The following is a 57,671-nucleotide window of genomic DNA, read 5'->3' as shown; positions in this document are numbered from 1 at the left end:
GCCCCCCTTCGGTGCCAAACGCGACGGTGCCGAATTCCCGCGAGCCGCTGAACGCTGCAATCAACTCAGCCGCCTGGCTGCGCTCATCAGTCACCAGGCCCGGGTACGCGGACAACTCGGTAAAGCGGATCGCACTCTGCGCGCTGACGGCCTGCATGCGTGGTAACACCTGTTGCTCGGCGTACGCCCTCAACTGCGACGCCACCTCACTCGGGTCCTGGGACGGCAATGCGCGAATCTCGAAATCAAACCGGCAATCGGCAGGCACGATGTTCAGCGCTTTGCCCCCGGTAATCACCCCGGTTTGCACGGTGCTGAACGGCGGATCAAAACGGGGGTCCTGTGTCTCCTGTAATTGGTGTCCTATACGCCCCAACTCGCCAATCAACGCGGCGGCATGCTCGATGGCATTCACGCCATAGGGCGCATAGGCCGAATGACACGCCTCGCCCTGCACATTACAGCGCATGGCGAGCTTGCCTTTATGGCCGAGTACCGGCTTGAGCTGCGTCGGTTCGCCGATAATGCACAGCATCGGCTTCACAGGCCGCTGCTCCAGTACCTTGAGCAACGAGCGCACGCCCAGGCAGCCGACTTCTTCGTCGTAAGACAGGGCGATATGCACCGGCATGCGCAACGGCGCCTGAATCAGCGCCGGGACCAACGCCAGCACGCATGCGATGTAACCCTTCATATCCGCCGTGCCCCGGCCAAACAGCTTGCCGTCGCGCTCAGTCAGCTCAAACGGTGGCACCGTCCATGGCTGGCCATCCACCGGCACCACGTCGGTGTGTCCCGACAGCACAATACCCGCCAGTCCTTGCGGGCCAATACTGGCGAACAGGTTGGCCTTGCTGCGTTCATCGTTGTAGACCAACTCACTGGCCACACCGAACCCGGCCAGGTAATCGCGCACAAAGTCGATCAGTTGCAAGTTGGACTCGCGGCTGGTGGTGTCAAACCCCACCAGCTTGTGCAGCAGATCGCGGCTGCTACTCATCGATCATCTCCGGCCACGCCGTAGCCGGGGGAACGGTCGGGAGCGATGGCGCGGTCGATGTAGTCCTGCACTTGCGGGCGATAAGCGTCCCAGAGTTTCTGCAGTTCAGTGATCGGGCGCTCATCGGCCCAGTCCACCCGCAGGTTGATGATCGGCCAGGTCAGTTCGCCCACCACCACCAGCGCGGCGGAATGCACCGGGCCGGCCTCGCCGCCAGCGTCGATGGCGGCATGCATGGCAGCCAGCAGCCGGTCCGCCAGTTGGCCTTCTCCTTGCTCGAACGCCAGGACCATGGCCTCGATCACTGCGCGGTCGGCCAGCATGTTGCCCGCCGCCACGCATTGTTCGCCCGCGACCCCATTGTGGGTACCCAGGGTCTCGCTGCCGCTGAAATGCACGGTGCGGCCCAGGTGATCAATCGCCGTCAGTTGCCGGTACTGGCTGTAGCCATTGCTCGTAAGCGCCTTGTCCAGCGCTGCGGCCGGGGCGAGGCCCCGTTCCAGCAAGTCCAGCACGTCCGGGCCCAGGGCCGGCAGGGTGATGTTCTGGGTTGAAACCGCGCCAACACCGGGGCGCAACCAGGGGCAGCGGGCACCCACGGCAATACTCGATGAGCTGATGGCGATGCCCAACTGGCCGGTGTCCGCGCAACGGCCAACGATTGAAAACGTCATGGGTAGCCTCCTTACTCCGGGATAACCGCGATCACATCGATTTCCATCAGCCACTGGGGCTGCCCGAGAGCCGACACCACCAGTCCGGTGGAGATCGGAAACACCCCCTTGAGCCATTTGCCGACTTCCTGGTAAACCGGCTCGCGGTAGCGCGGGTCGATCAGGTAGGTGGTGGTCTTGACGATATGGCTCAGGTCGCTGCCCGCTTCTTCGAGCAGTTGCTTGACGTTGCGCATGGCTTGCTCGGTCTGGGCCCTTGGGTCTCCCAGGCCAACGAGCCTGCCTTCGAAATCGGTGCCCACCTGACCGCGCACATACACGGTGTTGCCGGCGCGCACAGCCTGGCACAGGTCGTTGTCCAGGGTTTGGTTAGGGTAGGTTTCCTTGGTGTTGAACATGCGGATGCGAGTGTGAGTAGGCATCAAATAAACTCCGAAAAAAGTGATCAGGCGCTGACAGTCGGTTGGCGAGCCACGGCAGGGGCTTGGCGGTAGTCGAGGTATTTGCGCTGGGTGGCGATGTGGTCGGCCACGTGCTTGGCGTCGTGCCAGACGCCCCAGATAAACGATGAACCTCGACGCGACTGCCACGGCAAGCCAAGGAAGTAGATCCCGGACTCGCTCGATACGCCGCGCTGGTGCTGGGGCTTGCCGGTGGCGTCGAACGCATCGACCTTCAACCAGCTGTAGTCCACGGCAAACCCGGTGGCCCAGATGATCGACGTGATACCCGCCGTGGCCAGGTCCAGTTCCAGGATCGGGTTCTTGATGCACGGCGCATCAGCAAACACGCGACGGGCTTGCGGTTCCGCAGGCAAGTCCAGGCCGTTGCGCTCTACATAGGCATCGGCCGCATCCAGCAGGGCCAGGTAGTTCTCATCACCGCGGGCCAGGTTTTCCAGCAGGTTGGGCTGGAAACGGGCGACGCTGCCATTGAACGATTGGGTCAGGCCAACCAGCGTCATGCCTTGCTGGGCCAACTCGCGAAAATCAATGGTTTTGCCACCCTGGGCGCCGCTTACCGCAATGGTCACGTGCTCGCGGCCAGGCTTCATCGCCGCCTGATCCCACTCGCCCAGCACACCCAGCCACCAGCAGAAATCGCGGTTGCGATAGGCGCGGGGCGGGCGGTCGTGGGCACCGACGGACAGGTACACCTGGCGACCGGAGCGTTGCAATTCATCGGCGATCTGCACGCCGGAAGAACCCGCGCCCACCACCAGAACGGCCCCAGCCGGCAGCTGCGAAGGGTTGCGATAGTCGGCGGAGTGAATCTGATGCAACGCGGTGTCTTGAGGTGCAATCGCCGGAATCACCGGTTTCTGGAATGGCCCGGTCGCCGCCACCACGCGGTTGGCTTCGATCACGCCTTCGCTGGTGTGCACGGTAAAGCCCGGGCGTCCGATATTGCGGGTTACAGACAGTACGTCCACGCCGGTACGGATCGGCGCATTGAACTTGCGTGCATAGGCTTCAAAGTAATCCGCCACCCGCTCTTTTGGCGCAAAGCCATCGTCGGCGACGTCATCGAATGCCATGCCCGGAAACCGGTCATGCCAGGCAGGTCCGTTGGCCACCAGCGAATCCCAGCGCCCGGTGCGCCAGCGTTCGGCAATACGACTGCGCTCCAGTACCAGGTGCGGCACGCCTTGCTTGCTCAGGTGCTCACTCATGGCCACGCCAGCCTGACCGGCTCCCACCACCAGGGTGTCTATTTTTGTTATCGCTACCGTCATGTCTCTGTCCTTGCGTAATGCAGTTGGATTCAGTTCGTGCATGACTTCAAGGCTAGGGGGAGGGCAGTTTTAAATAAAATATTATTAAGCTGGGAAGTGAGCATAAAAATTGAATGCAGAAGTTCTCGCCCTGATTACTCAATATTACCCCTGTATCAACGCGAAAAAGGGTATGTACACGGTGCTCAGGACCCTTGTGCCAGACGGGCTGACGCCTTGGAAGTGGCCATGCCGGGGTGGCCAGGCTCCTCACCCTAACGGGTGATTTCGATGATTTTCAGGGTGTGGGAGTATCACTCCAATCCTTGGCGCCAGTGACGTGGTGTCGTACTCAACCGTACTTTCGGCGAGTCTTTGAAGTGGAAAACGACCGGCTTTCATCTGCGCAATGGTTCGAACAGATGGCCAGAGTGACCGAGAGCATCGGGCAGTCGGGCTTCACCGCTACGTTGTTCGAAGCCCTGGGATGTATCTGGCCCATTCAGGCGACAACGTTGTACCTGTACCCCCACGGGGGCATGCCCAGTGCGTTGTTCGAACTGGAAGGCCCCTGGTTGCCACAAGGCAATGTACGCCAGTACCTCTCCGGGTTCTATTTGCTGGACCCGTTCTACGGGGCCTGCATCGAAGGCGTCAGTTCAGGGTGTTACAACCTTGATGATGTTGCCCCCGATCACTTCGAACTCGGCGAATACTTCCAGTCGTTTTACCGTCACTCCCATCTGGAAGATGAGTTGAACTACATCCTGCAGTCCAGTGCCGGGCTGAGTCTGTCGGTGTCACTGGCGTTTACGCAAAAACTGGACGCAACCACCACTCAGCAGTTCAAGCGGATAGCGCCCTGGGTACTGGCGGTGCTGGGCAAGCATTTCGTCGGTCTGGATGCCCGGGGATCGCGCTTCGAAAACCTGCTGGAACAGCGAATCCATTCGGCCCTGAACAACTTCGGTTCGTCGCTGCTGACCGAGCGCGAATGCCGGATTGCCCAGCTGATCTTGCGCGGCCACTCCACACGTTCTCTGGCCGAGCGCCTTGGGGTCACGGAAGACACCATCAAGTCCCACCGCAAGAACATCTACAGCAAGCTGGATATCGGTACGCAATCGGAACTGTTTTCCCTGTTTATCGATTCCCTGGCAGAAGCCCAGGGGGTGCTCAGCAAAGACCCCCTTGAAAGCTACATGAGCAAGAACCGCTGAGCGGTGCGCTTGCCCTTGTGTGACTCCCAACAAAAAGAGAAAACCATGAATTTACCATTCGAGTTGAAGCGCCAGACTGAGGATTACCAGCAGGCTGACGCGGCCCACCACATCCACGCCTTTGTGGATCAAAAAGCCCTGAATGCCGAAGGCCCGCGAGTGATGGTGCGGGGCAAGGGCCTGTATCTATGGGACAGCGAAGGCAAGCGCTACCTGGACGGCATGTCGGGGCTGTGGTGCACCCAGCTCGGCTATGGTCGCAAGGACTTGACCGCCGCTGCCGCCGCGCAGATGGACCAGTTGTCGTACTACAACATGTTCTTTCACACCACCCATCCGGCGGTGATCGAACTGTCCGAGTTGCTGTTCAGCCTGCTGCCGGGTCACTACAGTCACGTGATCTACACCAACTCCGGCTCCGAAGCCAACGAGGTATTGATCCGTACCGTGCGCCGCTACTGGCAAGTGGTCGGCAAGCCGCAGAAAAAAATCATGATCGGCCGCTGGAATGGCTACCACGGTTCCACCCTCGCGGCTTCTGCGCTGGGCGGCATGAAGTTCATGCACGAAATGGGGGGCATGATTCCCGACGTCGCCCATATCGATGAGCCGTATTGGTACGCCCAGGGCGGCGAGTTGACGCCGGCTGAGTTCGGTCGTCGCTGTGCCCTGCAACTGGAAGAAAAGATCCTCGAACTGGGCGCCGAAAACGTAGCGGGCTTTATCGCGGAACCGTTCCAGGGCGCGGGCGGGATGATTTTCCCTCCAGAAAGCTACTGGCCCGAGATTCAACGCATCTGTCGCCAGTACGATGTACTGCTCTGCGCCGATGAGGTGATTGGTGGCTTTGGTCGCACCGGCGAGTGGTTCGCTCACGAGTACTTCGGTTTTGAGCCAGACACCCTGTCGATCGCCAAGGGCCTGACCTCCGGTTACATACCGATGGGCGGCCTGGTGCTGAGCAAGCGCATTGCCGATGCGCTGGTGGAGCAGGGCGGGGTCTTCGCCCACGGCCTGACCTACTCCGGGCACCCGGTCGCGGCAGCGGTGGCGCTGGCCAACCTCAAGGCGCTGCGTGATGAAGGCATCGTACGCACGGTGAAGGACGACACCGGGCCATACCTGCAACAGATCCTGCGCGAAGTGTTCGCCCATCACCCGATGATCGGCGAGATCCAGGGCACGGGCTTGCTCGCGGCCTTGCAGTTCGCCGAGGACAAGAGCACGCGCAAACGCTTCGACAATGAAAACGACCTGGCCTGGCAGTGCCGCACCTTTGGTTTTGAAGAGGGCGTCATCATTCGCTCGACATTGGGCCGCATGATCATGGCACCCGCCCTGGTAGCAACCCGAGGCGAGCTGGACGAGCTGGTCGAGAAGACCCGCATTGCAGTAGACCGCACCGCACGGATCGCGGGAAAACTGTGAAGTGATCGGCCCACCACCCCGCATCCGGGGTGGTGGGCGACATCGTTACATCGCCCTGCGTGCACATCACCACTTTCAACGAATGATTCACTAACGGTATCGATTTCATCGAATGCCGCGGCGCCCTGCATTCCAATTTCCAGGAGTCAGCAATGAATACAATAACAAACGTGGCCGATACTCCCTCCCATCATTCCCCCTCCAGCGCAACGTCGGCCCGCAGGTTTCGACAACCGCTGGGCCTTGTCGGACTGGTTCTTTTCGGCCTGGCCTACATGGTCCCGCTGGCGGTGTTTACCACCTACGGCCTGGTCACTCAGATGACCAAGGGGCACCTGCCTACCGCCTACCTGTTGACGCTCGCGGCCATGCTGCTGACCGCCTACAGCTATGGACGCATGGTTCAGGCGCACCCCTATTCAGGATCGGTCTACACCTATACGCGCAAGGCATTTGGTGCCTATTTCGGCTTTCTTGCCGGCTGGACGTTATTGCTGGACTACATCTTCCTGCCGTTGCTCAGCTATTTGCTGATCGGCATCTACATGTCCGAGTACTTTCCCGCAGTTCCGACCGCGGTGTGGGTGCTCGGCTCCATTGCCCTGGTGACGGTACTCAACCTGGTGGGTATCGAGTCCATCACTCGGGTCAACTGGATACTGATCGTTGCCCAACTGGTCTTCATCGTGGTGTTCGTGGCGTTGTCAGTGAACACCCTGAGCGGGCGTTCCGAACCGCTTTCGCTGCTCGAACCCTTCCACCATGAAGGCTTCAGCGTGCCGTTGATCATGACGGGGGCAGCCGTGCTGTGCCTGTCATTTCTGGGTTTCGATGCGGTGTCGACCATGGCCGAAGAAACCCCTGACCCCAAGCGTACGATCCCGCTCGCCATCATGGTGGTGTCGTTGGTCGGAGGGCTGCTGTTTCTGGTGGTTTCGTATTGTGCCCAAATGGTTTTTCCGGAATGGAACAGCTTCGCCGACCCGGATTCGGCGTCGGTGGACGTCATGCGTCGCGTCGGTGGCGAACTGCTGGTGACTGCGTTTACCGCGACCTATGTGGCGGGTTGTTTCGCCTCGGCAATGGTGTCCCAGGCCAGTGTCTCCCGCGTGCTGTTTGCAATGGGACGGGACGGAGCATTGCCCCGCGTACTCGGCAGGCTGGTCTCGAAAAAACGGGTGCCTGCCAACGCGATCATCCTGGTCAGTCTGTTCTCGCTGATTGCCCTGTTCATCACCCTGGATACCGTCGCCAACATGATCAGCTTTGGCGCGCTGTTCGCGTTCTCGGCGGTGAATCTGGCAGTGATCAAGCATTACCTGATTGATCAGAAGCTGCGCGGACGCCGCAACTACCTGATGTACGCCGTGCTGCCGGGGCTGGGGTTCCTCAGCACCCTCTGGTTGTGGACGAGCCTTTCGAGCATGTCGTTCCTCATTGGTCTGTGCTGGATGGGCCTGGGGCTCCTGTGTCTGCTGGGCGTCACCCGGGGGTTCCGGGTGGGCATGCCGGATTTGAAAATCGCGGAATAAATACAAAAACATCCACTTGGGAGTACTGACATGTTCAACCTTGACTACTGGCAGCAGCGTGTTGCCCGCCAAACCTTCATTGACACCGCCCTGATCGACGGCCAGCCAGTGAGCTCGATGTCCGGGGCGACCTTCGACGCCATCAACCCGGCGACCAATCAATTGCTGGCCCGTGTCGCCGCGTGCGGTGAACAAGAGGTCAACCTGGCAGTGCGCTCAGCACGGCGCGCCTTCAACACAGGCCCTTGGCGGCGCATGGCCCCGGGGGAGCGCAAGAAAATCCTGATCAGGTTGTCCGGGCTGCTGATGGACCATCGCGAAGAGCTGGCGCTGCTGGATTCGCTGAACATGGGCAAGCCGGTGATGGATGCCTACAACGTGGATGTACCCGGCGCCGCACACGTTTTTGCCTGGTACGGCGAAGCCCTCGACAAGGTCTATGATCAGGTCGCACCTACGGCTCACAACGCACTGGCCACCATCACCCGGGAAGCGCTGGGGGTTGTTGCCGCGGTGGTGCCGTGGAACTTTCCGCTGGACATGGCCGCCTGGAAACTGGCCCCCGCGTTGGCTGCCGGCAACAGCGTGGTGCTGAAACCGGCGGAGCAATCACCATTTTCTGCGTTGCGCCTGGCCCAGCTCGCCTTGGAGGCCGGTATCCCGGAAGGTGTGCTGAACGTGGTGCCCGGCCTGGGCGAGAGCGCCGGCAAGGCCCTCGGCTTGCATCCCGACGTTGATTGCCTGGTGTTCACCGGTTCCACCCAGGTCGGCAAGTACTTCATGCAGTACGCCGCGCAGTCCAACCTCAAGCAGGTCTGGCTGGAGTGCGGTGGCAAGAGCCCGAACCTGGTGTTCGAAGACTGCCAGGATCTGGACCTGGCTGCGGAAAAAGCCGCCTTCGGCATTTTCTTCAATCAGGGTGAAGTGTGCTCGGCCAACTCCCGGCTCTACGTGCAGCGCTCCATCCACGACGAATTCGTCGAGCGCCTGATCAGCAAGTCCCGCGCCTGGTTGCCCGGAGATCCCCTGAACCCTGGAAGCGCTGCGGGCGCCATCGTCGACAGCGAGCAAACAGCCCGCATCATGAAAGCCATCGGTCAGGCCACTGCGAGTGGTGCCACGCTGTTGAGCGGTGGTGAACAACTGACCATCAATGGCTCTTCAAACTTTATCCAGCCGACGATATTTGCCAACGTGAACAGCGCCATGAGCATTTCCCGTGAAGAGGTGTTTGGTCCCGTCCTGGCCGTCAGCGCCTTTGATACTGAAGAGGAGGCCGTGGCGCAAGCCAACGACAGCATTTACGGCCTGGCGGCGTCGGTGTGGAGCGATGACCTGAATCGTGCCCACCGTGTGGCCCGTGCCCTGAATGCCGGTACGGTGTCGGTCAATACCGTCGACGCTCTGGATGTGGCGATTCCCTTTGGCGGAGGCAAGCAGTCCGGTTTCGGGCGCGATCTGTCGCTGCACTCGTTTGACAAGTACACGCAGCTGAAAACCACCTGGTTTCAGTTGCGTTAAGCCGGGGTGGGAGCGGGGTGATCGGACGGATTCAGAGGCTGGGCAGAACCCTCGTTTTGCGCCAGCAACCTATCTATCAAGCTGCGGATGACCTTTGGCAGAGCCTCAAGATCACGGACCAGAATGCTTCGCTCCCGCACGCGCCAGGGCTCGTCGAGCTCGATGACTGACAGGCCCATGGTCTGTTGATGTCGACGGGCCGAAGACTCCGGCAGGATGGCCAGGCCCACGCCCGCTTCGACCATCCGGCACATCGCTTCAAAGCTGTAGACCTTGATCCGCATGTTCAGCGTATTGCCGTGCAGGGCCACCTGTTCGCTCAAAAAACGCAGCAGGGTGGTGCCTTCGTGCAAACCGATGTGCGCATAGGCCAGGGTCTCCGCCAGCTTGATGGTTGTGCGCCCGGCCAGGGGATGGTCGAGGGGCGTGACCAGTACCAGCTGGTCAGTACTGAAGTGTATGACCTGCAAACTGTCGGCCTCGACCGGGCCGGCAATGATGCCCATGTCCGTCGAGCCCTCCAGCACGCCCCGAACAATGTCGCGGCTCAACCGCTCCTGCAGGTCAACCGTCACCCCCGGACGTTCGGCGAGAAAGCCTGCAAGGATCTCGGGCAAGAACTCCGTGGCCGCCGTGGTGTTGGCAAAGATCCTGATATGCCCCGAGGACTCAGTGCCGTACTCGGTGAACTCGCTTTTCAGGTAGTCCACCTGCCGCATGATCACGCGGGCATGGTGCAGGAACAGTTCCCCTGCAGGTGTGAGTTCAACGCCCCGACTGTCACGGTAGAGCAGGCGGCTGGCGAGGTTTTCTTCCAGGCTTTTGATCCGGGCGCTGGCGGCTGCCGGGGAGATGAATGCCTTGCGCGCACCCTGGGTCATGCTGGGGGATTCGGCGATATGGATAAACAGGCGCAGGTCGACGAGATCAAAGTGCATGGCAGATTTTCCCAGGGCATGAATGCTGCTGTGTGGCTGCGGCGTTAAGCAAAACCGAACGCCCCCTTACCGAAACGCAGATTCACAGATCGCTGTGCTTTTGGCAATCATGGTCAAAATAACAAGCCACGGGGCAATCACCGATGAGCGATAACGCACTGTCTGCCTGGATCGGTCGCGCTGAAGAGTGCCATGACTGTCTGAGCCTTAACCTGGTTACCCGAATCGCCGCGACCTTCGGCGAGCAGGCGCCACTGGCCGGTGAGCCGCTGCCGCCATTGTGGCAGTGGTGTTTTTTCCAGAGCGCAGTGGCGCCGGGGGAGCTGGGTGGCGATGGCCATCCGGCACGCGGGGGCTTCCTGCCACCCGCCGATAACCGCAACCGCATGTGGGCGGGCGGGCGCATCGAGTTCCACATCCCGCTGAAGGTGGGCGCTCAGGCGACGCGCCTCTCCACCATCACCGATGTCCAGGAAAAACACGGCAAGACCGGCGCTCTGCTGTTTGTCACGGTGCAGCATGACTACCTTCAAGACGGCCAGCTGGCGATCCGTGAAGAACAGGACATCGTCTACCGCGAGCCGACGCCTCCCAAGCTGGCGAGCGGCGACCCGATGCCCGAAGGCGCCTGGCAGGAGTCCGTCACGCCTACCCCCACCTTGTTGTTCCGTTATTCGACCGTGACCTTCAATGGGCACCGCATCCACTACGACTGGCCCTATGCGACCGAGGTCGAGGGCTACCCGGGGCTGGTGGTTCACGGCCCGCTGATGGCCACGCTCAGTGTGCGCGCGTTCTGCCGGGCCAATCCCGATGCACGGCTGCGCCGCTTCGCTTATCGCGGCCTGCGCCCATTGATTGCGCCTCATCCCTTTGACGTGAGCGGTCGCATTGCCGCGGCGGGCAGGGCTGAGTTGTGGGTGGGCAATGCTGAAGGTATTGCCCAAAAGAGCGAAGTGACCTTCGACTGAATAATGACAATAAGGATCTGCAATGAATCCGTATCTGAACGAAGACTACAACGCTATTCGCGAGGGTGTGCGCGCCCTGTGTGCCGACTTTGCGGCGCAGTACTGGCGCAGGATTGACGAAGAAAAAGGCTTTCCTGAAGCGTTTGTGGCCGCCATGACCGAGGCCGGCTGGCTGTCGGCGATGATCCCTGAACAGTACGGCGGCTCGGGCCTGGGGCTGGCCGAAGCGTCGATCATTCTGGAAGAAGTGAACCACTGCGGCGGTAACTCCGGCACCGTGCATGGCCAGATGTACAACATGTTCACTTTGCTGCGCCACGGCAGTGAAGCGCAAAAAAGCTATTACCTGCCCAAGCTGGCCAGCGGTGAGCTGCGCCTGCAATCCATGGCCGTGACCGAGCCCACCACCGGCACCGACACCACCAAGATCAAGACCACGGCCGTGCGCCAGGGCGACTCCTACGTGATCAACGGCCAGAAGGTCTGGATTTCGCGGGTACAGCATTCCGACCTGATGATCCTGCTGGCCCGCACCACGCCGCTGGCCGACGTGCAGAAAAAAGTCGACGGCATGTCGATCTTCCTGGTGGATTTGCGCGAAGCCATCGGCAACGGCCTGACCGTGCAGCCGATTGCCAACATGGTCAATCACGAAACCAACGAGCTGTTCTTCGACAACCTGCACATCCCCGCCAGCAGCCTGATCGGCGAAGAGGGCAAGGGCTTTCGCTACATTCTCGACGGACTCAATGCCGAACGCACCCTGATCGCTGCCGAGTGCATTGGCGATGGCCGCTGGTTCAATGAAAAGTCTGCGCAGTACGCCCGCGAGCGGGAGGTGTTCGGCCGTCCGATCGGGCAGAACCAGGGCGTGCAGTTCCCGATTGCCGAGGCCTACATCGAGCTTGAGGCCGCGGACCTGATGCGCTGGCGTGCGTGCGAGGAGTACGACAGCGGGCGCAGTGCCGGGGCTGCGGCCAACATGGCCAAGTACCTCGCGGCCAAGGCCAGCTGGGAAGCAGCCAACACCTGCCTGCAGACCCACGGCGGTTTCGGTTTTGCCAATGAATACGACGTCGAGCGCAAGTTTCGCGAGACCCGTCTGTATCAGGTGGCGCCCATCTCCACCAACCTGATCCTGTCCTATGTGGCCGAGCACCTGCTTGAGTTGCCGCGTTCTTTCTAAGCATTGACCCGAATTTACATCTGGAGCCTTAACGGAGATTAAGCATGCAGATCAGCCATCTCGACCATCTGGTACTGACGGTACGTGATATTCCCAGGAGTCTGGATTTCTACAGCCGTGTGCTGGGTATGCAGCCGGTAGTGTTTGGCCAGGGGCGCCATGCCCTGTCGTTTGGTCAGCAGAAAATCAACCTGCACCAGGCCGGTGCCGAGTTCGAACCCAAGGCTACGCATCCACTGCCGGGGTCGGCCGACGTGTGCTTCATCGTCAATGACCGACTGGACATCGTCATCGAGCAGTTGCACGCCCAGGGCGTGAAGATTTTGGAAGGCCCGGTCATGCGTACAGGTGCGCGGGGACCGATCCGCTCGATTTACCTGCTTGATCCGGACCTCAACCTGATCGAACTTTCGAATGCCATGGAGAACGCTGAATGAGTCAGCACACACAAGCGCTCACCGGGTTTTTGGCCAGCCTGCACTACGAGCAGTTGTCCGAAGCCGTGATCAGCCGTACCGAAGACCTGTTTCTCGACTGGCTGGGCTCGGCCCTGGCCAGCCAGGGCTCGCACCCCATCCCGTTGTTCGAGCGCTATGGCGCAATGATGGGCCCGGCCAGCGGACCGGCCACAATCCTGGTCAGCGGCAAGACCAGCTCCGCGTATTTCGCCGCGCTGATCAATGGCGCCAGCTCACACCTGGTGGAGCAGGACGACCTGCACAACAGCTCCGTGCTGCACCCGGCGACGGTGGTATTTGCGGCGGTGCTGGCCGCTGCCCAGGATCTGGGTAAAACGGGCCGCGACCTGATCGTGGCCGCCGTGGCCGGTTATGAAGCCGGCATTCGTATTGGTGAATTCCTCGGTCGTTCGCACTACCGCATCTTCCACACCACGGCCACGGTCGGCACCCTGGCGGCGGCAGTGGGGGTGGGCAAGTTGATGGACTTCAATCAGGAGCAGTTCACCCACCTGCTCGGCACTGCGGGCACCCAGGCGGCGGGTCTGTGGGAGTTTCTGCGCGATGCGGCAGACTCCAAACAGCTGCATACCGCCAAGGCAGCGGCTGACGGCCTGTTGGCGGCCTACCTCACCGCCGAGGGCCTGAGTGGTGCTAAAAATATTCTCGAAGGCGAGCAGGGCATGGCCGCAGGAATGTCCAGCGACGCCAATCCGGCATGCCTTTCCGACAGCCTGGGCAGCCGTTGGGCCCTGATTGAAACCTCGTTCAAGTTTCACGCCTCGTGCCGCCACACGCACCCGGCGGCGGATGCCCTGCTGGAGGTGATGCAGCGCGAGAATCTGCGGGCTGAAGACATTGCCAGCGTGATCACCCGAGTCCATCAGGGCGCCATCGACGTGTTGGGGCGCGTGGAGGTGCCACAGACCGTTCACCAGGCCAAATTCTCAATGGGCACGGTGCTGGGCCTGATCGCCGTTTACGGCAAGGCCGGATTGCCCGAGTTTCATCAACATGCACTGACCGATCCACGCATCGGGGCATTTCGCGACAAGGTAAGCATGGTGCTGGACGAGCACGTCGACGGCGCCTACCCGCAGCGCTGGCTGGGGCGTGTGGAGGTGACGACAGTGCAGGGCCGGACTGTGTCCGGCAGCATCGATGAGCCCAAGGGCGATCCGGGCAACACCCTGAGCCGCGCCGAGCTGGAGGACAAGTTTCGCCGCCTGCTGGCCTTCTCGGGAGCGTGCAGTGACGAGCAGGCGACGGGGCTTGTGGAGCTGGTGTGGCACCTGCGCCATCTGGACAATCTGGACGTGCTGACCCGCACTGCCGCACCTGCGGGGACTGCATCATGAACGACACGGCATTCAAACCCCGCCCGCTGGACGGCATCACTGTTGTCAGTCTGGAACACGCCATCGCGGCGCCGTTTTGCACCCGTCAGCTGGCTGACCTGGGCGCGCGGGTGATCAAGATCGAACGCCCCGGCTCCGGTGACTTTGCCCGTGACTATGACGAGCGGGTCAATGGCCTGGCCTCGCATTTCGTGTGGACCAACCGCTCCAAGGAAAGCCTGACCCTGAACGTCAAGCAGCCGGACGCGGGAGAGGTTCTCGACAAGCTGCTGGCCACGGCCGATGTGCTGGTGCAGAACCTGGCGCCGGGTGCCGCGCAGCGTATGGGGTTGTCGTTCGAAGCCCTGCATGAGCGTTTTCCCAGGTTGATCGTCTGCGATATCTCCGGCTACGGCGAGGGCGGGCCCTACGAGCAGAAAAAGGCTTACGACTTGCTGATCCAGAGCGAAGGCGGCTTTTTGTCCGTCACCGGCGGGCCGGGGGAAAACGACATGGCCAAAGCCGGTTGCTCCATTGCCGATATCGCGGCGGGCATGTACGCCTACACCGGCGTGCTTTCGGCCCTGCTGTTGCGGGACAAGACCGGGGAGGGCAGCCGCATCGATGTATCGATGCTGGAAAGCCTGGTGGAGTGGATGAATTACCCGATGTATTACGCCTACGACGGCGCGGCACCGCCTCCGCGGGCCGGGGCCGCCCACGCCACAATCTACCCCTACGGACCGTTCCCTGCGGGGGACGGCGGTACGGTGATGCTCGGCCTGCAGAACGAGCGTGAATGGCAACAGTTCTGCGACAAGGTGTTGCTGCAGCCGGGGTTGGCGGACGACGTACGCTTTAATGCCAACGCGCGGCGCTCGGACAATCGTGCCGAGTTGCGGGCCATCATCGTTGACGAATTTGCCCGCCTGAGCGCCGATGAAGTCATCGCACGGCTCGACGGGGCGTCGATTGCCAATGCCCATGTCAACGACATGGCCGGGGTGTGGGCCCATCCGCAACTTCAGGCCCGTGACCGCTGGCGCGAGGTGGACAGTCCGGTCGGCAAGTTGCCCGCACTGCTGCCACCGGGACGCAACGTCGCTTTTGAACCGCGAATGGATGCTGTGCCGCGCCTGGGCGAGCACACCGACAGCCTGCTTGACGAACTGGGCTATGGCGCCACGGACATCCAGCGACTCCACCAACAAGGAGCGGTGTGAGGCCCTCGCCTCACACTGCGGTACGGAGCATTGCCATGAATAAAACAGTCATTCGATCAGCGCTGTTTGTACCCGCCACTCGCCCCGAGCGTATTGCCAAGGCGCTGGCAAGCGGCGCCGATGCGGTCATCGTCGACCTTGAGGACGCCGTGGCGGAACACCTGAAGGTGCAGGCGCGGGCCAATCTGGAGGCGTTTCTGGAGGCCAATCCCGACGCTCGGGTACTGGTTCGCATCAATGCGCCGCAGCATGAACAACAGGCAGCTGATCTGGACCTGTGCCGTCGCCAGCCCGGTGTGGTGGCGGTATTGCTGCCCAAGGCAGAGAGCGCCGTGCAGGTCGAATTGGCGGCGGCTTGCGCCAAGCCCGTCTGGCCGATCATCGAAAGCGCCAGGGGCTTGCTTGAAATAAAAGCCATCGCCCGGGCAGCGGGGGTTGAACGACTGACGTTCGGTGCCCTGGACCTTGGCCTGGACTTGGGCTTGAGCAGCACGAGCGCCGCAGCGCAGCGCATGCTCGACCATGCCCGCTATGCCATTTTGCTGCACAGCCGACTGGTGCAACTGGCGCCGCCGCTGGACAGCGTTTTTCCGGATATCAAAAACATCGAGGGCATGGCCCGAATGGCTGCCGATGCCCGGGACATGGGATTTGGCGGCCTGCTGTGCATCCATCCCAGTCAGGTTGCACTGATTCACGACACCTACATGCCGGGGGCTGAAGAGCTGGACCGGGCCCGGCGGATTCTGGCTGCGGTTGAGTCCGCAGGCGGGGTGTTCGTGGTTGACGGGCAGATGGTCGATGCGCCGGTGATCGAGCATTCACGGCGAATCGTGCGGCGGGCAGGGGCTGCGCCTGTCTGACTCAAACCGCACGAAGGCAACACCAGGCACTACCAAACTTATAACAACAAGAGGTATGTACCCATGTTCAAGCACACCCTTATGGCTTTGGCCTGCGCACTTCCACTCTTGACCGGTCATGCGGGCGCGGCCGATCCCATCAGTATCAAGTTCGCCCACGTCGTCGCCGAACACACCCCCAAGGGGCAGGGCGCGCTGCTGTTCAAGAAGCTGGCCGAGGAGCGCCTGCCAGGGCAGGTCAAGGTCGAGGTCTACCCGAACTCCTCGCTGTTCGGTGACGGCAAGGAAATGGAAGCGCTGTTGCTGGGGGACGTGCAACTGCTGGCGCCGTCGCTGGCCAAGTTCGAGCACTACTCCAAACCGATCCAGATCTTCGACCTGCCATTTCTCTTCGATGATATCCATGCGGTTGACCGCTTCCAGCAAAGCCCGCAAGGCCAGGCCCTGCTCACATCCATGGAAGGCAAGGGCATTACCGGCCTGGGTTATTGGCACAACGGCATGAAGCAGTTGTCCGCCAACAAGGCCCTGCAGGAACCCAAGGATGCCCGGGGTTTGAAGTTCCGCGTACAGGCTTCCGCCGTGCTCGATGAGCAGTTCAAGGCCCTGCGCGCCGCGCCGCGCAAGATGAGCTTTGCCGAGGTCTACCAGGGCTTGCAGACCGGGGTGGTCAATGGCACCGAGAATACCTGGTCGAACTACGAGAGCCAGAAAGTGTATGAAGTGCAGAAGTTCTTCACCGAGTCCAATCATGGCGCGATCGACTACATGGTGATCACCAACACCAAGTTCTGGAACAGCCTGCCACCGGATGTGCGCAGCACCCTGGATGAGGTCATGGCCGAGGTCACGGTGGAGGTGAACAAGCAGGCAGAGGTGCTGAACCAGGCCTCACGGCAGAAGATCGTCGATTTTGGCAACAGCGAAATCATCAGCCTGACCCCGCAACAACGGGAGCAGTGGCGTGAAGCCATGCGCCCGGTGTGGAAGAAGTTCGAAAGCGCCATCGGCCCGGATGTGATCGAAGCCGCCGAAAAAGCCAACCAAAGCAGCTAAGGCCTTGTATGTCGTTGGCGACCCCGGGTGGGGTCGCCCGCGTTTGCATCGGTTCCATGTGTCGCTTTGCGACCGCTTTTTCAAGGGAGATAACCCATGCACGCAGTTGTTCGTGTCTGGAACCACGCGGAAGAAATGCTGGTGGCGTTCCTGCTTGCAGGAATGACCCTGGTCACATTTTCCTATGTGGTGTTCAACAACCTCTACGGCATTTTCTACTCGCTGGGAGATTCACTTCCGTTTGGCAACGAAGCCTTGCTCAGCATCGGCGACGGTATTTTGTACATCGCCCAGGAGATGACCTGGAGCGTGGCGCTGACCAAGGCGATGTTCGGCTGGCTGATTTTTGTCGGCCTGGCCTGGGGCGTGCGGATTGGCGCGCACATCGGTGTCGACTTGCTGGTGCGCCAGTTCAATCCTGCCAACCAGCGCCGCGTGGCCTTGCTCGCCGTGGCCATCTGCCTGGGTTATTGCGCCTTGATGGCCTACTCCAGCGAGCAGTGGGTTGCCACCTTGTATCAAGTGGGGACCAGTGCCGAAGACCTGGACCGATTCGGCATTGCCTAATGGCAAATCGTAATGATCGTACCCATCGGTTTTGCCCTGATGTTCGTTCGTTTTCTACAGATTTTCATTCGTATCGCCCAAGGCAAGCAGCAGGGACTGGGCTTGCACAGTGAGCTGGATGACGCCGTCAAGCTGGCGGAAAACGACAAGCAGGGGACCGACCAATGACCATTACCTTCCTTTTTGTCGCCCTGTTCGTGCTGATGTTCATTGGCATTCCGGTGGCGATTTCCTTGGGTTTGTCCGGGGCCATGACCATCCTGTTCTTCAGCAACGACTCGGTGCGTTCCCTGGCGATCAAACTGTTTGAAACCAGCGAGCACTACACACTGCTGGCCATTCCGTTCTTTCTGCTGTCTGGCGCATTCATGACCAGCGGTGGCGTAGCCCGTCGCCTGATCGACTTCGCCAACGCTTGCGTCGGTCACATCAAGGGTGGCCTGGCCATCGCAGCGATCCTTGCCTGCATGCTGTTTGCCGCACTGAGCGGTTCGTCGCCGGCCACGGTGGCTGCGGTGGGTTCGATCGTCATCGCGGGTATGGTGCGTTCCGGCTACAAGCAAGACTTTGCCGCCGGTATTGTGTGCAACGCGGGCACCCTTGGCATTCTGATTCCACCGTCGATTGTCATGGTGGTGTACGCCACCGCGACCGAGACATCGGTGGGCAAGCTGTTCATGGCAGGCGTTGTGCCGGGGCTGTTGCTGGGCCTTGTATTGATGATCACCATCTACATCATGGCCCGCGTGAAAGACATGCCATCGCTGCCACGCGCCTCGTTCAAGGAAATCATGGTCGCGGGCCGAAGGGCCGGTTGGGGCCTGATGCTGATCGTGATCATTCTGGGCGGTATCTACTCGGGCATGTTCACACCGACCGAAGCGGCTGCCGTGGCCGCCGTCTATGCCGCGTTCGTGGCCATCTTCATCTACAAGGACATGACCGTACGCCAATGCCCGAAAGTAATTATCGAAGCGGGCAAGCTGAGTGTGGTGCTGATGTTCATCATTGCCAACGCCATGCTGTTCGCCCACGTACTGACTACCGAGCAGATCCCGCAGTCGATCACGGCCTGGGTGGTGGAGCAGGGTTTTACGCCGATTGAGTTCCTGCTGGTGGTCAACGTCGTGCTGCTGGTTGCGGGCACCTTTATGGAACCGTCCGCGATCATCCTGATCCTTGCGCCGATTCTGTTTCCGATTGCGATGCAACTGGGCATCGACCCGATCCACCTGGGCATCATCATGGTGGTGAACATGGAAATCGGGCTGATCACACCGCCGACCGGGCTTAACCTGTTTGTCACCTCGGCGGTGACGGGCATGCCGCTGACCCGCGTGGTGCGAGCGGTATCGCCGTGGCTGCTGGTGATGCTGGCGTTCCTGGTGCTGGTGACGTATGTGCCGTTTGTTTCCCTGGCGTTGCCGAACTGGTTGGGGATGTAGTTGTAGCCGCTTCGCGCTCGATCGACACGCGGGATGGGTGACGAATCTGTAGTCGCTGACGAGCCGTGCGAGGCTGCGATCGGCTGCGCAGCAGTCGTAAAGTCAGCTTCCACGGTTAATCAGGGATACCGCGCGTGCCGGTTTTGCGACCGCTTCGCGCTCGATCGCAGCCTTCGTTCCTCGTCAGCGACTACACGCGGGATGGGTGACGAACTCTGTAGCCGCTGACGAGCCGTGCGAGGCTGCGATCGGCTGCGCAGCAGTCGTATCAGGGATACCGCGTGTGCCGGTTTTTCGGCCGCTTCGTCGCAGTGGCGCACCATCTCGATCGCAGCCTCGTTCTACTCGTCAGCGACTACACGCGGCTGCACAGCAATTGACCGCCGCGCAGGTTTATACTCGGCACCTTCGCAATTCATCACTTCCCTGGGTATCGAGATTTCTCATGAGCCGTTCTCTTTCCATGTCTCCTGCGCGCAAGCCGGTCGCGCCACTGGTGGCTTTTGTCCTTTTGTTGTTTGGCGCAGCGTTCCTGCAAAACAGTGTCGGCTCGCGCCAGGTTCTGTTGCTGGTCGTCGGGGCCGCTCTGGGTTTGACGCTCTATCACGCGGCCTTCGGATTTACTTCGGCATGGCGGGTGTTTATCAATGATCGACGCGGCGCAGGTTTGCGTGCGCAAATGGTGATGCTCGCTGTGGCGGTGGTGCTGTTTTTCCCCGCGCTGGGAGCTGGCACTTTGTTTGGCCAGCCGGTGGTCGGTCTGGTGGCGCCTGTCGGGATTTCGGTGGTGTTCGGCGCATTCATTTTCGGGATCGGCATGCAACTGGGCGGCGGGTGTGCGTCCGGGACCCTGTTCACCGTCGGTGGCGGCAATGCACGAATGCTGGTCACGCTGTTGTTCTTTATCTGCGGCTCCCTGATTGCCACTCACCATGTCGACTGGTGGTTTGCGCTGCCCTCGTTTGCACCCGTTTCCATCGTCAAGAGCTTTGGCGTGGTTCCGGCTTTGCTCTTGAGTCTGGCTGTGTTCGCAGTCATTGCTGCGGTGACGGTGCGCCTGGAAAAGGGCCGTCATGGCACGCTGGAAGCGGGCGTTAGCAGCGAACATCAGGGGCTGCGCCGCTTCTTGCGGGGGCCGTGGCCGTTGGTATGGGGGGCGATCGGCCTGGCGTTGCTCAATTACGCCACGCTGGCCCTGGCCGGGCGGCCCTGGGGCATTACGTCGGCCTTTGCACTGTGGGGCGCCAAGGCCGTGAGCGGGTTGGGCGTCGATGTCGGCAGCTGGGCGTTCTGGCAGATGCCGGGCAATGCCAAAGCCCTGGCCGCGCCTGTCTGGGAAGACGTCACCAGCGTCATGAACATGGGCATTGTCCTGGGTGCGCTCTTGGCGGCAGGTCTGGCCGGGCGTTTCGCACCCAGCCTGAAAATCCCGGCCCGCTCGCTGGTGGCGGCGGTGATCGGCGGCTTGTTGCTCGGTTATGGTTCGCGTCTGGCCTACGGCTGCAACATCGGTGCGTATTTCAGTGGCATCGCGTCGGGCAGCCTGCATGGCTGGGTGTGGCTCGTGGCTGCGTTTATCGGCAATAGCGTGGGCGTGCGCCTGCGGCCATTGTTCTTTGAAGGCGAGCGTCGGCAGGTGGCGCTGAGCGGCTGCTGAGAAGGCGGGCGGTACGGGCGTGCTGATCCCTTCTCAGCAACGCCCGTACTGACGCGACAGGAAATCTTTACGCCGATTTCCTGGGTTCAAGGTTGATCAGTGTTCTTGCTCGAAGTGCTTTTTACGGGGTGACGAGGCGTGCTCATGGTGCTCGTCGGTCTCCACAATCGGCACTTCCTTGCCGTTGCAGTCGAACAGCTTGCCATCGCGGAACACGTCACCGTCGTTGAGCCGGCTGATATCCCGTGAGTGCAGGATGCGATCGCTGGCGGCGACGAATACCGACTGTTGGTCGGAGTTACCGGCCCGCAGGTGGTTGAACAGCAGGTTGAGCAGGATGGCCATGATCGCTGCCGAGCTGATGCCGGAGTGGAATATGGTCTCGAACCAGGTCGGGAAGTGGTGATAGAAGTTGGGCGCCGCAATCGGGATCATGCCGAAGCCGATCGATGTCGCCACGATGATCAGGTTCATGTTGTTGCGGTAATCCACCTGGGCCAGGGTGCGGATGCCGCTGGCCGCGACGGTGCCGAACAGTACCAGGCCAGCACCACCGAGGACGGCGGTGGGTACGGCCGCCACCAGTCTGCCCATGACCGGCAGCAGGCCCAGCGTCACCAGGATCAACCCCGCCGTCGCCACTACGTAGCGGCTTTTCACGCCGGTGACGGCTACCAGGCCAACGTTTTGCGCAAAGGCACTCTGGGTGAAGGAGCCAAACAGTGGCGCCAGTGCGCTGGAGATCATGTCCGCCCGCAGGCCGTTGCCGAGGCGTTTCGAGTCGACTTTGGTTTCGATGATCGCTCCGACGGCGAGAATGTCCGCGGAGGTTTCGACCATGGTCACGATGATCACGATCAGCATCGACAGGATGGCGGCAAGCCTGAACTCAGGCATGCCGTAGTGCAGGACTTCGGGCAGTGCGACCAGCGAGCCTTCCAGCACATTGGAGAAGTCGGTCATGCCAAAGGCCCATGCGACCAGGGTGCCGATGACGATCGCCAGCAGAATCGACAGGCGAGAAATACTGGCGCTCCCCAGCTTGCTCAGCAGCAGTACGGTCACCAGCGTGAATGCCGCCAGGCCGATGTTGGCCGTGCTGCCAAAGTCTGCGGCCTGACTGTTGCCACCCATGGCCCAGCGGGCCGTGACAGGCATCAGGGTCAGGCCGATGGTGACGATGACGATACCCGTCACCAGCGGCGGAAAGTACTTGATGATGCTCGAAAACAACGGCGTGATCAGCAAGCCCACCAACGACGCCACAATCACCGCGCCGAACACCACAGGCAGCCCGCCAGCGCCGTTGCTGCCGATAATGGCGACCATGGTGGCGACACCGGCGAAGGACACCCCCTGAACCAGCGGCAGGCGACAGCCGAAGAAGGGAATGCCAAGGGTTTGCAGCAATGTGGCCAGGCCTCCTGCGAACAGGGATGCCGCGATCAGCAGGCCAACATCGGCTGAAGAAAGGCCGGCAGCCTGACCGATGATCAGGGGGACAGCGATGATGCCTCCGTACATGGTCAGCACATGCTGAAGTCCGTAGGCCAGGTTGGCGCCAATACCGAGGTTTTCGTCCTCTGGACGAGATGAAGCGGAAGAAGTCATGGTGAGTAGCTCGCTTTTGTTATTTTAGATGCGTCTAACAGCACGTTCTCAGTCGCATTCGACGAGTTTTGGGCTCAGTAGCGGCCCGTCGTTGCCCTCAGTGCAGAGCGCAACGGTTTGAGCGGATCATTCGCCGCTGACCAACTGACGGGCCAACTGGTTGTGGCGCTCCAGCACCCGGGGCAGGTCGACGGTGGTGAGGTGGCCGTCCTTTACCACCACACGACCATTGATCACGCTGGTGTCGACGTGGGTCGGGGTGCAGAACACCAGGGCAGCCAGTGGATCGTGAAGGGCGCCGGCATAGGCCAGGTGGCCAAGGTCGAAGGCCACGAAGTCCGCCACCATGCCGGGGGCCAGGGCACCAATGTCATTGCGGTTGAGTACTTTGGCGCCGCCCAGTGTTGCGATCTCCAGTGCTTCGCGGGCGGACATCGCGTCGGGGCCAAAACCGACACGCTGCAACAGCAGCGCCTGGCGTACTTCGCCGATCATGCTGGCGCCATCGTTGGAGGCCGAACCGTCGACACCCAGGCCCACCGATACGCCGTGGTCGCGCATCGTGCGGATCGGCGCGATCCCCGAACCCAGTCGCATGTTCGAGCACGGGCAGTGGGCGACCCCGGTACCGGTGCGGGCGAACAGTTCGATGCCGTGCTGGTCCAGTTGCACACAGTGGGCGTGCCACACGTCGGGGCCGACCCAGCCCAGGTCTTCGACGTATTGGGCGGGGGTCATGCCGAACTTCTCGCGGCTGTAGGCGATGTCGTTGATGTTCTCCGCAAGGTGCGTGTGCAGCGACACACCGTACTGGCGCGCAAGAACGGCTGATTCGCGCATCAGGTCGCGGCTCACTGAAAAAGGTGAGCAGGGCGCCACGACCATGCGCAGCATCGAGCCATGACGGGCGTCGTGGTAGTCCTCGATCAGGCGCTGGGAGTCCTTGAGGATGTCGCTTTCTTTTTCCACCACCGAGTCGGGCGGCAGACCGCCCAGGCTTTGGCCCACACTCATGCTGCCGCGGGCAGCGTGAAAGCGCATGCCAATCTCTGCCGCTGCATGGATGCTGTCGTCGAGCTTGCAGCCGTTGGGGTAGATGTAGAGATGGTCACTGGATGTGGTGCAGCCGGACAAAATCAGTTCGGCCATCGCGGTTTGGGTCGAAACGGCGATCATTTCAGGCGTCAGTCGCGCCCAGATTGGATACAAGTTTGTCAGCCAGTTGAACAATTCGCCGTCCTGCGCCGCCGGTACTACACGGGTCAGGCTCTGGTACATATGGTGGTGGGTATTGACCAGCCCCGGGATCACCACTTTGCCGGCCATGTCCAGAATCACGTCGGCGTGTTGGGGCAGGGTGTCGGTCGGACCGACCTGCCTGATCAGGTTGTCTTCGATGAACAGGCCACCGCGCCTGATCTCCCGACGTTCACCATCCATTGTCACCAAAAGTTCTGCGTTTTTGACCAGTAAAGTTTTGGGCATGGTTTTTCCTCTTCCGTGATGGCTCAAGCAAGCATCGGTGTGCGTGTTGAATGACATGTCTGGATGACGCTCGATGGGTTCGAGCCGCTGTGGAGGTTGCATGGTTATTAACCGTCGCAGTACGCACCGGCGACTGCCGGGGTCGTAGGCGCGAATTTATGTAAACAGAATTCAAATAGATTGTATACAAGTAAAGTGGGTGCGCTGATTTACCCGGTAACAGCGGGCGCCCGTTCCACCCGTCCAGTTCTTGGGTCGGAAAAAGGGAATGTTTTGCCATTACATTGCCATCACTCTATGATCAAAATGCGCTATTTACCGGACGCACAACCCTATGCCCGTTGACCTGGACGCTCTCTACCCCAAGCTGATTCATTTGATGCTGGACACGGTTTTTGTGGTCGACAGGGACAACCGGATTGCATTTGTCAGTAATGCCTGCGAGGCGCTGCTCGGCTACTTTGCCGAGGAACTGACCGGAACCGTTATTACGGACTACATGCATCCTGAGGATCTGGCGACCACGCGGGCCTCCATTGCCCGGGTCATGAACGGCCAGGCTCACGTTGATTTTCGCAACCGCTACATCCGCAAGGATGGAAGCATCGTGCATATCCTCTGGGCTGCCTTTTGGTCCGAGGATGTGGGCGCGCGGATCGGCGTTGCGCGGGACGTGACGGCCCTCAGGGATGCCGAAGATGAATTACGCTTCCTTGCCCATCATGATCCGCTGACAAAGTTGACCAACCGCTCGCTGTTCAATGATCGGCTGGACCTGGCCCTGCGGGCGGCGAACCGGCGCAAAAGCACTCTGGCCCTGCTGTTCGTGGACATGAATGACTTCAAGGGCATCAATGACATTTACGGGCATGCCATGGGCGATCGTGTGTTGTGCATGGCGGCTCGACGGCTGGAGAGCTGCGTGCGCGAGACGGACACCGTGGCACGGATGGGCGGCGATGAGTTCACGGTCCTGTTGACGGATATTGGCTCGCAGGACGTCGTGCTCGATAAAGTCACACAGATCAACGCGGTCATGGCTCAGCCGCTGGGCGCCGAGTTTGGCGGGATGTACATGCCGTCCTGCAGTATCGGCGTGGCCTTTTATCCGGCAGACGGGGTGGATGCCGATACGCTGCTCAGCCATGCCGATGGCGAGATGTACCGGGTCAAGCGAAGCCGTTCTCTGGCCGGTTGAAGGCCCGTGCGGTGGCTTCGCCTGCGCCTTTTCGTGGCCGGATACAGTGTCGTTGGCGTTTTGCTCTCCGGGGAGGGCGTTTTTTGGCGCTATGGGTTGAAAAATCAGATCGCCGTCTCTTCAACTTGCACGTCTCAGCGGCTACCATGCGCGCCCTGGTTTTGCATGCCCGGTCAGTGCCAAGGTTTGCGCCCAGCCTGCCTTGAACCTTTCCTGTAACTCGCCAGCCACGGCTGTGGCGTCGAACGAAGCTCAATCACACATACCTGTTTTCTTATCCCGCCCCGGTCTTTGCCCGTGCCGGGCTGCACCTGCCTGTCGCGGGTTTTTCCATTGATCAATGAGGTCGTGAGTTAATTATGTCTGTGCAACTGCTGGCGATGGCGCTGGCACCTTTACTTGGGCTGTTTATCATCAGCATCGGCAACGGCATGCTTGCGTCACTGACGACATTGCGACTCGATACCCTCGGCGAGTCAGCCACCATGGTCGGCATCGTCTCTTCGGCTTATTTCATCGGCCTGACTCTGGGCTCGATTTTCAATGACCGGTTGATCGTGCGGATCGGCCATATCCGCGCCTACAGCTGCTTCGCTGCCCTGATTGCCACCATGATTCTGTTCCAGGGGATGAGCTCTGATCCCTGGACCTGGTTCGTGTTGCGGCTGATCACAGGCTGGGCCAGTGTCGGCGTGTTTCTTGTGGTGGAAAGCTGGTTGCTGATGGCGGCCGACCCCAAGATCCGCGGGCGCCTGCTGGCGCTGTACATGATTGCCCTCTACGGCGCAGGCCTGCTGGGGCAAGTCAACCTGGGTGCCATCGCGCAAACCGGTGACACCATTCCCTTCATGATTGCGGCCATCCTGGCCTCGCTGTCCCTGTTGCCCATTGTCATGATTCCCCGTGCAACGCCCATCGTGGAACGCGCCGAACCGCTGATGCCGCTGCAGTTACTGCGCACAACGCCGACCGGGGTCATCGGCTGCTTTGGTTCGGGCATTGCCATTGCGGCGGTGTATGCACTGCTGCCGCTGTACCTGCAACGCATCGGCATGGACGTGACTGAAGTCGGACACATGATGGCCAGTGTCATCCTCGGCGCCATGCTGTTGCAGTACCCGGTCGGGCGCTGGTCGGATCATCAGGACAGGCATCTGGTGCTGATCGTGCTGGGGGCTGCCTGCGCGGTGTTGTCGCTGATCATCCTGTTCCTGCCGCCTGGGTCGCCCTTGCTGGTTGTGGCGTTTTTCCTGCTGGGGGGCGGCATTTTCGCGATTTACCCGGTGGCAGTCAGTCACGCGGCGGATCGGGCATCGTCGGGGGCGATCGTGCGCATGATCCAGGGTTTGTTGTTGATCAACTCCCTGGGTTCTGCCGTCAGCCCGCTGGTGATTTCACCGTTGATGACCAAAGTGGGCGAAGGCGGGCTGTTCTGGGCGCTGGCTGCGCTCAATGTGTGCCTGGTGCTGTTGTTTGTGTGGCGGCGCGGCAAGCGTTCTGAGCCTGTCACGGCCGCACCGTTTACTGCAGCGGCACAGATGTCGGCGGTGGGCGTGGAGATGCGCGTCACTGAAGACCTGGCCCAGGCCGTGCTCGATCACGAGCGCGATGCCGACGGTGATGACGAGCACAGGGCGCAGCGTCAGGCCTAGGGGGCGCGCACGATGGTTGAAAGGAATGCGCCCCGGCAGGGGCGCATTGATCAGCTCACCGGCATTTGCGGGCGGCGTTTGACGCGGCGTTTTACAAACACGGCAATAAACAGCACCGCCAGTGCCATTACGCTGAAGAACACCGTGTTGAACCAGGGGAAGGGTTCATCGCGGGTCTTGGTGGCTTCGATCGCGGTAATGTTCGGGAACACCGAGAAGATCTTGATGCGCCATCCGTAATATCGAATCAGTGCCAGCTGCTCGGCATCGCGGGAGTATCCTTGGGCCTTGGCCTGGATGTCAGCGGAGTCGAACTTGAAATACCAGGGGAAGGACCAGCCGGTATCTTCGTTGCGATAAACCATGACTTCCTTGGTCACCGGGTCTTCGGTGTTGATGAAGTACACATCGCGGGTCGGGCCGTCAGCCGGATTTTCAGCGTTGATGACGCCATTGTGATCGACCCGTTTGACTTCAACCCCGGTGACCATCACCACATCGTGTTGAGGCAGAAAGTAAAACAGCCCCAGCGCTACAGCGCCGACTGCAAGCAGGATCGCGCCCAGAATGATGCCCTTGAGCCACTTCATGCAAAAACCCCGTACATATTGATAATTCCTGATTGCTGTTGATTGAACCACTGGCGGAGCTTATCGCAGCCTACGTAAAGGACTACAAGTTCCGAGTGAGTTGCCTACATGATTTGTAGCAGTTTAGTTGTTCCTCTACACCATAAGCCGCTGTTGGGGCGCGGGGGCACGAGAGATGTAGTCGCTGCCGCAGGCTGCGATCGGGCCCGAAGGGCTCGCGCTGTGCAAAAGCCGAAGGTCCTTCGGACCTTATCGCAGCCTGCGGCACCGGCTACAGGTTGTGTGCACAAGTACGGCAGCTGTGCCCCATGGCAGGAGGAGCTTTTTAGCCTGCCGGGGGGTAGCATTGGGCCTTATCACTGCATAAGAAATGGATCGAACCTTGATCGAGCGACGTCAATTCAGCACGGGCATGAAGGGCAAGAACCTTCGCTATCTCAACGACAGCCCCGCCGAGGCTGGCCCGGTGGTCCGCACGGGTTTTGTGCTGCTCGAGCATTTTTCGCTGCCCGCGTTTACCCAGGCGCTGGACACCCTCATCACCGCCAACCTGCTGCGAGCCGGTTTGTTTACATCGCGCACCTATGGCTTGAGCGACGGTGAGGTCATCAGCGATCTGGGCCTGGTGATCCGCCCCGATGCGCGCATTGATCCGGGGATGATCGATGAACTGGACCTGCTGGTCATTTGCGGTGGCTACAGAACCGAACTCCACATCAGCGACGAACTGGTCAGTCTGCTCAGGGCCGCTTCCAGCGCGGGCATTACTCTTGGCGGGTTATGGAACGGTGCCTGGTTTCTGGCCAGTGCCGGGCTGCTGGACGGTTACCGTTGCGCTATTCACCCCGAACACCGGCCCGCACTGGCCGAAGTGGCGAAGGCAGCCCAGGTCACCAGCGAGCCGTACGTCATTGACCGTGACCGCCTGACGGCCTCAAGCCCTGCGGGGGCGTTCCAGATGGCGCTGGGCTGGATCAAGGGCTTGCATGACAAGGCGCTGGTGGAGGGTATCGAGGATATCCTGGCGTTCGAAGAGTCCCGCTATCGGCGGATCAAGCCTGCGCAGAACATCTGCGTGAGCGCCCCACTGCGTGAAGTGGTCATGCTGATGGACGCCAACCTTGAGGAACCCCTGGAGCTGGAACAACTGGCGGTCTATGTCGGCCGTTCCCGTCGCCAGCTGGAGCGCCTGTTCAAGGAGCAGTTGGGCACCACGCCGCAACGCTATTACCTCGAGCTGCGCATCACCGAAGCCCGTCGCCTGCTGCAACACACCGAGCTGTCACAGGTGGATGTGCTGGTGGCCTGCGGGTTCGTGTCGCCCAGCCATTTCAGCAAGTGTTACAGCGCCTATTTCGGCTACCGGCCATCCAGGGAAGTGCGCCTGGTCAAATAACGTGGATGCATGGCGGCGCTGCACACGGCTGATCCTTGGCTATGCTGTTGGCATTCACTGCGCAGGCAGGTGCTCTGGCTAGAGGGACTGGAATGATTTCAGAATGGGAAATGATCGCGCGTCTGCTGTTGGCCTCGGTGTTGGGCAGCATGATTGGTTTGCAACGGGAGCATCAGTTTTGGACCGCAGGTTTGCGCACCCATATGCTGGTGGCGACCGGGGCGTGTCTATTTATGATCGTATCGGCCTTTGGTTTTCAACAGGCGCTGACCCAGCAGGGTACGCAACTCGATCCTTCGCGGATCGCCGCGCAGATCGTCACCGGTATCGGCTTTCTCGGTGCAGGCTCGATCATGATGCGCGGTGAAGTGATCAAGGGGCTGACAACGGCCGCAAGCCTGTGGGCGGTCGCGGCCATCGGTATGACCATCGGAGGCGGGCTGTATTTGCTGGGGGTGGCCGCGACCCTTCTGATTCTGCTTATCCTGATTACCATCGGGCCGATTGAGCACCGGTATCGCGATTACATAAAGGTGCATGTCATCAAGCTGGTAGCGCCGATCGGGGTGCTGAATCGCCAGAGCCTCGAGGACTTTCTCGGTGCCGATGCTGGCCGTCTCAAGCAGGTGGTGGTCGAGCAGGGGCCTGACATGGGCACCGAAAGCATCACGGTCGAGTTCAGGAAAACCAGCCGGGTGGAAACCGCAGAGCTGTTGAAAAAGATTCTGACGATCCCGGATGTCCGTGAGGAACCGCCTCCCCACTGACAGCCGTTGGCGTTGTTATCCGGTATGCCGGGTGACTGTTCCCGTGTGTTGAACAGTGCCCGGCATCTGGTTCAGTGTGATGGCCCAGAAAACGAGGGCCGTCAGGCTGACACCGGCGCCGAGCAGGCACACGCCGGTCCAGCCCCATGCCGCGTAAAGGGCCGTGGACGCCAGTGCGCCGAATCCGCTGCCAATGGCATAAAACAGCATGTAGCAGCCCACGACACGACTGTGTGCATCGGGGCGTGTGTTGAAAATCATGCTCTGGTTGGTGACATGAATGGCCTGGGCGCCGAGGTCGAGGATGACGACGCCGACAACCAGCCAAACCATCGAGTAAGTCGTAAGCCAGAGTGCAACCCAGGCCAGTATCAGCAATCCCAGGGATATGCCGGTTGTCCATTGCCCCAGCCCTTTATCCGCCCAGACCCCGGCGCGGGTGGCCGCCAGTGCGCCCACTACGCCCACCAGGCCAAATGTGCCGATGGTTGTGTGCGAAAACCCGTAGGGCGCGTGGGTCAGGAGAAACACCAGCGCACTCCAGAAAATCCCCAGCACCGCAAAAATGAACAAGGCGAGCATCCCGCGGATTTGCAGCACGGGATCTTCCCTGAGCAATGCAAACATCGAGAGCACCAGCCGCGCATATCCAGTGGGTGTGGCTGACGGTCGCTGTGACGGCAAGACTTTGTAGAGGATCAAACCGAGCGCCATCATCACCAGTGCTGAACCCAGGTAAACCCAGCGCCACCCGGCCAGGTCCGCAATCAGCCCGGCTGCCAGCCGTGACAGTAACAGGCCAATCACAACCCCGCCCTGGACCGTGCCCACCACCCGACCGCGTTCTTGCGGCAAGGACGCGGTGGCGGCGAAGGCGATCAGGCCCTGGGTCATGGCGGTTCCCAGCAGGCCTATCCCGAGCATGGCCAGCAGCATAATCAAGGGGGAGTGGGTCATGGCCACGCAAAAAAGCCCGGCGATCAGTGCGCCGATCTGGGCCAGCATCAAGGTCCGGCGGTTTACCTGGTCGCCCAGGGGCACGATCAGCAGCAAGGCCAGCACACTGCCGACCTGAGTGGCGGTAATCACACCGCCGACCGCGCCAGGGCTGATGGCAAAATCTTCGGCCACCTGGTCAAGCAACGGCTGGGCGTAATAAACGTTCGCCACACTCAGCCCGCTGGCGCAGGCAAACACCCCGACCAGCCCTCGCGGTGTGCGCATCGGGACCGATGCAGTAACGGGATAGAGTTGATTGTTGGGCACGGGTAAACCTCTCGGTAATCCAGTCTTGAAATAAGACTGGTTTCATTCTAGGTCAGCCAGTCTTAAAATGAAACTTGATGCGGGAACTCACCCGGATTTCCAGGACAAACAAAGGAGCGAGCATGGCCAGGCAGCATATGGATCCAGCCCCAACGTGTCCGGTGGCACGGACTGTGGACTTGATCGGCGATCGCTGGTCGTTATTGATCGTGCGCGACGCGTTCGATGGGGTCAGGCGATTTGGAGACTTCCAGAATGGTCTGGGGGTGGCACGCAGCGTGCTGACCCAGCGTCTAAAGGGGCTGGTCGAGGCCGGTATTCTGCAGGTGCAGCCAGCCTCTGACGGGACCTCGTATCAGGAGTACGTCTTGACGGCGAAGGGTGAGGGGTTGTTCCCGGTGGTCGTGGCTTTGCGCCAATGGGCAGAGCAGCATGCTTTCGAGCCGCACGAGGCCCGCTCGCAACTCGTGGATACAGCCACAGGGCAGCCGTTGGGGTTGATGCAGCCCATAAGCGCCCAGGGACAGGTTATTGCCCCTGAGCAGACCCGGGTCATCAAAAAAACGCTGTGACTGACAATGCTGTTCACTCAGGTTTTTTTGGCTCTGTGGGAGCGTTGCTCTTGAGTGAACGGTTCAGACGAATTGCATTTCCGGGACGTGGTCCGGGACGATCAGCTTGCCTGCGGTTTTGCGAACGATTTCGTCGACGCTGACGCCGGGTGCGCGTTCCTTGAGGATGAATGCACCGTTGTCTATTTCCAGGTAGGCAAGGTCGGTCAAGACACGCTTGATGCAACCCGCGCCGGTCAAAGGCAGGCTGCAACGGGACAACAGCTTGGACTCTCCGTCCTTGGACGCGTGGGTCATGGTGACGATGATGTTTTCCGCGCCGGCCACCAGGTCCATCGCGCCGCCCATGCCCTTGACCAGCTTGCCGGGGATCATCCAGGAGGCGATGTTGCCGTGTACGTCGACTTCAAAGGCACCGAGCACGGTGAGGTCGATATGGCCGCCGCGAATCATCGCGAACGACTCTGCCGAGGAGAAAATCGACGCCCCGGTGCGCGCGGTGACGGTTTGCTTGCCGGCGTTGATCATGTCGGCGTCCGCTTCACCGACGCGGGGGAATGCACCCATGCCGAGCAGGCCGTTTTCCGATTGCAGCATGACTTCCATGCCTTCGGGAATGTAGTTGGCGACCAGGGTCGGGATGCCGATGCCCAGGTTTACATAGAAGCCGTCCTGCATTTCGCGGGCGACGCGCTGAGCCATTTGTTCGCGGGTAAGAGCCATGGTTGTTCTCCGTGCTCGGGTTCAGGAGTTGGGCAGGGGATCAGGAACGCTCGGTGAGCTGTTCGATGCGTTTTTCGAAGGTGCCGCAAATGATCCGGTCGACGTAGATGCCCGGGGTGTGGATCTGGCTCGGGTCCAGCTCGCCGGGCTCGACGATTTCTTCGACTTCAACCACGGTAATCCTGCCGGCAGTGGCGGCCAGCGGATTGAAGTTCTGCGCGGTGTGGCGGTAGATCACATTGCCGAAGTGGTCGGCTTTCCAGCCTTTGACAATGGCGAAATCGCCCGTGATGGACTCTTCCATCAGGTAGGCGCGGCCCTTGAACTCGCGGGTTTCCTTGCCGTCGGCAACCGGAGTGCCGACGCCGGTTGCGGTAAAAAATGCCGGAATGCCGGCACCGCCAGCGCGCATTTTTTCGGCCAGGGTGCCTTGGGGCGTCAGTTCGACTTCGATTTCACCGCTCAGCAGCTGCTTCTCGAACAGGGCGTTTTCACCCACGTACGAGGCGATCACTTTGCTGATCTGGCGGTCTTCGAGCAGCACGCCCAGACCGAAACCGTCAACGCCACAGTTGTTCGAAACCACGGTCAGGTCGCGGATGCCCTGACGCTTGATCTCGTTGATCAGGTTTTCGGGGATGCCACACAGGCCAAACCCGCCAGAGATAACGGTCATGCCGTCCTTGAGTCCGGCCAGAGCCTCCTCGTAGGAGCCCACACGCTTGTCGAAACCTGCCATACGCACCTCTCTTGTTTTTAGTGGGCTGTCGTTAGCCGTATGAAGCGAGTGTTACCGGATGCAATTGATTTGTTAAGTTGATTTTTAAGGTGGATTGATAGATAAAACAAATTAATAAGCGTGAGGCAAAACCATGACCGTGAAACAGATCCGCGCCTTTCTTGCCGTGGCCCAAAGCCTGAGCTTTGCCGTGGCCTGTGAACGCCTGCATTTATCGCAGTCGGCCTTGAGCCTGACCATCAAGGCGCTGGAGGAGGGGCTGGGTGGTCGCCTGTTCAGCCGCACCACGCGCCATGTGGCACTGACACCCGAAGGCGAGTCGTTGTTGCCGTTGGCTCGACGCCTGATCGCTGACTGGGACAACGCCGAGGATGAACTGCGCCAGCGCTTCACCCTGCAACGTGGCCGTGTGACCCTGGCGGCGATCCCGTCGTTCTCGGGCAATCAGTTACCGTCGATCCTCAAGGGTTTTCGCGTGCGCTACCCCAAGGTCAACGTCACGGTGAACGACGTCATCAACGAGCAAGTGCTGGAGATGGTGCGCGATCGCCTGGTGGAACTGGGTGTGGCTTTCGAACCGGCACCCGGTTCGTCACTGACGTTTACCCCGTTGTACCTCGACCGTTTTGTCGCGGTGGTGCCCCGTGATTCCGGGCTGGCCGGGCATTCGTTGATTGACTGGAAGACCCTGCTGCAAGAGCCCTTTATTACCCTGCAACGGCCTTCTGCCGTGCGGGTGATGCTGGAGGAGCACCTGCAGGCGCGGCAGATGAAATTGCCGGTGGCATTCGAGAGTCATCAACTGGCCACGGTCGGGCGGATGGTCGCCAGCGGGCTGGGCGTCAGCGTGGTACCGGCGCTGTGCGCCGAGCAGATGCGTGAGCTCGGCGCGTGCTGCATCACCTTGCATGAGCCCGTGGTGGAACGTGCCATAGGCGTGCTGACCAAACCCGGCCATGAGTTGTCAGCGCCAGCCCAGGCCATGTTTGACTGCCTGCTTGAGAGCGGCGGGGTCTTTCAGGTAGGTCGAGGTGATGCCATCGCGAGCAAGCCCGCTCCCACAGTGAGGGTGTAATCATCACGTTTTGTGGGCATGTGGAAGCTGGCTTGCCTGCGATGTCGACGACGCGGGCTTCTGGAGCCCATGGGCGCCAGCAACTGAGGGTTCAGCCCGAGCGGGTGTTTGAAGAAGGGACGGCCGCCCGCAGGCAGCCGTCAGTCATGGGGTGTAAACGGTGATGGCGTTCAGCCGCGTAAAAATTCCAGGCATGCCTTGTTGAAGAGTTCGCGATGTTCCACCTGCACCCAGTGGCCGCACTGGTTGAGCATGATAAAGCGCGCATTGGGCGCGTGGTTCAGCACTTTGAGCGCGCCACTGGCAGGGTTGAAGTTGTCATCGGTGCCCCAGAAACCCAGGATCGGTGCTTGCAGCTCTTCAAGGCGCTCGGTCATGTTCGGCACCAACATGGTGGTGAACAGATTGCGCGGCTGGTGCACGGCCACGGCCACACGTTCGGCCAGAAGGCTGTCGTCCAGCTGCGAGCTGTCGAACAGTTGCAGGCTCATGATCCGGCGCATTTGCTCGATGCCCAGGGGGCCTGCGTTGTACAGTTCGACCATGCGTTGAATGCCGACCATCTTGAAGTAGGTTTCACGATCTTCAACACCGCCGGGGGCCATCAGGACAAGTTTCTCGACGCGCTCGGGTTCTGCCAGCGCCAGGCCCAGGGCAATGGCCCCGCCCAGGGAGTTGCCGAGCAGGGTCGCTCGCTTGACCCCCACCGCCTTGAGAAACCCCGACAGGGCGCTGACGAAGAACTCCAGGTTGTACTGGGCGTCCTCAGGCTTGTCGGAGCGGCCGAACCCCGGCAAATCCAGCACCAGATTTCGAAAACCTGCGGCCACAAACTGCGGGTAGTTGCCTTTGAAGTTGCTGTAGCCGCTGGCGCCCGGTCCGCTGCCATGCAGCCACACCACCACCGGGCCGCTGCCTTCATCGAGAAAGTGCAGGCGCAGGCCGCTGTCCAGTGTCACAAAGTGGCCGATGGGCAGGGGAAGGTCTTGTTCGGTCATCACTCAATCTCCAAAAGTCAGGCTGTGGCCGCGTCAGCCAGCGATGCTGGGGTCGGGGTCTTGTTCATCAGGTGGTTGCGATAGCGCGGCAAGGCCAGGGCCAGGAAAAACGAAGCCAGCACCAGCAGCGAGACACAGGAGGCCAGGGCATAGCGCAGGCCTTCGTTGCCCAGGCGATGGGCGAAGCCGTCACTGAGCATGCCGATCAGCAGCGGGCCGACGCCCACCCCGAGCAGGGTCATGGACATCACGAAAATCGCGGTGGCCTGGGCCAGTCGGGTAGCCGGGAACAGATGGGAAATGGCCCCCAGGCAGGGTGTCGCCCACCATGTGCCGAAAAAGCTGAACACGCTGTAGAAAATAAAGGCGGTCGGTACAGGCGTGCTGCCCACATAAAATGCGGTACCAACCGGCCACAGGAAGTAAGCCAGCGCGAACGGTATGCTGATCAGCGTGCCCAGCAGCGGCACTCCGATCTGCCAGCCCTTGTCACGGCGGGCCAGGCGGTCACACAAAATACCGCAGGTGAGGGTGCCAAAGGTGGCCCCGGCACCGCCCGCCACCCCGGCCAGCAGCCCGGCGTCCTGCAGGCTCAGACCGTGGGAGCGGATCAGAAAGCTGGGGCTCCAGGTGCCGATGGCATAACCGGCAATGGCCGCAGAGCCGCCGGTGAGCACAATCCAGAGGAAGGACGGGGTCTGGAACAGCTCGCGCACCGTGACGGCCCAGTTGGCCTGCGCCACCTGACTGGGGTTGACCAGCATCGCGGGTTTTGGCGCCCGTACGGTGAGCAGCAACAGCAGCCCTAGAAAAATCCCCGGTGCGCCGATCACCACAAATGCAAAACGCCAGCCGTAATGCTGCGCGATCCAGCCCCCCAGCCCCAGCCCGAAAATGGCCCCCAGGCTTGAGCCCAGCATCAGTACCGACAAGGCGGTGGAGCGGCGTTCGGGCGGATACAGATCCGAGACCATTGCCATTGATGGAGCGGTGCCACCGGCTTCACCGATCGCCACCCCGATCCGGGCCACCACCAGCATCGCAAAACTGGCTGCTAAGCCGCAGAAAATGGTCATGACGCTCCAGGCAATACAGCTGAAGGCGATGACTTTCTTGCGTCCGATACGGTCAGAGAGCCGCCCCAAAGGAAAGCCGAAGAGGGTGTAAAACACCGCAAAGGTCACACCTGAAAGCAGGCCGATACCGGTGTCTGAAATGCCGAATTCTGCTTTTACCGGCTCGATCAAAATGGCCATCAGCAGCCGGTCGATGTAGTTGAAGACATAGATGGCAGCCAAAACGCCTAATGCGTAATGAGTTCGCCAGGTGGGGCGCGAGGGTATGGACACGACGGGTTCTCCCGATTTTGTTCTAGTGAATTCGTTATTCCACAAAGTGCTTGACGGGTACATCGTCCATTCAGACCAGCCGGTCATCTTGTGATCGCTGACGAGCGCCGCGGGCCCACGGAGCGGGACCGGAGTGAGGGACACCTGAGCGCAGCGAGGGCCGTACGCTGGGGCAAGGCCTTTTTGGGTACTTTTGTGGCTGTTTGACAAAAGTGCCTCGCTGTAAAAGCGAAACCATCATTTCAGTTAACCGCGAATGCCGGATATGTACCCCGTATGCCAGTTGTTTTGCGATGCGCCCGGCGTCCTGCCGCGCCACCTCCATAACAGCACCTGCATTCGGCCTTCTGTGATGGGCATTCGCGTCGTCTGGACATGGGTGTGGCTCCAGCAAAAGCAAAAATGCATTGCAGTTGCCACAGAACCTTGCGCAAAACGCTATAGCGCCAACATATAAGCCGCTGACGAGCGCCGCGAGGCTGCGTAGCCGTCGTAAATCCGGATGTTGCGATGAATCAGGAAAAGCCGGGGGGCCAGGTTTTGCGGTCGCTACGTCGCAGTGGCGCACCAAACCGATCGCAGCCTCGTTCTACTCGTCAGCGACTACAAGGCGGGTAATGCGCCAACACGGTGTAAGTGCTGCTTAGTCCCATCGGACGATGTTCAGCTTTTTTCTCCAGTCAATGATTGTTCCCATACACCGCCCCGGCTTCAGGGCGGCCGGAATCGGGCAGGCGGGAGAACTCTATGAAATTGCTGAATAAAGTGGCGTTTGTAACGGGCGCTGGTCAAGGCATGGGACGGGCAATCGTTCGTCATTTTGCCGAGCAGGGCGCAAAGGTTGTCGCAGCTGACATCAATCTGGAAGCCGCGCGCCAAAGCATTGAAGGGCTGGGCGAAAACGCGATTGCCGTCAGTTGCAACGTGGCCGACAGCGATTCGGTTGCCACCGCAATGGCCGCCGTTCACGCGCATTTCGGCAGCCTCGACGTGCTGGTCAATAACGCGGGCATCGGTTCGATTGACGCTTTCGCGCAGACGCCGGACGAGAACTGGCAGCGTGTCATCGGCGTCAACCTTACCGGTACGTTTTTCTGCAGCCGTGAAGCGGTAAAACTGATGCTGCAGGCCGCCACCCCCGGGGTGGTGATCAATATCTCCAGCACCGCAGCCCTGACCGGTGAAGGTCCCAGCCATTACTGCGCGGCCAAGGCCGGTGTCATGGGGCTGACCCGCAGCATGGCCCGGGAACTGGCAGGCAATGGCATTCGCGTCAACACCATCGTTCCCGGTCCCACCAACACGCCGATGATGGCTGATATTCCGGAGGACTGGATGCAAAGCATGCTCAAGGCCATCCCTCTGGGCCGCATGGGTGAAACCGATGAAATTGCTCGCGTTGCGGCCTTCCTGGCCAGTGATGACGCGGCATTCATTACCGGCCAGAACCTCGCGGTCAACGGCGGCATGGCGTTTATCTAAACGCCGGGCGCAGCAATGGGAGAGCAGATCATGGGTACTCGTTTACACGACAAGATTGCATTTATCACCGGCGCCGGTTCCGGCATCGGTGCTGCTACCGCACTGCGGTTTGCCGAAGAGGGCGCCCTGGTGGTGCTCTGCGGGCGTCGCATCGAGCCGCTGCAAGCGGTCGCCGCACAGATCCGTGACAGCGGCGGTCGCGCCGAGTGCGCGGTGGCCGATGTCAGCAATGAAGCGGCCTATGTCGCAGCCATCAGTGAGGCGGCGCAGCGCCACGGTCGACTGGATATTCTGGTCAACAACGCGATGGCCTACAGCTGGGGCGCGATTGACAGCACTTCGACAGCTGACTGGCATTCCAACTTCGCGACCACCGTGGACGGCACCTTCTGGGGGACGCGCACGGCACTGGGCCTGATGCGCGCTCAGGGCAGCGGCTCGATCATCAATCTGGCCTCGATCTGCGGTCAGTTCGGTACGCCCTGGATGGCGGGCTATTCCGCCGCCAAGGCCGCCGTGATCAATTTCAGTCGCGCCGCCGCCAGTGAGGGCGCGAGCCACAACATTCGCTGCAACGTGGTCAGCCCGGGCGTGGTCGAGACACCCGCCACGGCCGGCATGCTCACCGACGACAAGACCCGCACCAATACCGAAAAACTGATCCCGCTCAAGCGCGTCGGCCAACCCGTAGAAGTGGCCAACGCCATTCTGTTTTTGGCCAGCGATGAAGCCTCGTATGTCACCGGCGCCTGTTTGCCGGTCGATGGCGGGCGCAGCAGCGAGCTGTACACGGTATTGGAATAAGGACCCTTTTATGGAACAGAACGCCTTGCTTGCCCGTCTTGATCGGCTGGAGTCGATTGAGGAAATTCGCCAGTTGGCCGGCAAATACTCGTTGTCGCTGGACATGCGCGACCTCGATGCCCACGTCAATCTGTTTGCCGAAGACATCCGTGTCGGTCGCGAAAAAACCGGGCGTGCGCACCTCAAAGCCTGGGTCGATGACACCCTGCGTGACCAGTTTCATGGCACCTCCCATCACCTTGGGCAGCACCTCATCGAGTTCACCGACCCTGATCACGCCGTGGGTGTGGTGTATTCCAAGAACGAACACGAGACCGGCCCCGAGTGGGTCACCATGCAAATGCTGTATTGGGATGACTACGAGCGGATGCAGGGGCGCTGGTATTTCCGCCGTCGCCTGCCGTGCTACTGGTACGCCAGTGACCTCAACAAACCGCCGATCGGCACGCAAAAGATGCGTTGGCCGGGGCGCGAACCCTATGCCGGCACTTTCCACGACCTGTTCCCGTCCTGGACCGAGTTCTGGGCCCATCGTCCTGACAAGGACCAACTGCCCCAGGTGGCGACAGCGGCTCCGGTCGAATACTTTCTTGCCACCCTGCGCCGAGGGGCTGGCGCACCGAAAATTCGCGTGCGCTGAGGACTGACCATGAGCATTTTGTTTGAACCTGTGCGCCTCGGTGAGCTTGAACTGGCCAACCGTATCGTCATGGCACCGATGACCCGCAGCCGTGCTGACCAGCATGGCGTACCCACTGCCGAGATGGTCGAGTACTACCGCCAGCGTGCGTCTGCCGGGTTGATCGTTGCCGAAGGCACTGCGCCTTCAGCCAGCGGCCTGGGCTACTGCCGTACACCGGCGATTTATAACGCCGGGCAGATCGCTGCCTGGAAGGCCGTGACCGACGCGGTACACGCCGAAGGCGGTCTGATTGTGCTGCAACTGATGCACGTTGGCCGCGCTTCCAGCGCTCACAACAAACCGGCCGGGGCCGCGACGGTTGCGCCGTCGGCCTTGCGCGCACGCACCCAGTTGTTTACCGACACCGCCGGGATGGTCGATACCGACGAGCCCCAGGCCATGTCGCTGCAGGATATCGCCCTGGTGATCGAGGAATACCGCCAGGCTGCTTTGAATGCACGCCAAGCCGGATTTGACGGGGTCGAGTTGCACTGCACCAGCGGTTATCTGCCGATGCAGTTCATGGCGTCGGGCAGCAACCTGCGTGAAGACGAGTACGGTGGCAGCGTCGAGAACCGCGTGCGCTTCCCGGCACAGGTGCTGGCGGCAATGGCTTCGGCCATTGGTGCCGGGCGTGTGGCGCTGCGCTTGTGCCCGGGCAATCCGTTCAATGACATCGATGACGCAGACCCGTTGGCCACCGCCGTGGCGCTGTGCAAGGCCGCCGAACCTATGGGCCTGGCGTACGTGCATATCATGCGTTCGCCCCTGACTGAGCTGGATGCCTTTGCCCTGGCCCAGCGCCATTGCAGCAACGGCCTGATCCTCAATGACGGTTTCGACGGTGAGTCGGCCGAGGCTGCACTGCAGGCCGGGCAGGGGGATGCAGTGTCGTTTGCCCGTCACTTTATTGCCAATCCGGATCTGGTGGAGCGTCTGCGCAAGGGGCTGCCGCTGGCCCGTTTCGATCGCAAGACCTTGTACTCCCCAGGCCCTGAAGGCTACAGCGATTACCCTCGGGTCGAGGCGGTGGCGCCATGAACGACATGTCACGCATCCGGTTAAGAGTACGTGGCCAACCTGCTGGGCACTGAAGGTTGGCCGGGCGTGCCGCTGTGGTTGGTCGAAGACCCGTCAAATCCGTTTGACGGTGAGTTGTCCGCGTTTGTCGACCGCCAGTCTGGCGAGCACATTGCCGATGCTCCGGGCACTTCGTTTGCTCGTGAAAGTGTCGCGCACCCGCTCATCAAGCGCTTACACAGTGAGAGCCTCGTTCAGTTATCCGGGGATGTTCCAGGGCTGCGACCGACTGCGAAGCGGTTGCAGCCTTCGTTCCTCGTCAGCGGCTAAAGGTTCTCGGTGGTGACACGCTTTAGTCTCAACGGACGATGAGCCCCGCCCCCTTCCTTCCCATACTGCCCTCAGCCAATAAATACAGGCATTGAGGAGCAGGCACATGATCGACATTCGTGGTTTGAGCTACTTCGTTGCAGAGTCTGCAGATCCCGTTCAATGGCAGCGTTACGCCGAGGACGTGCTCGGGATGATGGTCAGCGAAGCCCCCGGCGGCGGCATGTACGTGAAAATGGATGAGCGTCCGTTTCGCATGCTGATCGTGCCTGGCGGCGAGTCGCGCTATCTGGCCTCCGGTTGGGAACTGGCCAGCGAAAAGGCATTCAATGCGGCCATCCAGGTGCTGGATCAGGCCGACGTGAGCTGGCGCCACGGTACGGTCGAGCAGTGTGATCAGCGCGGGGTGCAAGCGCTGCTGCACGTGACCGACCCTTCGGGCAATCGCCACGAATTGAGCTGGGGCCATCGCTCCGATTGCCAACCCTTTGTCTCGCCTCAAGGCGTGCCGGGTTTTATCACCGGCGACATGGGCCTGGGGCACACGGTGCTGCCCGCGCCGAATTTCGACGCCACCCTGGCGTTTGCCAAGGATGTGCTGGGCTTTGAGTTGTCGGACATTTTCAACTTTCGCCCCGACCCTTCGGCACCGCCGATTCGCATCCACTTTCTGCATTGCAAAAACAGCCGCCACCACAGCCTGGCCCTGGCCGAATACCCGGTGCCATCAGGCTGCGTGCATGTGATGGTCGAGGTCGAGTCCATGACCGAAGTGGGCCGCGCCCACGACCGGCATCTGGCCCACGACGTGCAGCTGTCGGCCACCCTTGGCCAGCATCTGAACGACCGCATGACGTCGTTTTACATGAAGACCCCTTCAGGTTTTGACCTGGAATACGGCTATGGGGGCTTGCTGGTGGATTGGCAGGAACACAGCGCTTTTGAATTCACCCGGGTCAGTCTGTGGGGCCATGACTTTTCCGTCGGCCAGCAGCAGTAAGGAGCACTAGATGAACAAGCAAATGACAGCGGCAGACGTGGTCGGCCAATTGCGTGACGGCATGACCATCGGCTTTGGCGGCTGGGGTCCGCGACGCAAACCCATGGCGATTGTGCGCGAGATCCTGCGCTCGGACGTCAAGGACCTGACCGTGGTGGCCTATGGCGGCCCGGAAGTCGGCATGCTCTGCGCTGCCGGTAAGGTCAAGAAACTGGTTTTTGGTTTTGCCACCCTCGATGCGATCCCCCTCGAAGCCTATTTTCGCAAGGCCCGCGAGGCCGGTGAGCTGGAGCTGATGGAACTGGACGAGGGCATGCTGCAATGGGGCCTGCGCGCCGCCGGCATGCGCTTGCCGTTTTTGCCGACCCGTTGCGGCCTGGCCACCGATGTCAGCCGGCTGAACCCCGAGATCAAACAGGTGCAGTCGCCGTATGACGATGGCGAGGTGCTGCTGGCGATGCCGGCGCTGAATCTGGACATCGCCTTCTTGCATGTCAACGTTGCCGACCGCCTGGGCAATACCCTGGTCACCGGTCCCGATCCGTATTTCGACCATCTGTTCGCCCGTGCCGCCAAGCAGTGCTTTGTGTCGTGCGAGCGGATTGAGCAGCGCTTGAGCCTGGATGCTGCCCAGGCCCGCTTCAATACCTTCGAACGCTATCTGGTCAGCGGTGTGGTGCATGCACCGTTTGGTGCACACCCGACGTCGTGCCCGTCCGATTACGGCTGGGACATGAGCCATTTGAAACGCTACAGCGCCAGTGCCGCCGAGGAAGGTGGCTGGGAAGGCTATGTAGCCGAGTTTGTGACCCCGGGCGAAAGTGCCTATCAGGCCAGCAATGGCGGTGTCGATCGATTGAGCGCTTTGCCGCTGCCCGTGTTTTAAGGAGCTTGGACATGACTGCTACTAACGAATTTACCCTGGCTGAATTGTTGATCGTGGCTGCCTGTGAAGCCTGGCGTGGCAACGGCGAAGTGATTGCTTCGGGCCTGGGCGTGATTCCGCGCCTGGGGGCGAGCCTGGCCAAACTGACCCACAGCCCTGAACTGTTGATGACCGACAGCGAGGCATTTCTGGTGGAAGAGCCTATCCCGCTGGGGCCGCGTGGTGATTATGTACCGCGCTACTCGGGCTACCTGTCGTTTGAGCGGGTGTTCGAATGCGTATGGGGCGGACGCCGCCACGCCATGATCGGCCCGACCCAGATCGATCGCTGGGGCCAGACCAACCTGTCGTGCATTGGCGACTATCAGAAGCCCAAGGTGGCGATGCTGGGGGTGCGCGGCTTGCCGGGCAACAGCATCAACCATATCAACTCGTTTTTTGTTCCGGCCCATAACACCCGGGCATTTGTGTCGGGTGAAGTGGACATGGTCTCGGGTGTCGGCTTCAAGCCAGAACGCTGGGAAGAAGGCATGCGCCGCGACCTGATGGACATTCGCCTGATCGTGACCGATCTGTGCGTGATGGACTTCGGCGGGCCGGATCGCGCCGTACAGGTGCGCTCCCTGCACCCGGGTGTGAGCTTTGAAGAAGTGCAGGAAAAAACCGGTTTCCCGCTGCTCAAGGCCGCCGATATCAAGCAAACCGTGGCGCCCACGACAGAGCAACTGGCCCTGATCCGCCGCCTGGACCCCCATGACTATCGCGCAGCCGCGCTCAAGGGCAATCCGCCCGGCATTCGTCAGGCCTGAAGGCAAGGAACTCACATGAGCCGCGACAGCGAATTTGTACAGCGGGCTGATACCGCTGTGTATGAAACCGAAGAGCCGGTGCTGTATGGAGTGGCCGATGGTATTGCCACGCTGACCATGAATCGGCCTACCGTGAACAATGCGCAAAACTCGCAGATGACCTATGCCCTGGACGATGCCTTTCGCCGCGCCGTGAATGACGACGCGGTGAAGGTCATCGTGCTGCGCGGCAATGGCAAGCACTTCTCGGCGGGGCATGACATCGGCACCCCTGGGCGCGATATCAACAAACAGTTCGACCGCGCCAGCCTGTGGTGGGATCACACTAACAAACCGGGTGGCGAGTACCTGTATGCCCGGGAGCAGGAGGTGTACCTGGGCATGTGTCGGCGCTGGCGCGAATTGCCCAAGCCGACCATCGCCATGGTGCAGGGCGCGTGCATTGCCGGTGGGTTGATGCTGGCGTGGGTCTGCGATTTGATCGTGGCCAGTGACGATGCCTTCTTTCAGGATCCGGTGGTGCGCATGGGTATTCCGGGGGTGGAGTATTTTGCCCATCCCTACGAACTCAATCCGCGTATAGCCAAGGAATTTTTGTTCACCGGGGATCGCATGAGCGCAGAGCGCGCCTATCAGATGGGCATGGTCAATCGCCTCTTTGCCCGCGAAGCACTGGAGGCGGGCACCTATGCGCTGGCAGCGGCGATTGCCAGGCAGCCGCGCATGGGCCTGGCGCTGACCAAGCAGGCGATCAATCACGTTGAAGATTTGCAAGGCAAGCGCACGGCGATGGATGCGGTGTTTGCCTGGCATCACTTTGCCCATAGTCATAACGAGTTGCTGTCGGGTGACAAGCTTGGGGGCTACGACGCCAAGGCCATGATTGAAGCGAACAAGACGGCTGCGGGAGAGGGTCGATGAGCGAGTACCTGAAAACGGCGTTGACCGATGGGTTGGGCTGTCGCTACCCCATCGTGCAAACCGCGATGGGCTGGGTGGCAGACGCCAATCTGGTGATCGCCAGTACCCGGGCCGGAGCCTTCGGGTTTCTGGCGGGTGCGACCCTTGCTGCGGATCAGCTGGAGGCTGAAATCAAGCGGGTGATCGAGGCCACGGGGGGCAGTAACTTCGGTCTCAATTTCCATATGTTCCAGGAGAACGCCGCGCAGTGCGTGGACCTGGCCATTGAGTACCGATTGCGCGCCGTCAGTTATGGACGTGGTCCGGACCGCCAGACCATCGACCGTTTCAAAAAGGCCGGGGTGCTGTGTATCCCGACCGTGGGCGCGCTCAAGCACGCGATCAAGGCCGTTGAACTAGGCGCGGACATGATCACGGTGCAGGGCGGCGAAGGCGGCGGGCATACCGGAGGCGTGCCGAGCACCATTTTGCTGCCGCAAGTGCTGGATGCGGTGCGGGTACCGGTGATTGCGGCGGGCGGCTACTCCACCGGGCGCGGACTGGCTGGCGCCCTGGCCACCGGTGCGGCCGGGATTGCAATGGGCACGCGGTTCCTGATGACCCAGGAATCGCCCACACCCCTTGCCACCCTGGAGCGCTATGTAAAAGTCGCCGATCCCCAACGTATCCGCGTCACCACCGCGGTGGACGGCATGCGCCACCGGATGATCGAGAACGCGTTCATCAATCGTCTGGAAAAGGCCAGCGCCTTTGGCCGTCTTCGAATTGCCCTGGGCAGTGCCTGGCACTGGAAGCAACAGACCGGCATGAGCCTGGGGCATATGCTTGGCGTGTTCGTTCAGTCGGTGAAGGAAGACCCCGGTGCCCTGTCGCAAACCGTGATGGCGGCCAACCAGCCGGTACTGCTGCAGCGCTCGATGGTGGATGGCGTACCGGATGAAGGAATTTTGCCGTGCGGGCAAGTGGCGGCGGCGATTGGCGATCTGAAAAGCTGCCAGGACCTGATCGACGAGATGGTGGAAGAGGCAGAGCGCTGCCTGATGGCGGTAAACATGCGTCATCAGGGATTGGGCGACCGGTATCAGCGTTGAGTGACACAAACTGGCTTGCCTGCGATGCAGGTGCTGCGTTCTGGCAGGCAAGCTGGGTGGATGCCATCGCGAGCAAGCCCGCTCCCACAGGGATCAGGACAGAAACCCGCCATCCACATTCAGCGAAACCCCGGTGGTGTAGCTCGAGGCATCGCTGGCCAGGTACAGCACTGCACCGGCCATTTCACTGGGGGCGGCAACGCGTTTTAGCGGAATATGTTGCAGGACTGACTTGAGGATGGCGTCATTGCTGACCAGTGCCGAAGCAAATTTGGTGTCGGTCAGGCCCGGCAGCAGTGCGTTGCAGCGGATACCGTAGGCGGCACATTCCTTGGCAAACACTTTGGTCATGTTGATCACCGCGGCCTTGGTCATCGAGTACACCCCCTGGAACTCACCCGGTGTGACGCCGTTGATCGAGGCCACGTTGATGATGCTGCCACCGCCGTGCTCGCGCATCAGCTTGCCGGCTTCGACCGACATGAAGAAATAACCCCGAATGTTCACGTCGACGGTTTTCTGGAAGGCCACCGGGTCGGTGTCCAGTACGTGGCAGAACTGCGGGTTGGTGGCGGCGTTGTTGACCAGGATATCGATGCGCCCAAAATCTTCGCGGATGCGCGCAAAGGTGCGGGTGATGTGTTCCATTTCGCCGATATGGCAGGCAATGGCCGTTGCCTTGCCGCCATCGGCGATGATTGCGTCGGCTACAGGCTGGCAGCCTTCGAGTTTGCGGCTGGAGACAATAACGTGGGCACCTTGCTGGGCCAGCAGCCGGGCAATGGCCTCGCCGATACCGCGGCTGGCACCGGAAACAAAAGCGATTTTTCCATCAAGGTCGAACAGTTGAGTCCTGGACATGCTGATTCCTTGTGATCTCGGGCTTAGAGGCTGGAGCGGCCAATGACGTTGAGGCTCATGTGCTCAAGCAGGGCGTTCATCTGTACGAACTGCGCGAAACGTTTGTCCCGGGTCTGGCCGTGGAAGTAGCGGTAGTAGATCTGCTGGACGATACCCGCCAGACGGAACAGGCCGTAGGTGTAGTAGAAATCGTAGTTGTCGATCTCGATTCCCGAGCGCTCAGCGTAGTAATCAACGAACTCGCGGCGGGTCAACATACCGGGGGCGTTGCTCGGCTGGCGCCGCATTCGTTGGATCGGGGCCGGGTCGTCGGCTTCAATCCAATAGGCGAGGGTGTTGCCCAGGTCCATCAGCGGATCACCCAGGGTGGTCAGTTCCCAGTCCAGCACGCCGATGATCTGCATCGGGTCGGCGGGATCGAGGATCACGTTATCGAAGCGGTAGTCGTTGTGGATGATGCCTGGGGTCGGGTGATCGGCTGGCATGTTGGTCTGCAGCCAGTCCTTGACCGCCTCCCAGCGCGGCGCATCGGGGGTCAGGGCTTTTTCGTAGCGCGCGCTCCAGCCGCTGATCTGACGTTGCACGTAGCCCTGGGGCTTACCCAGATCACCCAGGCCACAGGCGTTGTAATCAACGCGATGCAACTCGACCAGCGTGTCGATAAAGCGCTTGCACAGTGTTCGGGTGGCGTCGGCACCCAATGCCAGCTCCTGGGGCAGATCCGAGCGCAGGATGATGCCCTTGACCCGCTCCATGACATAGAACTCGGAGCCGATCAGGCGTTCGTCGGTGCAATGGGCATAGGCCTTGGGGCAGTAGGGGAAAGCGTCCTTGAGCTGATTAAGGATGCGGAACTCGCGGCCCATGTCGTGGGCAGATTTGGCTTTGTGCCCAAAGGGCGGGCGGCGCAGCACCAGCTCTTTGCCCGGGTAGTCAATCAGGTAGGTGAGGTTGGAAGCACCGCCGGGGAACTGGCTGATCGTGGGTGTCCCCTCAAGATCCGGGATATGGCCCTTGAGGTAAGGATCAATGCGGTTGGCGTCGAGTTCTTCGCCAGGGCGGATGCGGGTGGACGAGTCGGTAAGCGCCATGTTTATCTCTTCTGCTTATATTTGTGGCCTGACAACATTCGTTAATTTAATGGGCAACCAGGGCAGGCGCAGCCTTAATAGGCAGGGGTGTTAATGGGGGATCAGCTCCCTTGATAACCATTGCCTGAGTGAAGCACAGGACAAAAAAAACCGAAGCGCGTGGGCTTCGGTTCTGGGTGTTGCCGGTGGCTTAGGCCGGGAACAGTTCGCTCAGCTTCATGGCCAGCATCATGTCGCCTTCAGCGCGCAGCTTGCCGCCCATGAAAGCTTGCATGCCGTCGGTTTCGCCGCTGACGATGCCTTCCAGGGTTTCGCCGTCCATGACCAGAGTGACCTGGGCGTCCGGGTTTTCGCCTTCCTTCAGTTCACAGGTGCTGTCTTTGACGATCAGCGAGAAGTGTTTGTCTTCATCAATGCGAAAACCAAATACCAGGTCCAGGCCTGCAGCAGCGGCTGGGTTGAATTTGGCTTTCATTGCTTGAACGGCATCAGCTACAGAAGTCATGGTTCGATCCTTATATAGGGTGGTTTACAGCGGCCCGAGGGCCGCGGTTGCCGGCGCTCATCGATAGGTGATGAGTGACGGCGTCTTCAACAGTTGCAAATGCACATGACTGTTGAAGGAAGCCAGGGTTGCCTCGTTGCCATGGAACTTGAGCTGGCTGAGCGAGGTATTGACAATTTGCCAGCCGAGCTTGAAGGCATCGGTGGGCGCAATGCGGGTCAGGCTGTGGATCAGGGCGGTAATGGTGCCGGCAGACGTGAACACGACAATGTTCTGCTGGCTCTTGGCAAGTTCAAGAATGCGGTTCAGCCCCGCTTGAACCCGCTCGACAAACCCCATCCAGGTTTCCAGACCGGGGGTGTCCCAGCTACCGCTGAGCCAGCGGTCGATGATCCGTTCAAAGATGCGCTGGAACTCGGCCGGGTTGCACGCGGCATCGCTCATGATCGCCAGCGCCTCAGGCTCCTCTGGCAGCAAGCCGGGAAGCAGGGCTTCGAGTATGGCGAATGCATCGAATTCGTTGAATGAGGCGTCGGTTTCAAGTTCAGGGATGGGCAGCCCGGCTGCATTGATCTGTGCCAGGGCATGGCGCGCGGTGTCCTGCTGGCGTGAAAGGTCGCCTGACAGGCAGCGGTCAAAGCGCAGGTCCAGGTCGGCCAGATGCCGACCGGCAATTTGTGCCTGCAGCACGCCCAGTGGTGACAGCACGTCGTAGTCGTCTGCACCGAAGGAGGCCTGCCCATGTCGTATCAAATAGATGCTGCCCACGTCCGCGTCATTCCGGTCCGCTGAAAGTCAGGCGAGGTTAGGAGGATGGCAAGTGGCTGTCAATGAAAAAACATACGCTTGTTTGAATTCCTCCTGTGACTGAATGCGAGGCGTTTCACGGCTGGCAGGCCCCGGTTGGCGCCGGTATGCTGGTTGCCATTGCGCAGCCCTGACCCGAGGGCTGCAGACGTTTTAAGGAGAGGCTGTGGAATTTCTTGCCGAGTACGCCAGTTTTCTGGCCAAGACCGTGACCCTGGTGGTTGCCATAGTGGTGGTCCTCGTGACCCTTGCGGCATTGCGTGGCAAGGGGCGCCGGGCCACCGGGCAATTACAGGTGATCAAGCTCAATGACTTTTACAAAGGCCTGCGTGAGCGTCTGGAGCAGTCGTTGTTGTCCAAGAGCCAGCTCAAGGCACTGCACAAGCAGACCGTTAAAGCGGACAAAAAGCAGAAAAAACAGCCGGATGACAAACCTCGGGTCTTTGTTCTGGACTTTGTCGGTGACATCAAGGCATCTGCCACTGAAAGCCTGCGTCACGAAATCACCGCGTTGCTGACCCTGGCAAAGCCGACTGATGAAGTGGTCGTGCGCCTGGAAAGCGGTGGCGGCATGGTGCACAGCTATGGCCTGGCATCGTCGCAACTGGCGCGTATTCGCCAGGCAGGCATCCCGTTGACTGTCTGCATCGATAAAGTCGCCGCCAGTGGCGGTTATATGATGGCGTGCATCGGGCAGAAAATTATCAGCGCACCGTTTGCGATTCTCGGCTCCATTGGCGTCGTTGCGCAGTTACCCAACGTCAATCGCCTGCTGAAAAAGCACGACATCGACTACGAAGTGCTGACCGCAGGCGAGTACAAGCGCACGCTGACGGTGTTTGGTGAAAACACTGAAAAAGGCCGCGAGAAGTTCCAGCAGGACCTGGACATTACCCATCAGTTGTTCAAGAACTTTGTGGCCAAGTACCGTCCGCAACTGGCAATCGATGAAGTGGCCACCGGTGAAGTCTGGTTGGGTGTTGCAGCGGTCGACATGCAACTGGTCGATGAGCTCAAGACCAGCGACGAGTACCTGTCCGAGCGGGCCAGGGATGCCCAGCTCTATCACCTGCACTATGCCCAGCGTAAAAGCTTGCAGGAGCGAGTGGGGCTGGCGGCCAGCACGTCGGCTGAAAAGGTGGTTGATTCACTCTGGTCGCGTTTGACTCAACAGCGCTTCTGGTAATTGTCCCCGGCACTGTTGCAGTTGCAGCAGTGCCGTTTGTTTGAAACTTGTTCTGGTTTTCAAGTGCGGTAATTATTAATTGTTTTAAACCTGTTTTTAACTCAGTTGCTGGAAGTGTGATCAAGTAATTAACGGACTTTATTAATGTGCGCTCTATAAGCTGACGGTATCAACACCTATGCCGAGCTTGAGCCATGACACACACTAGTGCATCACAGACAGAATACTCCGTTATTGAACGCGCCAGCCAACTGGCCAACACGCGGGCCGACAATCAACATGGTGCTTATATCGCTGCCTTGTTGGCGCCCTGGTTTATTCAGGCAGACCCCGGTTTGCGTGAGGCATTGCGCAACAGCTTTATCCAGGGCCAAGAGGCCCAGCGCGCGGTAGCCGCTGTCCTGGCCGGGTTGCAACCCATCGAACAGTTTGCTGAACCGTTGCTCAAGACCGCGCTGACGGGTCGCGGCTGGGACCAGGTGAACCCCAGAGCCTACGGGATCAAGCATGTTCGTCTGTTAAGTAACCTGACGCTGTTCTTTGCCCGTCAGCAAGTCAAGCTGGTAGACACGCTTGCCCGATATCCTGCACCCCGAGTCACTGGAACTTGATCTGGTGGCCAGCACCACCGATCACAGCTTGTTGCAAGCGGCGTTGCAGAACTTTGAGGTTTCAGAAACCCGCAGTGACGGCTTTGATCCGGGAAGTTGTATCTATGAAGTTGTTGCCCGAAAACAGGTTGAACACGCGACCCTGAAGCCGCAACACTTTGCACTTATATGCCGCGACTTGAATCTGGGTGTGCAGTACCAGAGGCATTTGGCTGATGTGTTTGAACCGGTCGACGGCAACTTGGCACCGGAGAATATCAATTCCAGAGCGTCTAAATTAAATCGGTTGTTCAGCCGGAACATACGCTGCGAAGTCTTGTCTGCCCTGCACATGGCGTATATGAAGAGGGAGGTCATTACGGCGCATTACGCTTTTATGCTCAATCTGTTGTCGGCCCCCGGGAATCGGTTGGCGGGCATGCAGCCTGGCCATAGCACGTTGCAGATCATGGGCTTTGAAGTGCCGGGGGTGATGGTCTTTTGGCCCGAGCAACAACCCGTGCAGCAAGTACAGGCGTGCGTACTTTATCTGCCGAACAGTCCTGATCGGGCTTTTCACGCATTTGAATCTTTTGAAATGCTCAAGGCGACATTGCGCGAGTGGTTGAAGGGCCAGGTGTTTGCTCGTTACTTCTTTGAAATGGTGCCGCTGCGTCACCGCGCCGAGTTCATGCGGCGTACGGACGTGAAGCATGTGACCTGGGATTCGCTGCTGCTGCGCCGCCCGCCCATTATCAATGAACCGGCCCTGATGTCCGAGAGCGTGCATCTGCCCCAGACGGAAGACCCCTGTGTCGTGGCCTGGCGTTTGCAGCTGGCGAAAATCAAGGACGATGCCAGATTGCTGGTCGTGCCCACTGAAGACGAAGATTCCAAGACCCGCCTGGAACGCCAGGCGACCTTTTTGAATACCGGGCTCAGCCTGCTGACATTGGCGCTGGGTTTTGTGCCTGTTCTGGGTGAGATTTTGCTGGTGACCAGTGTGATTCAGCTGGGTGTCGATGTGTATGAAGGGATCAAGGCCTGGCAACGCAATGACCGCGTCGCGGCCCTGGAGCACTTGTTCGATATCGCACAAAACGTTGCCCTGGCGACCGGTTCTGCCGGGGCTGCATCCACATTGCGTCCTTTGTCCGTTGTGGATGCGCTGGTGCCTGTGCGCACGGTCACAGGCCAGATGCGTTTGTGGCGCCCGGATCTTGAGCCCTATGTGTTCAAGGACGTCTCGTTGACCGGAGTCGTCCCCGATGCGCAAGGGCTGTACAGCGTGGGCGACAGGCAATTTATCCAGCTTGAAGGTCGTGTGTTCCGGGTGATGCCGGTTGCCGGCGCGCGGCAGGGCTTTATCCAGCATCCCACGGACGCCGGGGCCTATACGCCCCGGCTCGAACATAACGGTTGCGGGGCATGGGTGCATGAGCTGGAGACCCCCATGCAATGGTCGCGTGCGCAGTTGTTCAGCCGCCTCGGTCCTGAGGTGAAAGGGGTGTCACAGGCAACGGCCGAGCTGATTTTGAAGGTGACCAATACCGGTGAGGGGCTGCTGCGCAAGCTGTACATGGATCACCTGCCGCCACCGGCCCTGTTGGCGGACAGCATCAAGCGCGTACGGTTAAGTGAAATGATCGAGAGTTTTATCGAGCAGATGAAACAGGGCATCAATCGCTCCGTAGACAATGCGTCGTTGCAACTGCAACTGCTGACCCGATTGCCGGGCTGGCCTGCGGATCGAGTATTGAGTCTGGTCGACAGGGAGGGGGTGGTGCTGGAGGAATATGGCCCTGATCGGGTGGAAACCCATCCGCGACTGCAAATTGCTGAAACCCAGGTCAGGAACGGCGATCTGTTGAAAGTGACCCTGGAATCCCTGTCATCCCGTCAAATCGACAGATTGCTGGAGCAGCCGGTCAGGGGGCTGGAGGCGCAGGTTCAAGCCCTTTCGCGCATGCTGGGTGAGCTTGCCCAGGTGAGCAAAACCGAGCTGCTCTTGCGGCTGTACAGCCTTGGCGAGGTTGTGCCAAGGCTGGCGCACAGGCTTAGAAGGCAGTTTCCCGGCTTGCCGGTGCCCGTGCTGGAGGAGTTGATCAGCCATTTGTCCCTTGAAGAAGTTGATGCCCTCGGCAGTGGCGAACGTCTGCAGCTGCATGTTCTGGAGGAGGCGCGCCGTTACGCCCAGGTTGTGCGCTTGAATCGTTCAATAGAGGGGCTCTACTTTGAAGCCCTGCGCAACGCCGACAGCAACTCGCTGGCCTTGTTGGCCCTGGCGGATTTTCCGGGCTGGCCCGCGTATTTGCGCCTTGTGATTCGTGACAAGCGTACCGGGGAAGTGCTGCACTCCGTGGGCAATGCCCCGGCCACGAAAACCCGGGAGTTTTTCAAGGGTGATGGCGAGTACGAAGTTCCTGGAACTGTTGAGAGAAGGGCTTATCGCAGTGCCGATCTGTTGAACTGTGTGGCTTATGCGCTGACGCCTTCGGAGCGCAACGCACTGGGCCTTCCCGTGGTCGATGCCGGGGCAGTGCTTGGTCGCAAGATTGCCGACGCGGCGGCACGCAATCGGCCGCGCAGTGCCCAGTTGCTGGGTATGCAACCCATTAAGCCCTGGTTCAGATCCCCGTTGCGCCTGGCTGATGGCCGTGTGGGATACACCCTGGGCGGGCGCTCGGGACGCCTGCTGGAAGAGCAAAGCCCCAGACAGCTCAAGGACCTGGCCAGAGAGCTGTTCCCGACCATGAGTGAGGCACAGGTGGGGCAGTTTTTGTACCGATTGAGGCTTGGTCCGCAATTGGCTGCCCAAGCCCTGACCCAGCTCAAAGCGCAGTTGCAGACACTGCGCAACGATCTTGACCATTGGGTGGGCAGCACGGTGTGGAGCCAGCCGACGGCGGGGCCGCGGGTGCAGGTATCGGCCCAGGTCAAGCGCGGGATCAGCCAGACCCTGATTCGCACCTGGCGCAGGCTGGGCGAGAGTGTGCATCTGGAAGGGCACAGCGGGTATGTCCTGGATCTCAATGCATGGCCGGTTGATTGCCTGCCGGATCTGTCGGCGGATTTCAGCCATGTCAGCTCACTGCGCTTGCACAACTCGCCAAACGGTCAATTCCCCGGCAGGTTTCTGGAGCAGTTCCCTCATCTGCGAATTGTGTCCCTGGTCAACAGCCAGCTTGCCGAACTGCCTGCGGCGCTTTCAAGGATGCCTGAACTGCTCGAACTGAATCTGCGTGGCAATCAGATTGTGTTGAACGAGAGCGCAGCCACCCTGCTGTCGGGGCTGACCAGGCTCAAATCCCTGGATCTGGTGGGCAACCCCCTGGGCAGGCGCATCTCTGTTCAGCGCATGGTGGATCTTGAACAACTCAAGTTGCGCTATACCGGCTTGCAAACCTGGCCTGAGGGTGTGCAGTCACTCAGGCGCCTGCAAACCCTTGATCTGCGTGACAACAGCATCAGTCGCATACCGCCAGAGGTGCTGACTGCCGGCAGGGCTGCGGTTAATCGAGTCACGTTCCTGCATGACAACCCGTTGAGTGCGGACTCTTTGCGCCGCCTGGAAAATTACCGGCGCGAGCACGGCATCACTTTTGGGATCAGGCCACGGCGTCAACATGTCGAACCCGCACGCGGGATTTTTCATTGGGCGCCAGAGCCTACGGTCGAACAACTGGGCGTCTGGAGTGATCTGAGAGGCATGGGTCGCTCGACTGATTTTTTCCGCGTTCTGGAGGACCTCAGTGCGTCATCCCAGTATTTGCGCGGGCGTGAAAATTTAACGATGCGCGTATGGGGCATGCTTGACGGGATGCACGGCAACAGTGAGTTGCGAGAACAGTTATTTGAAGTGTCGGCCAATCCGAATACCTGTGCCGATGGCATTCCGATGATCTTTGCGGACCTGGAACTTCGACACCAGATCATGACGGCTCAAGGCGCAGCCAATGCCGAAGAAAAACTCCTGCGACTGAGTTATGGACTGTTTCGCATCGAGTTGCTGGACACCCATGTGCAAGGGGTCATTGAATCGCGAATTGCCCAGGTCCATACCGATCAGCGAAATTACGTCCAGCAGTTGCAGCGCCTGGTTGATGCTGCGGGTACGGTTGACCTGGATCAGCCCTTGGCGGACATGACCGCGCAGGAGCAGCAAGGTATTGCTTATCGGCTGGCAACGCCGCAAGCCATGCAATTGGCGCAGAGGCTCAGCCCTGTTGACTTGCAGCTACGGCTCGAACGGGTCGAACCGTTGGAAGTACAGATGTTTTATCAGGTCAGGTTAGCCGAGGAGCTTGGTTTGCCCGCACGGCCCAGGAGCATGATCTTTGAACGGTTGGCCAACGTAACCCCGGAGGAACTTGAGGCTGCAAAATACTATGTGTTGAGTGAGGACACCTTCACCAAGCGGACTGCCTTTATTGAAAAACAGGCGTTCTGGGAAGCGTTTCTGGAGAAGAAGTACCCTGCGGTCTTTCAGTCCGCGGATTCTCCGTTGCATGAGCGCATGCAGTCGCTATATGTCGGGCGCGAGAGCATGTCCAGTCAGGACTATGTTGAGCAAACAGGGGAGGTAGGGGAAAGTCGTCGCCAAGCGAGAGAGGTCATCATCAGCCGATTGACCCGGGAAGAAATAGCAGAACATCCGTTTATGCAGGTTTAGCCTGCCGCGGCGCCTGAATAAACCTTGAAGATAGTCAGGCCTTGGGTGAACCCAAGGCCTGCCACGCACTTAACGACGACGGAACAGCGGCATCGGCTCGTCGCTCGACGACTGGTAGGTCACCGAAAAATCCTTCAAGCCTTCCAGTGCTTCGTACGGGTCTTTATCGGCGCGAATGGCGAACGCGTCGAAACCGCAGCGGTGCAGATAGAACAACTGGTCGCGCAGTACATCGCCAATGGCGCGCAATTCGCCTTTGTAACCATAACGGTCACGCAGCAAGCGGGCATTGGAGTAGCTGCGACCATCGGTGAAGGCCGGGAAGTTCAGGGCAATGACCTGAAAATGCACCACGTCTTCGCCCAGTTCCTCGGCTTCTTCATCGCTGTCCAGCCACACACCCAGACCGCCATCACGGGCCTTGAGTGCATGGCCGTGCTCGCGCCACATCACCAGCGGGACGATGAGATCGTCGCAGTTGGAGATTTCGTCAAAGGTGGTTTCCTTGGGCAGCAAGTGCCAGGTTTCATCGATGACCTGATTGTTCTTAATGATTCGCTGCATAGACGCGCTCCTTGAAAGGGTCAATGCCGATACGTTGATAGGTGTCGATGAAGCGCTCGTCTTCGGTACGTTTTTCAACATAGACGTCGATCAGCTTTTCAATCACATCCGGCATGGCGTCTTGTGCGAACGAAGGGCCGAGGATTTTGCCCAGACTTGCGTCACGGCTGGCGCTGCCACCCAGGGACACCTGATAGAACTCGGCGCCTTTCTTGTCGACACCCAGAATCCCGATGTGACCGACGTGGTGGTGACCACAGGCGTTCATGCAACCGGAGATGTTCAGGTCCAGCTCGCCGATGTCGAACAGGTAGTCCAGGTCTTCGAAACGACGCTGGATCGCTTCGGCGATCGGGATCGACTTGGCGTTGGCCAGGGAGCAGAAATCGCCGCCCGGGCAGCAGATCATGTCGGTCAGCAAGCCAATGTTCGGCGTGGCAAAGCCGTTTTCGCGCAACTCGCCCCACATGGTGAACAACTGGTTCTCTTCCACATCGGCAAGAATGATGTTCTGTTCGTGGGAGGTGCGCAGCTGGCCAAAGCTGAAGCGGTCGGCCATGTCGGCAATGGCGTCCCACTGTTTGTCGGTCACATCGCCCGGTGCGACGCCGGTAGGCTTCAACGACAGGGTGACAGCGACATAACCCGGCTTTTTATGGGCCAGGGTATTGCGGGTACGCCAACGGGCGAAGCCCGGGTGCTGCTTGTCGAGTTCGGCCAGCTCAGCGCCGAAGTCAGGCAGGGCTTTGTAGTCCGGGTCCACGAAGTGCTTGGCGATACGCTGCACTTCAGCTTCGGTCAGGGTATTCGAGCCACCGCGCAGGTGAACCATTTCGGCTTCAACGCGCTCTGCAAACACTTCAGGCGTCAGGGCCTTGACCAGAATCTTGATCCGCGCCTTGTACTTGTTGTCACGACGGCCATAGCGGTTGTAAACCCGCAGGATGGCTTCGAGGTAGCTCAGCAGGTCTTGCCACGGCAAGAACTCGTTGATGAACGCGCCGATGACCGGCGTACGGCCCAGGCCGCCACCCACCAGTACGCGAAAGCCCAGATCGCCGGCTTCGTTGAATACGGGCTCAAGACCAATGTCATGGACTTCGATTGCAGCACGGTCGGATGTCGAGCCGTTGATTGCAATTTTGAATTTGCGTGGCAGGTAGGCGAATTCCGGGTGGAAGGTCGTCCACTGACGCACGATTTCGCACCAAGGGCGCGAATCGATCAGTTCATCGGCAGCGACACCGGCGAACTGGTCGGTGGTGACGTTGCGCAGGCAGTTGCCGCTGGTCTGAATGGCGTGCATCTGCACGGTTGCCAGCTCTTCCAGAATGTCCGGAATGTCTTCCAGCGCGGGCCAGTTGAACTGCACGTTCTGGCGGGTACTGATGTGGGCATAGCCCTTGTCATAGTCGCGAGCGATTTTGGCCATCATTCGCGCCTGGCGCGAAGTCAGTTGACCATAAGGCACCGCAACTCGCAGCATCGGGGCAAAACGTTGAACATAAAGGCCATTTTGCAGGCGCAGGGGGCGGAATTCTTCTTCGCTCAGCTCACCTGCCAGATAGCGTCGGGTCTGATCCCGGAACTGCTTTACGCGGTCCTCGATGATCCGCTGATCGTACTCGTCATATACGTACATATAGGTCCTGTTCTCAGGCTGCTAACAGCTTATCTGCGCGCACGGCCGCGCACTCCCCACGGAGCGGGGCACGATACCAGTTTGTAGTTATGCGCAAAAGTGATGTTTAAGCATATGCAAAGAACCAAAACGACTATAAGAGGTTGATTCTCAATCCCTTACTTGTGGTCGGGGCATTGCTGGACTTAACTGAGCAGAAGTCTTCAAGCAATCACCCATAAAACCGAAAAGAGGCGATGCGATGAGTACTCCCGTGAAAGCGCGCAAAAACGACAGCAAGGTTGATGCGTGGGCTATTTTTTTTCTGATCATTCTGGTGGTTGCCACGGCGGTGTTTTGGGTGAGTCATCAGTAGCCGCCCTGTAGTCGCTGACGAGCCGTGCGAGGCTGCGATCGGCGTGATACAGCACCCCGACGCAGCCGTCGTAAATCAGCTTCCACGGTTAATCCGGTAAACCGCGTGTATCGGCTTTGCGACCGCTTCGCGATCGATCGCAGCCTCGTTCCACTCGTCAGC

Annotated in this window: 51 protein-coding genes and 1 pseudogene (1 of these 52 running past the window's edge); 33 read left to right on the top strand and 19 right to left on the bottom strand. The window is 60.2% G+C overall.

Annotated features, from left to right (window positions below; translation table 11 throughout):
• The 4 genes in view from argE to KO536_RS23040 are tightly spaced (at most 23 nt apart) and all read right to left on the bottom strand, a layout consistent with a single transcriptional unit that may run on beyond the window.
• Positions 1-1,000 carry the 5' portion of an acetylornithine deacetylase gene (gene argE / locus KO536_RS23055; protein WP_219263127.1) on the bottom strand. 146 nt of this gene lie to the left of the window's left edge, so 1,000 of the gene's 1,146 nt are visible here — the first part of the coding sequence; it begins with the start codon at positions 998-1,000; its stop codon lies beyond the left edge, outside the window.
• The gene (locus KO536_RS23050; RefSeq protein WP_019826351.1) at positions 997-1,674 is read right to left on the bottom strand and encodes a DUF1028 domain-containing protein; all 678 of its coding nucleotides are present in this window, start codon (positions 1,672-1,674) and stop codon (positions 997-999) included. The genes argE and KO536_RS23050 overlap by 4 nt, the downstream gene beginning before the upstream one ends.
• A gap of 11 nt (positions 1,675-1,685) precedes the next feature.
• Positions 1,686-2,096 carry a RidA family protein gene (locus tag KO536_RS23045; protein WP_133076929.1) on the bottom strand — a complete coding sequence of 137 codons (411 nt, stop codon included), beginning with the start codon at positions 2,094-2,096 and terminating at the stop codon, positions 1,686-1,688.
• 23 nt (positions 2,097-2,119) lie between these two features.
• Positions 2,120-3,451 (bottom strand): NAD(P)/FAD-dependent oxidoreductase, encoded by a 1,332-nt coding sequence (locus KO536_RS23040; RefSeq protein ID WP_219263126.1) that lies wholly within the window; start codon positions 3,449-3,451, stop codon positions 2,120-2,122.
• Positions 3,452-3,810: 359 nt separating this feature from the next.
• On the opposite strand from KO536_RS23040, the gene KO536_RS23035 reads away from it, so the two are divergent.
• From KO536_RS23035 to KO536_RS23020, 4 genes are all read left to right on the top strand, one after another.
• A complete protein-coding gene (locus KO536_RS23035) occupies positions 3,811-4,608 on the top strand; it encodes a helix-turn-helix transcriptional regulator (protein WP_219263124.1) in 798 nt (265 codons plus the stop codon).
• Positions 4,609-4,653: 45 nt separating this feature from the next.
• On the top strand, positions 4,654-6,036 hold the full coding sequence (locus KO536_RS23030; RefSeq protein WP_019826355.1) for an aspartate aminotransferase family protein: 1,383 nt from the start codon (positions 4,654-4,656) through the stop codon (positions 6,034-6,036).
• A gap of 152 nt (positions 6,037-6,188) precedes the next feature.
• The gene (locus KO536_RS23025) at positions 6,189-7,568 is read left to right on the top strand and encodes an APC family permease (RefSeq protein WP_219263122.1); all 1,380 of its coding nucleotides are present in this window, start codon (positions 6,189-6,191) and stop codon (positions 7,566-7,568) included.
• 30 nt (positions 7,569-7,598) lie between these two features.
• The gene (locus KO536_RS23020; RefSeq protein ID WP_219263120.1) at positions 7,599-9,089 is read left to right on the top strand and encodes an aldehyde dehydrogenase; all 1,491 of its coding nucleotides are present in this window, start codon (positions 7,599-7,601) and stop codon (positions 9,087-9,089) included.
• On the opposite strand, the gene KO536_RS23015 is transcribed toward KO536_RS23020, so the two are convergent.
• Positions 9,086-10,027 (bottom strand): LysR family transcriptional regulator, encoded by a 942-nt coding sequence (locus tag KO536_RS23015; protein ID WP_219263118.1) that lies wholly within the window; start codon positions 10,025-10,027, stop codon positions 9,086-9,088. The two genes, KO536_RS23020 and KO536_RS23015, sit on opposite strands and share 4 nt — an antisense overlap.
• Positions 10,028-10,170: 143 nt before the next feature.
• Here KO536_RS23015 and KO536_RS23010 point away from each other — a divergent pair, with 143 nt between their 5' ends.
• The 10 genes and pseudogenes from KO536_RS23010 (at position 10,171) to KO536_RS22965 (ending at position 20,790) form a co-directional block, all read left to right on the top strand.
• Positions 10,171-10,998 (top strand): MaoC family dehydratase N-terminal domain-containing protein, encoded by an 828-nt coding sequence (locus KO536_RS23010; RefSeq protein WP_219263117.1) that lies wholly within the window; start codon positions 10,171-10,173, stop codon positions 10,996-10,998.
• Between the two features lie 22 nt (positions 10,999-11,020).
• On the top strand, positions 11,021-12,184 hold the full coding sequence (locus tag KO536_RS23005) for an acyl-CoA dehydrogenase family protein (protein WP_219263116.1): 1,164 nt from the start codon (positions 11,021-11,023) through the stop codon (positions 12,182-12,184).
• 44 nt (positions 12,185-12,228) lie between these two features.
• Complete coding sequence (locus KO536_RS23000) at positions 12,229-12,621, top strand: VOC family protein (RefSeq protein ID WP_219263115.1); 393 nt, start codon at positions 12,229-12,231, stop codon at positions 12,619-12,621.
• Entirely contained in the window at positions 12,618-14,000 is a 1,383-nt protein-coding gene (locus KO536_RS22995) for an MmgE/PrpD family protein (RefSeq protein ID WP_219263114.1), read from the top strand. The genes KO536_RS23000 and KO536_RS22995 overlap by 4 nt, the downstream gene beginning before the upstream one ends.
• A complete protein-coding gene (locus KO536_RS22990) occupies positions 13,997-15,202 on the top strand; it encodes a CaiB/BaiF CoA-transferase family protein (protein ID WP_219263113.1) in 1,206 nt (401 codons plus the stop codon). Before KO536_RS22995 ends, KO536_RS22990 begins: the two co-directional genes overlap by 4 nt.
• 35 nt (positions 15,203-15,237) lie before the next feature.
• On the top strand, positions 15,238-16,065 hold the full coding sequence (locus KO536_RS22985) for a CoA ester lyase (protein ID WP_219263112.1): 828 nt from the start codon (positions 15,238-15,240) through the stop codon (positions 16,063-16,065).
• Positions 16,066-16,128: 63 nt separating this feature from the next.
• Positions 16,129-17,121: a TRAP transporter substrate-binding protein gene (locus KO536_RS22980; RefSeq protein ID WP_133076916.1), complete on the top strand. Its 993-nt coding sequence runs from the start codon at positions 16,129-16,131 to the stop codon at positions 17,119-17,121.
• A 96-nt stretch (positions 17,122-17,217) separates the two neighbouring features.
• Positions 17,218-17,856: pseudogene (locus KO536_RS22975) on the top strand (TRAP transporter small permease).
• The gene (gene dctM / locus KO536_RS22970) at positions 17,853-19,133 is read left to right on the top strand and encodes a C4-dicarboxylate TRAP transporter large permease protein DctM (protein WP_219263110.1); all 1,281 of its coding nucleotides are present in this window, start codon (positions 17,853-17,855) and stop codon (positions 19,131-19,133) included. Before KO536_RS22975 ends, dctM begins: the two are co-directional and overlap by 4 nt.
• A gap of 445 nt (positions 19,134-19,578) precedes the next feature.
• Positions 19,579-20,790: a YeeE/YedE family protein gene (locus KO536_RS22965; protein ID WP_219263109.1), complete on the top strand. Its 1,212-nt coding sequence runs from the start codon at positions 19,579-19,581 to the stop codon at positions 20,788-20,790.
• Between the two features lie 96 nt (positions 20,791-20,886).
• Here the strand turns inward: KO536_RS22965 and KO536_RS22960 are convergent, their stop codons facing one another.
• Both KO536_RS22960 and KO536_RS22955 read right to left on the bottom strand, forming a co-directional pair.
• Positions 20,887-22,401 carry a nucleobase:cation symporter-2 family protein gene (locus KO536_RS22960; RefSeq protein WP_219263107.1) on the bottom strand — a complete coding sequence of 505 codons (1,515 nt, stop codon included), beginning with the start codon at positions 22,399-22,401 and terminating at the stop codon, positions 20,887-20,889.
• A 126-nt stretch (positions 22,402-22,527) separates the two neighbouring features.
• Positions 22,528-23,886 carry an 8-oxoguanine deaminase gene (locus KO536_RS22955; protein WP_219263105.1) on the bottom strand — a complete coding sequence of 453 codons (1,359 nt, stop codon included), beginning with the start codon at positions 23,884-23,886 and terminating at the stop codon, positions 22,528-22,530.
• Between the two features lie 334 nt (positions 23,887-24,220).
• On the opposite strand from KO536_RS22955, the gene KO536_RS22950 reads away from it, so the two are divergent.
• Complete coding sequence (locus KO536_RS22950) at positions 24,221-25,084, top strand: sensor domain-containing diguanylate cyclase (protein ID WP_219263104.1); 864 nt, start codon at positions 24,221-24,223, stop codon at positions 25,082-25,084.
• Positions 25,085-25,443: 359 nt separating this feature from the next.
• Positions 25,444-26,736 (top strand): MFS transporter, encoded by a 1,293-nt coding sequence (locus KO536_RS22945; RefSeq protein WP_219263103.1) that lies wholly within the window; start codon positions 25,444-25,446, stop codon positions 26,734-26,736.
• 50 nt (positions 26,737-26,786) lie between these two features.
• Here KO536_RS22945 and KO536_RS22940 read toward each other — a convergent pair whose 3' ends face one another.
• Positions 26,787-27,326: a DUF1523 family protein gene (locus KO536_RS22940; RefSeq protein ID WP_219263102.1), complete on the bottom strand. Its 540-nt coding sequence runs from the start codon at positions 27,324-27,326 to the stop codon at positions 26,787-26,789.
• 370 nt (positions 27,327-27,696) lie between these two features.
• Between KO536_RS22940 and KO536_RS22935 the strand changes: the two genes are divergently transcribed.
• Together KO536_RS22935 and KO536_RS22930 are read left to right on the top strand one after the other, a co-directional pair.
• Positions 27,697-28,722 (top strand): GlxA family transcriptional regulator, encoded by a 1,026-nt coding sequence (locus tag KO536_RS22935; protein ID WP_219263101.1) that lies wholly within the window; start codon positions 27,697-27,699, stop codon positions 28,720-28,722.
• 92 nt (positions 28,723-28,814) lie between these two features.
• Positions 28,815-29,489, top strand: coding sequence for an MgtC/SapB family protein (locus tag KO536_RS22930; protein WP_133076906.1), 675 nt, complete (start codon positions 28,815-28,817; stop codon positions 29,487-29,489).
• A gap of 15 nt (positions 29,490-29,504) precedes the next feature.
• Here KO536_RS22930 and KO536_RS22925 read toward each other — a convergent pair whose 3' ends face one another.
• Positions 29,505-30,713, bottom strand: a complete 1,209-nt coding sequence (locus KO536_RS22925) for an MFS transporter (protein WP_219263140.1) — start codon at positions 30,711-30,713, stop codon at positions 29,505-29,507.
• Positions 30,714-30,877: 164 nt separating this feature from the next.
• On the opposite strand from KO536_RS22925, the gene KO536_RS22920 reads away from it, so the two are divergent.
• Complete coding sequence (locus KO536_RS22920) at positions 30,878-31,327, top strand: helix-turn-helix domain-containing protein (RefSeq protein ID WP_133076904.1); 450 nt, start codon at positions 30,878-30,880, stop codon at positions 31,325-31,327.
• A gap of 63 nt (positions 31,328-31,390) precedes the next feature.
• On the opposite strand, the gene KO536_RS22915 is transcribed toward KO536_RS22920, so the two are convergent.
• Positions 31,391-32,050 (bottom strand): CoA transferase subunit B, encoded by a 660-nt coding sequence (locus KO536_RS22915; RefSeq protein ID WP_219263100.1) that lies wholly within the window; start codon positions 32,048-32,050, stop codon positions 31,391-31,393.
• 40 nt (positions 32,051-32,090) lie between these two features.
• Positions 32,091-32,789: a CoA transferase subunit A gene (locus tag KO536_RS22910; protein ID WP_219263099.1), complete on the bottom strand. Its 699-nt coding sequence runs from the start codon at positions 32,787-32,789 to the stop codon at positions 32,091-32,093.
• Between the two features lie 133 nt (positions 32,790-32,922).
• Between KO536_RS22910 and KO536_RS22905 the strand changes: the two genes are divergently transcribed.
• On the top strand, positions 32,923-33,864 hold the full coding sequence (locus KO536_RS22905; protein WP_219263098.1) for a LysR family transcriptional regulator: 942 nt from the start codon (positions 32,923-32,925) through the stop codon (positions 33,862-33,864).
• A 170-nt stretch (positions 33,865-34,034) separates the two neighbouring features.
• Here the strand turns inward: KO536_RS22905 and KO536_RS22900 are convergent, their stop codons facing one another.
• Entirely contained in the window at positions 34,035-34,862 is an 828-nt protein-coding gene (locus KO536_RS22900; RefSeq protein WP_219263097.1) for an alpha/beta fold hydrolase, read from the bottom strand.
• A gap of 17 nt (positions 34,863-34,879) precedes the next feature.
• On the bottom strand, positions 34,880-36,211 hold the full coding sequence (locus KO536_RS22895) for an MFS transporter (RefSeq protein ID WP_219263096.1): 1,332 nt from the start codon (positions 36,209-36,211) through the stop codon (positions 34,880-34,882).
• 747 nt (positions 36,212-36,958) lie between these two features.
• On the opposite strand from KO536_RS22895, the gene KO536_RS22890 reads away from it, so the two are divergent.
• From KO536_RS22890 to KO536_RS22845, 10 genes are all read left to right on the top strand, one after another.
• Positions 36,959-37,693, top strand: a complete 735-nt coding sequence (locus tag KO536_RS22890; RefSeq protein WP_219263095.1) for an SDR family NAD(P)-dependent oxidoreductase — start codon at positions 36,959-36,961, stop codon at positions 37,691-37,693.
• Positions 37,694-37,723: 30 nt separating this feature from the next.
• Entirely contained in the window at positions 37,724-38,497 is a 774-nt protein-coding gene (locus KO536_RS22885; RefSeq protein WP_133076896.1) for an SDR family NAD(P)-dependent oxidoreductase, read from the top strand.
• 10 nt (positions 38,498-38,507) lie between these two features.
• Positions 38,508-39,137 carry a nuclear transport factor 2 family protein gene (locus tag KO536_RS22880; protein WP_219263094.1) on the top strand — a complete coding sequence of 210 codons (630 nt, stop codon included), beginning with the start codon at positions 38,508-38,510 and terminating at the stop codon, positions 39,135-39,137.
• Positions 39,138-39,146: 9 nt separating this feature from the next.
• Positions 39,147-40,220, top strand: a complete 1,074-nt coding sequence (locus KO536_RS22875) for an alkene reductase (protein WP_133076895.1) — start codon at positions 39,147-39,149, stop codon at positions 40,218-40,220.
• 30 nt (positions 40,221-40,250) lie between these two features.
• Positions 40,251-40,529 (top strand): hypothetical protein, encoded by a 279-nt coding sequence (locus KO536_RS22870; protein ID WP_219263093.1) that lies wholly within the window; start codon positions 40,251-40,253, stop codon positions 40,527-40,529.
• A 106-nt stretch (positions 40,530-40,635) separates the two neighbouring features.
• Positions 40,636-41,529 carry a VOC family protein gene (locus KO536_RS22865; protein WP_133076888.1) on the top strand — a complete coding sequence of 298 codons (894 nt, stop codon included), beginning with the start codon at positions 40,636-40,638 and terminating at the stop codon, positions 41,527-41,529.
• A 10-nt stretch (positions 41,530-41,539) separates the two neighbouring features.
• Entirely contained in the window at positions 41,540-42,415 is an 876-nt protein-coding gene (locus KO536_RS22860; protein ID WP_219263091.1) for a CoA transferase subunit A, read from the top strand.
• Positions 42,416-42,426: 11 nt separating this feature from the next.
• Positions 42,427-43,224 (top strand): CoA-transferase subunit beta, encoded by a 798-nt coding sequence (locus KO536_RS22855; protein WP_133076886.1) that lies wholly within the window; start codon positions 42,427-42,429, stop codon positions 43,222-43,224.
• A 15-nt stretch (positions 43,225-43,239) separates the two neighbouring features.
• Complete coding sequence (locus KO536_RS22850; protein WP_219263090.1) at positions 43,240-44,145, top strand: enoyl-CoA hydratase; 906 nt, start codon at positions 43,240-43,242, stop codon at positions 44,143-44,145.
• Entirely contained in the window at positions 44,142-45,236 is a 1,095-nt protein-coding gene (locus KO536_RS22845; RefSeq protein ID WP_219263088.1) for a nitronate monooxygenase family protein, read from the top strand. The genes KO536_RS22850 and KO536_RS22845 overlap by 4 nt, the downstream gene beginning before the upstream one ends.
• Positions 45,237-45,329: 93 nt before the next feature.
• On the opposite strand, the gene KO536_RS22840 is transcribed toward KO536_RS22845, so the two are convergent.
• The 4 genes from KO536_RS22840 to KO536_RS22825 form a co-directional block, all read right to left on the bottom strand.
• Positions 45,330-46,097: an SDR family oxidoreductase gene (locus tag KO536_RS22840; protein WP_219263087.1), complete on the bottom strand. Its 768-nt coding sequence runs from the start codon at positions 46,095-46,097 to the stop codon at positions 45,330-45,332.
• 23 nt (positions 46,098-46,120) lie between these two features.
• Positions 46,121-47,188: a phosphotransferase family protein gene (locus KO536_RS22835; protein WP_219263082.1), complete on the bottom strand. Its 1,068-nt coding sequence runs from the start codon at positions 47,186-47,188 to the stop codon at positions 46,121-46,123.
• 190 nt (positions 47,189-47,378) lie between these two features.
• On the bottom strand, positions 47,379-47,693 hold the full coding sequence (locus KO536_RS22830) for an SCP2 sterol-binding domain-containing protein (RefSeq protein WP_095000408.1): 315 nt from the start codon (positions 47,691-47,693) through the stop codon (positions 47,379-47,381).
• 57 nt (positions 47,694-47,750) lie between these two features.
• Positions 47,751-48,461 (bottom strand): histidine phosphatase family protein, encoded by a 711-nt coding sequence (locus KO536_RS22825; protein WP_219263081.1) that lies wholly within the window; start codon positions 48,459-48,461, stop codon positions 47,751-47,753.
• 205 nt (positions 48,462-48,666) lie between these two features.
• On the opposite strand from KO536_RS22825, the gene sohB reads away from it, so the two are divergent.
• From sohB to KO536_RS22815, 3 genes are all read left to right on the top strand, one after another.
• Complete coding sequence (gene sohB, locus KO536_RS22820) at positions 48,667-49,686, top strand: protease SohB (RefSeq protein ID WP_219263079.1); 1,020 nt, start codon at positions 48,667-48,669, stop codon at positions 49,684-49,686.
• A 194-nt stretch (positions 49,687-49,880) separates the two neighbouring features.
• On the top strand, positions 49,881-50,297 hold the full coding sequence (locus KO536_RS24385; protein ID WP_257623062.1) for a DUF6543 domain-containing protein: 417 nt from the start codon (positions 49,881-49,883) through the stop codon (positions 50,295-50,297).
• On the top strand, positions 50,260-54,948 hold the full coding sequence (locus tag KO536_RS22815) for an NEL-type E3 ubiquitin ligase domain-containing protein (RefSeq protein ID WP_257623061.1): 4,689 nt from the start codon (positions 50,260-50,262) through the stop codon (positions 54,946-54,948). Before KO536_RS24385 ends, KO536_RS22815 begins: the two co-directional genes overlap by 38 nt.
• 69 nt (positions 54,949-55,017) lie before the next feature.
• On the opposite strand, the gene KO536_RS22810 is transcribed toward KO536_RS22815, so the two are convergent.
• Together KO536_RS22810 and KO536_RS22805 are read right to left on the bottom strand one after the other, a co-directional pair.
• On the bottom strand, positions 55,018-55,512 hold the full coding sequence (locus KO536_RS22810) for a DUF934 domain-containing protein (protein WP_219263078.1): 495 nt from the start codon (positions 55,510-55,512) through the stop codon (positions 55,018-55,020).
• The gene (locus KO536_RS22805; RefSeq protein ID WP_219263077.1) at positions 55,496-57,154 is read right to left on the bottom strand and encodes a nitrite/sulfite reductase; all 1,659 of its coding nucleotides are present in this window, start codon (positions 57,152-57,154) and stop codon (positions 55,496-55,498) included. Before KO536_RS22805 ends, KO536_RS22810 begins: the two co-directional genes overlap by 17 nt.
• Positions 57,155-57,671: the final 517 nt, after the last annotated feature.

This window comes from Pseudomonas sp. NKUCC02_KPG, assembly GCF_019345465.1.
Classification (GTDB): domain Bacteria; phylum Pseudomonadota; class Gammaproteobacteria; order Pseudomonadales; family Pseudomonadaceae; genus Aquipseudomonas.
This window is presented reverse-complemented; position numbering and strand designations above follow the sequence as displayed.

Excerpts from the sequence above, each read along its gene's own strand:
- KO536_RS23050 (WP_019826351.1), bottom strand. The coding sequence starts at position 1,674 with ATGACGTTTTCAATCGTTGGCCGTTGCGCGGACACCGGCCAGTTGGGC.
- KO536_RS23045 (WP_133076929.1), bottom strand. The coding sequence starts at position 2,096 with ATGCCTACTCACACTCGCATCCGCATGTTCAACACCAAGGAAACCTAC.
- KO536_RS23040 (WP_219263126.1), bottom strand. The coding sequence starts at position 3,451 with ATGCACGAACTGAATCCAACTGCATTACGCAAGGACAGAGACATGACG.
- KO536_RS23035 (WP_219263124.1), top strand. The coding sequence starts at position 3,811 with ATGGCCAGAGTGACCGAGAGCATCGGGCAGTCGGGCTTCACCGCTACG.
- KO536_RS23030 (WP_019826355.1), top strand. The coding sequence starts at position 4,654 with ATGAATTTACCATTCGAGTTGAAGCGCCAGACTGAGGATTACCAGCAG.
- KO536_RS23025 (WP_219263122.1), top strand. The coding sequence starts at position 6,189 with ATGAATACAATAACAAACGTGGCCGATACTCCCTCCCATCATTCCCCC.
- KO536_RS23020 (WP_219263120.1), top strand. The coding sequence starts at position 7,599 with ATGTTCAACCTTGACTACTGGCAGCAGCGTGTTGCCCGCCAAACCTTC.
- KO536_RS23015 (WP_219263118.1), bottom strand. The coding sequence starts at position 10,027 with ATGCACTTTGATCTCGTCGACCTGCGCCTGTTTATCCATATCGCCGAA.
- KO536_RS23010 (WP_219263117.1), top strand. The coding sequence starts at position 10,171 with ATGAGCGATAACGCACTGTCTGCCTGGATCGGTCGCGCTGAAGAGTGC.
- KO536_RS23005 (WP_219263116.1), top strand. The coding sequence starts at position 11,021 with ATGAATCCGTATCTGAACGAAGACTACAACGCTATTCGCGAGGGTGTG.
- KO536_RS23000 (WP_219263115.1), top strand. The coding sequence starts at position 12,229 with ATGCAGATCAGCCATCTCGACCATCTGGTACTGACGGTACGTGATATT.
- KO536_RS22995 (WP_219263114.1), top strand. The coding sequence starts at position 12,618 with ATGAGTCAGCACACACAAGCGCTCACCGGGTTTTTGGCCAGCCTGCAC.
- KO536_RS22990 (WP_219263113.1), top strand. The coding sequence starts at position 13,997 with ATGAACGACACGGCATTCAAACCCCGCCCGCTGGACGGCATCACTGTT.
- KO536_RS22985 (WP_219263112.1), top strand. The coding sequence starts at position 15,238 with ATGAATAAAACAGTCATTCGATCAGCGCTGTTTGTACCCGCCACTCGC.
- KO536_RS22980 (WP_133076916.1), top strand. The coding sequence starts at position 16,129 with ATGTTCAAGCACACCCTTATGGCTTTGGCCTGCGCACTTCCACTCTTG.
- dctM (WP_219263110.1), top strand. The coding sequence starts at position 17,853 with ATGACCATTACCTTCCTTTTTGTCGCCCTGTTCGTGCTGATGTTCATT.
- KO536_RS22965 (WP_219263109.1), top strand. The coding sequence starts at position 19,579 with ATGAGCCGTTCTCTTTCCATGTCTCCTGCGCGCAAGCCGGTCGCGCCA.
- KO536_RS22960 (WP_219263107.1), bottom strand. The coding sequence starts at position 22,401 with ATGACTTCTTCCGCTTCATCTCGTCCAGAGGACGAAAACCTCGGTATT.
- KO536_RS22955 (WP_219263105.1), bottom strand. The coding sequence starts at position 23,886 with ATGCCCAAAACTTTACTGGTCAAAAACGCAGAACTTTTGGTGACAATG.
- KO536_RS22950 (WP_219263104.1), top strand. The coding sequence starts at position 24,221 with ATGCCCGTTGACCTGGACGCTCTCTACCCCAAGCTGATTCATTTGATG.
- KO536_RS22945 (WP_219263103.1), top strand. The coding sequence starts at position 25,444 with ATGTCTGTGCAACTGCTGGCGATGGCGCTGGCACCTTTACTTGGGCTG.
- KO536_RS22940 (WP_219263102.1), bottom strand. The coding sequence starts at position 27,326 with ATGAAGTGGCTCAAGGGCATCATTCTGGGCGCGATCCTGCTTGCAGTC.
- KO536_RS22935 (WP_219263101.1), top strand. The coding sequence starts at position 27,697 with ATGGATCGAACCTTGATCGAGCGACGTCAATTCAGCACGGGCATGAAG.
- KO536_RS22930 (WP_133076906.1), top strand. The coding sequence starts at position 28,815 with ATGATTTCAGAATGGGAAATGATCGCGCGTCTGCTGTTGGCCTCGGTG.
- KO536_RS22925 (WP_219263140.1), bottom strand. The coding sequence starts at position 30,713 with ATGCGCACACCGCGAGGGCTGGTCGGGGTGTTTGCCTGCGCCAGCGGG.
- KO536_RS22920 (WP_133076904.1), top strand. The coding sequence starts at position 30,878 with ATGGCCAGGCAGCATATGGATCCAGCCCCAACGTGTCCGGTGGCACGG.
- KO536_RS22915 (WP_219263100.1), bottom strand. The coding sequence starts at position 32,050 with ATGGCTCTTACCCGCGAACAAATGGCTCAGCGCGTCGCCCGCGAAATG.
- KO536_RS22910 (WP_219263099.1), bottom strand. The coding sequence starts at position 32,789 with ATGGCAGGTTTCGACAAGCGTGTGGGCTCCTACGAGGAGGCTCTGGCC.
- KO536_RS22905 (WP_219263098.1), top strand. The coding sequence starts at position 32,923 with ATGACCGTGAAACAGATCCGCGCCTTTCTTGCCGTGGCCCAAAGCCTG.
- KO536_RS22900 (WP_219263097.1), bottom strand. The coding sequence starts at position 34,862 with ATGACCGAACAAGACCTTCCCCTGCCCATCGGCCACTTTGTGACACTG.
- KO536_RS22890 (WP_219263095.1), top strand. The coding sequence starts at position 36,959 with ATGAAATTGCTGAATAAAGTGGCGTTTGTAACGGGCGCTGGTCAAGGC.
- KO536_RS22885 (WP_133076896.1), top strand. The coding sequence starts at position 37,724 with ATGGGTACTCGTTTACACGACAAGATTGCATTTATCACCGGCGCCGGT.
- KO536_RS22880 (WP_219263094.1), top strand. The coding sequence starts at position 38,508 with ATGGAACAGAACGCCTTGCTTGCCCGTCTTGATCGGCTGGAGTCGATT.
- KO536_RS22875 (WP_133076895.1), top strand. The coding sequence starts at position 39,147 with ATGAGCATTTTGTTTGAACCTGTGCGCCTCGGTGAGCTTGAACTGGCC.
- KO536_RS22865 (WP_133076888.1), top strand. The coding sequence starts at position 40,636 with ATGATCGACATTCGTGGTTTGAGCTACTTCGTTGCAGAGTCTGCAGAT.
- KO536_RS22860 (WP_219263091.1), top strand. The coding sequence starts at position 41,540 with ATGAACAAGCAAATGACAGCGGCAGACGTGGTCGGCCAATTGCGTGAC.
- KO536_RS22855 (WP_133076886.1), top strand. The coding sequence starts at position 42,427 with ATGACTGCTACTAACGAATTTACCCTGGCTGAATTGTTGATCGTGGCT.
- KO536_RS22850 (WP_219263090.1), top strand. The coding sequence starts at position 43,240 with ATGAGCCGCGACAGCGAATTTGTACAGCGGGCTGATACCGCTGTGTAT.
- KO536_RS22845 (WP_219263088.1), top strand. The coding sequence starts at position 44,142 with ATGAGCGAGTACCTGAAAACGGCGTTGACCGATGGGTTGGGCTGTCGC.
- KO536_RS22840 (WP_219263087.1), bottom strand. The coding sequence starts at position 46,097 with ATGTCCAGGACTCAACTGTTCGACCTTGATGGAAAAATCGCTTTTGTT.
- KO536_RS22835 (WP_219263082.1), bottom strand. The coding sequence starts at position 47,188 with ATGGCGCTTACCGACTCGTCCACCCGCATCCGCCCTGGCGAAGAACTC.
- KO536_RS22830 (WP_095000408.1), bottom strand. The coding sequence starts at position 47,693 with ATGACTTCTGTAGCTGATGCCGTTCAAGCAATGAAAGCCAAATTCAAC.
- KO536_RS24385 (WP_257623062.1), top strand. The coding sequence starts at position 49,881 with ATGACACACACTAGTGCATCACAGACAGAATACTCCGTTATTGAACGC.
- KO536_RS22810 (WP_219263078.1), bottom strand. The coding sequence starts at position 55,512 with ATGCAGCGAATCATTAAGAACAATCAGGTCATCGATGAAACCTGGCAC.
- KO536_RS22805 (WP_219263077.1), bottom strand. The coding sequence starts at position 57,154 with ATGTACGTATATGACGAGTACGATCAGCGGATCATCGAGGACCGCGTA.